A 57,671-nucleotide genomic window follows, 5' to 3' on the forward strand; every position below is an offset into this window, starting at 1 on the left:
CGCTGCAACATCGGGTAAGCCATCAGCGACCGTATAATGCCGGTGATTACCATCAGCGCTGACGCGATAAACTCCCGCTCCAGTCGCCGTCCACATTTGATTATTGCTATCAATCACGGTTTCAAAAACATACGCCGAACCAACCTTATAAGGCTTCCATGTATCGCCGTCAAATACCACCAAGCCACCACGTGGGCCCGCTACAATGATTTCGTTAGTGTTCGAATTGATGGTAATATCAAGTGCTCCGGCCTCAGGCATTTTGGTTACATCGATATCGTCAAAGACAGTGAAATCACGGCCGTTGTAACGCACCGGTCCTTCCCAGGTCGCCAGCCATAAATACCCTTCTTCAGATTGGGTAATACGATTTACCGAGTTATGTGGCAAGCCATCGCGCGTCGTCCATGAGCGCAACGCATATTCGTTCAAAGGTTTTTCTGGGATGGGTCGAGCGAGTATGTCGTTTACGTTTTGTGCAAACGACGTAGGATAAAAAAATAGGCAATAGAACGCAAAAACTGCATACGCTGAAGTAGGCCATTTAAACCAAGTTAATGTGCTAGTCACTGCCATATTGTTGTAATTATAGGTTAGTCACATTCAGCTAGAAGTTTCTCAAAGGGTACTGCAGCTAACGCCTCGAGCTCTGGCTTGGCAAAATAATAGCCTTGGAATAAGTTTAAACCAAGACCCCGTAAACACTTAAGTTCTTCTTTCGTTTCCACGCCTTCAGCGAGCACTTGAGTGCCTTGCAAATGACACTGCTGCATGACTTCGACAATAACATCTTGCTTCGCTGGATGCAGTTCAATATCACGAACCAGTTCCATGTCGAGTTTCAAGATGTCTGGCCTCAAATCCGTTAGCCAGTCAAGCCTGGCAAAACCAGAACCGTAATCATCAATAGCTGTTTTGAAGCCACGTTTGGAGTAACTGCTAAAAATGTCCTGTAAATGGTTTTTGTCCAGTATTTGTTCGCTTTCAGTGACCTCGAATATTAACTTGGTCATGTCAAAATGATACAAATCAGCCGCTTCAATAGTCGCTTTAATACAGGTTTCAGGATTATAAACAGCATTGGGTAAGAAGTTGATGTTTAAATACGTATCACAGCCTAAGCGGGCCGCCGTTTCAATGGCCTTAACCCGACACGCTTGGTCAAAGTAATAACGATTATCCTCGTTGATACGCTCAAACACCCAACCCGCGCCCTCTCCTTCCGGTCCGCGAACTAAAGCTTCATATGAGATGACCCGCTTTTTGTCCCAATCAACAATGGGTTGGAACGCCATACGAATTTCAAAACCAAGTGACTGGCCACTGAGGCAGTCCATACAAGTTTGCTGTTTGATTGAATCCGGAAAATCCATGTGTTACCTGTCTTAATATTTTAACCAGTATTCAATTATCGACAATAAGACGCAAGTCTTAAGTAAATATATTCAATAAAAACATAAAAAAAGGTCAGCAATGCTGACCTTTTTCTACGATTAACGAGCTACCTAAAATTAACTCATATGCACTAACATGCTGGTTGGATCTTCCAAAAACTCTTGCCACAGTTTATTAAAGCGAGCAATGGTTCCACCATCAATGATGCGATGATCGCCCGACCAACTTGCCGTCATGATTTTCCGCGCTACCACATTACCCTGCGCATCAAAGCGCGGTAATTCCTGCACTTTGCCCAGTGCAACTATCGCCGCTTCCGGTTTGTTGATAATCGGCGTAGCAACCGTTCCACCAATAACACCGATATTTGAGATGGAAATTGTTCCACCCTTCATATCTTCCTGGGCAACACGACCTTCACGAGCTGCTTGTGTTAAACGCGTCACTTCCTGCGCAACCTCAATGATACTCTTGTTTTGTACCTGTTTTATATTGGGCACCAACAATCCAATCTTGGTATCAACGGCCATACCAATATTGTGGTCATCAAAGTAAGTGATTTCGGTGCAATCATCATTAACCTGCGCGTTCATAACAGGGAATTCTTTTAGTGCTAACGATAACGCCTTAATAAAGAACGGCATCATGGTTATACGAACGCCCTTATCGGCGTAGCGCTCTTTCAATTGCTTCTGCAGCGCAATCACGTTGGTTAAGTCAAATTCGTCAGCATAAGTAAAGTGCGGAATAGTGCTTACCGACTTCATCATTTGCTTCGCCATGGCTGCTTTCACGCCACGAATCGGTTCGACACGGGTATTGCCCGTTGCACGCGTGGTGCTTGACGCAGCCGATGACTCGGCGGCACGTGTTGCGGTTTCACTTGATTGGTCGCCACTGGCAAAAGCTTCAACGTCTTCTTTCATGACGCGACCTTTGGCTCCAGATCCGGCTACCTTGCTCAAATCAACGTCCAATTCACGCGCACGGCGACGCACTGCAGGGCTCGCAATGGCCTTACCCTGGCGCGCAGGTTCAGGTGCTTCTGTCGAGCCTGCTGCCGGTTTTTGTGTTGACGCTTCGGTTGAGTCCGATTTCGCCGCTGATGGTGAAGAAGATGCTGCTGCATCAGAGCCACCTGCTACTCGAACCGCAAACAAAGGCTCATGTACTTTGGCGATGTCGCCTTGCTTGTAATAAAGCTTTTCAACCACACCGGTTTCTTTGGCGGGAATTTGAACCAACGCTTTGTCGGTCATCACATCAACAACCGCCTGATCTTCCTCAATGGTGTCGCCTTCTTTAACCTGCCATTCAACAATTTCACATTCAACAATACCCTCGCCAATATCTGGCAGAATAAAGTCAGTAACAGTTGAACCAGAGGTTTCGGCGTTAGCTTCTGGTTGCTCTTTTTTCGCAGTTTCTTTCGCAACTTCAGATGCCGCTGTACCAGCGTCTTCACTGCCAGAATCAATCGCAAATAGTGGCTCATGAACTTTGGCAATGTCGCCTTTTGCATAGTACAACTTGGCAACAACACCATCTTCTTTGGCTGGAATCTGCACCAACGCTTTGTCGGTCATGACATCAACTACGGCCTGATCTTCCTTAATGGTGTCGCCTTCTTTGACCAACCACTCGACGATTTCGCATTCGACAATACCTTCGCCGATGTCTGGTAAGATAAAATCTTTACTCATGTCATGGGCCTCTTAATAGGTCATCGAAGCTTTAATCGCTTCGTAAACTTTCAGGTGATCAACAAAGTATTCTTTTTCGTGACTTAGTGGATACGGCGTATCTAAGCCGCACACCCGAGCTATCGGAGACTCAAGGTACAAGAAGCACTCTTCTTGAATTGTTGAGGCCACTTCGCTGGCAAAACCGGCAGTAATTGGCGCTTCTTGCGTGACAACTAAACGCCCTGTTTTACGAACAGATGCAGCAACGGTTTCAACGTCCCACGGTAAAATACTGACTAAGTCGATAATTTCGCAATCAATGCCATCTTTGGCGGCAAGTTCTGCTGCCTTCTCGGCCATTTCCACCTGTGCACCCCATGCCAGTAAGGTAATATCTTTACCTTCTTTAACGATGTCGGCTTTACCAAGTTCTAGCGTGTATTCTTCTTCAGGAACTTCGCCAACCGACGCACGGTAAAGGCGTTTAGGTTCCATAAATAGCACTGGGTTTTTATCAAAAATTGCGCTGAGCAATAAACCTTTCGCCATGTATGGGTTACGCGGCATGACAATTTTTAAGCCTGGCGTATGCGCAAAATAAGCTTCTGGCGACTGCGAATGGTAGTGACCACCGGCTATGCCGCCGCCGTATGGCGTACGAATCGTCAATCCACCCACGTTAAACTCGTTACCTGAGCGATAACGGAATTTTGCTGACTCATTTACGATTTGATCAAACGCCGGGAAGATATAATCACCGAATTGAATTTCAGCAATTGCGTAGCTACCTTGCGAAGCCAAACCATTGGCAAAGCCGATAATACCTTGCTCAACCAACGGGGTATTGAAGTTACGATGGCGGCCATACTTTTCGGTCAACCCTGACGTAGCGCGAAACACACCACCAAAGGAACCGGTATCTTCACCAAAGCTGTAAACTTTTTCACTCTTCGCCATCGCAATATCAAGTGCATTGTTGATGGCTTGTAACAGGTTCATCTTGGCCATTACTTCTCACCTCCGTCAATACGCGACGCTGTTTTCGGATAAGCATCCGGATATTTGCGAATATGCGCTTTAAGCGCCTCAAGTTGTTGCTTGAGGTGTTTCGGAGGCGTGTCGTACACGTCATTGATAATTTCATCAATATGCGGCACCGGAACCGTTTCAGCTGACTTCAAAGCTGCCAATACGGCTGCTTTTTTACTGTCGTAATTTTCTTGGGCTTGCTCTTCCGTGATCCACTCTTGCTTTTGCAACCACTTTTGGAAGCGAACAACAGGATCTTTTGCACGCCACGCATCTTCTTCTTCGCGGGTACGGTACCCGGTTGGATCGTCTGACGTAGAATGCCCTGCCATACGGTAGCTCATGCCTTCAATAAGCACTGGTTCATTCTCTTCAACAGCCAGTTTACGCGCCAACAATGTCGCTTGATAAACCGCAAATAAGTCGTTGCCATCAACACGAATCGTTTTCATGCCATAGGCAACACCGCGCGGAGCAATGCCGTCACCAGCATATTGCTCGCCTTGCGAAGGCGTAGAGATTGCATAGCCGTTATTACGGCAGAAGAATATTGCTGGAACCTTATAAACAGCGGCCATGTTTAAGGCCGCGTGGAAGTCGCCCTCTGAGGCGGCGCCTTCACCGAAATAACAAATGGTGCACTTACCTGACTTTTCCATTTTCTGGCCATATGCGTAGCCAGTTGCTTGTGGAATTTGCGTTGCCAATGGTGACGCAATGGTCATGAAGTTTAAGTCTGCACAACCGTAGTGCACAGGCATCTGACGGCCTTTACCCAGGTCGCGCTCATTCGAGAACAACTGGTTCATGAACTGCTCAACCGTAAAACCACGGAATGCCAACGCACCCTGTTCACGATATTGGCCCATGATCATGTCGCCATCATCAAGTGCCGCTGCAGAGCCAATGCTCGCAGCTTCTTCACCGAGTGAAGACAAATAGAAGCTAATACGCCCTTGGCGTTGCGCTGCAATCATGCGCTCGTCAAGAATGCGGATAAATTGCATCGTGTCGAAAATTTTTAACGCTAACTCTTTGTCCATTGCTGGAGCTTCAGCGCCTTTACGAATCGTGCCATCCTCTGCGAGGATTTGGAACATTGGAATTTTCAACGCCGAACCGTCTAAAAACTCCGGTTTGGTCACGATGTCCAACTGATGTTGTTTATCTTTCGCCATAACTTTCTCGTTCTAAGAAAAATTGCGCACACTTTACCTTCACGTCAACTGACATGCAAACAGCGTGCATCATAAAAACACAAAATCAGACCAGTTCTAATTTATCGATAGGCACCGGAACAACAGTTAACAAAGCACGTTGCCCAATTGCCACATCTGCGTTTGGAAATATAATTCGCTCGCCCGCCTGTTCAACCCTGTATTCGGTGTCACCATCGGTTGCTAGCAGGTAACCTTGCTCAAACTCCGTAAAGTTCGCAACATCGTCCGGGAAGTTTAAACGAAAGTTTTGCTGAGTCCGATCAATGGTGCGACATACATCGTACACGTGATGGCGCGCCCCGTTAAATGCTGGCAGTTCAAGTTCATTTGTACTGATAAGTTTACGGAACATAGCATCAGCAGCTGCAAATCGTGTCATATCATTTTCGCCAAACGGGTGAACCTTTCCTAACTCAACGGTAAACGCATCGGCATTGTGCTCACGAGCACTGTAATAACTAAATGTTGTCGTCGGAGCTTGATTCAACAAAATAGTGTCGATACCACTTTGTGCCAAAAAGGTGAGTTGCTCTTTTTTATATGGCGCACCATGGGTAAATGGGTAAACCGCAAACTTTTCATGGACAGAATCACGAATCGCCGTATGAAGGTCATAATGGAATCGTTGCTTTTGCTTATAAAACTGAGTTATGTACTGCTCGAGTTTTTCAGCGCGTTGATGCTCTGGCGTAGCGCCTTCGCGGTGCGCTCCGCTAAACAACCGATTCATATTTATATCGACAAAACGGGTGCCATTTACAATGGCTGCGGGGTTTGCAATAAGAAATAACGTGCGCTGTTTAACCTGCAATTCGCCCGAAAAAATATCATGCAACATGTCGCGGACCATCTCAATCGGCGCGGTCTCATCACCATGCACAGCACAGGAAATAATCACGTCCTTGCCCTGTGGTTCGTCCGGCTCAATCACCACAACACCGGCATCCCAAAACTCCGCATGCCCCCCAACAACTGCTTGCTGAGTGCCTATGAGTGACTCTCCTTGATAAGGGCCTAAGGGGTGTGGCAGATCGTTAAGTTGCTGACCTAACTTGTTAAAATATGTGGCGATTGTCCACTTCAATACATCAAGTGTCACTGCGAATCTCCGTTTTCTTTAATTGGACCTGGCTCCCACCCTTTTGTGGCAAGCAATGCACGTAAAACCTTTGAGCGGTATTCACGGCGATACAGCACAAGAACCACAATTGCGGTGGAGCAAATGAATAGATACGGATGAATGAACCAACAGAAAAAGGCCAAGGCAAAATAGTAAGCGCGCAAACCGTTATTGTACTCATGCCCTGCTTGATCGATTACTTTGGCCGTTTGCCGCGCGAACACTTCGCGTTGCTCATCATCAAAGTCAGTTGACCGGTATTGCGGTGCAGCACCCATAAGCACTGAAACAAAGCCAAACTGACGAATAGACCAAGTGAACTTAAAAAAAGCAAAAACAAACATTAAGGCCAACACTGCCAGCTTAAACTGCACTTTGTCAGGCGATGTATCGGCTGTATAAGGAATAGAGCGCAGTACTTCCACAACTTTATCGGCTGACGCCAACAGCGTTAGTACACCGGCTAATACCAGTACGGTTGACGATGCGAAGAAGGTTACCGTTCGCTCCACATTGCCTAATAGAGCAGCATCAGCAATTTGGTGTTCTTTGCGCGTTAACGTACGCATCCAGTCGATACGAAGTTGGCGCAAAATATGGGATAAACTATAGGTAGAACGGGCTCGGATTCGAGCAAACTGTGTGTAGGTGACCCACACAGTAACGAAAAACACTAATGCGACAATGTCGATGAGCGCCAAATTCATGCATGACCTTCCTATGCATACAAGGCTAGCAGCACAATTGCTGCTAGCTCATATTAGTTTAAGGTCAATAGTTTAACATTATGTGACGGAATTGTGTTGTTCTGATTTCGGTTCAGGCGGCTTGGCGAGACCATACCAACTCAACATAGTTTTCATACCACGACGGGTATCGTTAAGTATCAGGTACAAGCACGGCACCAGCAATAATGTGATAACTGTTGCGAACAAAATACCGAATGCCAAAGAAATCGCCATTGGAATAACGATTTTGGCTTGTAGGCTCTTTTCTAACACTATCGGCAACAAGCCAAAGAACGTGGTTAATGACGTAAGTATAATCGCCCTAAAACGTGCGACCCCAGCCTCGGCAACCGCTTTACGTAAGCTTTCGCCTTCAGAACGGGCTCGGTTGACGTAGTCCACCATAACCAGTGAGTCGTTAACCACAACCCCCGCCAAGGCAATAATACCGAATAAACTTAAAATCGATATCGGCATGCCTAAAACCCAGTGGCCAACTACAGCCCCAATCATACCGAATGGAATAACCGACATGATGATGAGTGGCTGACTGTATGATTTCAATGGAATTGCCATCAATGCGTAAATCGCAAACAGCGCTAATAAGAACCCTATTGCGAGTGAGTTTGTTGCTTCAGCTTCATCTTGTGATGCACCTTCAAGCTGGAAGCCAACTGAAGGATAGCGATCTAAAATAGGCTGAATTTTGTCCTCGCGAACCTGGCGTACAATATCAAATGGTTGCACTTTGTCCTTATCGACGCGCGCCCGAACGTTAACCGAACGTTCGCGATTGATACGGGTAATGGTGTTATAGCCTTTCGCAAAACGTATATCGGCTAGCTCGGTAAATGGAATCAATGAACCATCAGCCGTGCGTAATTTCATGTCTTCGAGGTTACCAACAGACTGACGCTCCGGTAACGGATAACGAACCATGACCTTCACTTCTTCATCATCACGCTGAAGACGCTGTGCCTCGGCACCATAAAACGCATAGCGGACTTGATTCGCTAGCTCTTGTAAGGTGATACCCATTGCGGTTGCTAGCGGTTTTAGCTCAAGAATAATTTCATCATTCCCTTCGCCAAAGGTGTCTTCAATGTCAAACACACCATCGAATTGCCCTAAGTCTTGCTTCAGTATGGTTGCTGCAGCAGCAAGTTCTTCGAGGTTATCACCGGTGAGTTGAAATTCGACGTCAAAACCGCCACCACCGCCGATGCTACCTTGGAAGTTCAGCGCCTTAACACCAGCCATATCCGGCGTTGTTTCACGCCAATTATTAATTATGGCGAAACCATCCAAGTTTCTGTTTTCACCTTTTTCTAATTCAGCAAAAACTGTTCCGCTGGTGGTACCGTTCATCCAAATATTGGTGTGTTTAACAATATTATCGCCATTGTCAGTTTCCGCTTCAGCATCAACGTTCATCAACGACTCTTCAATACGCTGTAACGTGCGAATGGTTGATTCTTCTGAAGCACCCGGCTGCATCTCAACGCGCGCCTGAATAAAGTCACTTGGAATATTGGGGAAGAAAACCCAACGCACGGTACCGCCCGCGATCAAGCCGATAGCAAGAATGAACAAGCCAACAAAAGCGGCAAGCGTTGTATACCGGTAATGCAAACACTTCTTTAAAAACGGCTGATAGTAGGTTTTTGCAAAGTACAGCAAGCCACCAGATATCTTATTTCGAACACGCTGAAATCCGTTTTGCTTCTGCAACCCGTCTTTTGAAAACTTCATCTTGGCGATGTGCGCCGGCAAAATAAATTTGGATTCAATCAACGAAAAGGCCAAGCACAGAATGACAACCCAAGCGATCGATTCCCAAATTGCCCCCATACCACCTTCAACCATCAGCATTGGAATAAAGGCGACCATGGTCGTCAACACCCCGAACGTGGCTGGCATAGCAACTTTCTTGGCGCCAATAACAACGTTATCAACTGTTTTTCCGTTCTTTTCAATTTCTGAATACGCGCTCTCGCCAATGACGATGGCGTCATCGACCACTATCCCCAGTACCAATATGAAGCCGAACAAAGAAATCATATTAATCGAGATATCGAACATTGGTAATGGCATCAGCGCAATGGTTCCTAAGAAACAAAGCGGAATACCAATCATGACCCAAAATGCTAAGCGTAACTGCAGGAACAAGGCCAGCATAATGAATACCAACGCACCACCGAACAGCATGTTGTCAATCATCAAGTCGAGGCGGTCATTCAAGTAGTAGGATGAATCCCCCCAGTGCGCTATCTCAACCTGCGGTGGCAGCTCTTTTTGTTTACGTTCAACGTAGCTGCGAACCACTTCGGCTATTTTTAAATCATTCTGATCGCCAACCGAATCAACCCGAACAAAGGTTGCTGATGCGCCATCAAAGCGCGTAAAGCGGCGACGCTCAATAAATGCATCTTGCACTTTAGCAATATCACCAAGCGTTAAACGCGTTCCATCAGGCCGGTTAATCAGAACTATTTTTTCAAACTCGTCACCCACATAAGCCTGGTTATTTGCGCGCAGCAAAATATCACCATTCGGTGTGCGGATTGAGCCACCCGCAACATCAAGCGAGGTGCCTCGAACTGCTGCGACAATATCTTGGAAGGTTAAATTGTAACGTTGTAAATCCGCTTCTGAAATTTCGACTGAAATTTCGTAATCGCGCGCTCCAACCACTTCAACTTTGGTAATACCACCAATGCTTTTAAGGTCATCTCGAATCGTTTTAGCGAGCTCTTTTTGCGGCCCTTCTTCGAGTTCACCAAAAATACTAATCCAGATAACTTGTCGTTGCGGGCGTATACGGTAAATATTCGGCTTTTCAATCTGCTGCGGAAAGCTAGGGATAGCATCGATGAGCATTTTCACTTCATCCATGACTACTTGCACGTCGTAACCACTTTCTACTTCAATGGAAACGGAACCATTCCCTTCTCGCGCCGTTGAGGTAACGCGCTCGATACCATTTACATCTTCAATGGCATCTTCTATGCGAACTAAGACGCCTTGCTCAACTTCTTGTGGCGCAGCGCCTGGGAAAGGAACTTGCACACTAATAATATTCAATTCAATCTCTGGGAACATTTGCTTGCGCACCTGCCCCGTCATGAAAATACCGGTAATAATAATCAACGCCATCAGCAGGTTGGCAGCAACAGTATTATTTGCCCACCACGCAATGATGCCCTTTTTGGGATCGATATCGTATTGGCTCATTAGTTGCTTCCTGTTACTTCAGCGGTTTCCGAATCTGAGGTTTCTTGCTGCTCGATAATCGGGTCACCAGGAATACGAACCTTCATACTTGGCAGCGCATTCGATAGCTGAGTTAACACCACGATATCGCCAGCATTTAGGCCTTCGTTGATGATCACGTAGTTGGCTTCAGCGCGCATAACATCAACGTCACGCTTCTGAATTCGACGCTCTTCGTCCACAACCCATAATTTGTCGTCAATCGATAATGCATAGCGTGGTACGCGATAAACTTGTTCTGCTTCGATACCATCAATAACCAACTGAACAAAACGACCAAAGCGCAATGGTACTTGGTGAAGCTCCGACTCTTGGTTGTAAGGGTCTTCCACTTCCACAACGCCATAAATAACGCGGCTATTACTATCTAGGATACCTTCACTGCGCACGAGACTTCCGCGCCAGGTATATGCAGTTCCAGCAACATCACTGGTCAACATAACCTGTGGATAGGCGCCTTCATGGCCTGATTCAGGTAAATCAATATAGGCAAGATCGCGATCGCTCAGTGGCACACGAACCTCAGCCACTTCAGAACCGTACAGCAAACCAACTTGAGTATTCATTGAAACAAATTGGCCAATATCGACATTTTTGTTCTGCAAAATACCATCATAAGGTGCACGAATGGTGGTTCGTTCAAGATCCCGCTCGGCTTTTGAAACGGCAGCTTCCGCTGACTGTACTGCGGCTACCGCACTTGCTACTTGAGGTTCACGAATACCCAACGCAGGAATCTCGCCCATTTGCAGCGATTCCCATTCTTCTTTAGCTACTTGAGCGCGTGCACTCTCTTCTGCGAGCGCAGCTTTCGCTTGTGCTAAAGAAGCTTTGGCGGTTTGCAGTGCAACACGATAGTCAGCGGTATCAATTTGTAATAAAACATCACCTTTTTTGAAAAAGCCCCCGTTCACAAAATTGTCGGCAACCTCGGTGATTTGACCACTTACCTGCGTCACTAGATTGGTCATATGTTTGGGTTTCACGTTACCCTGACCTGATACCTTAAAACGCACTGTTTCAGGTTGCACTTCTAACACGTCAACAAGAACTGGCGGTCGTTCATTGGAGCGCTCAGGAGGCTGTGGGCGCAAGGTAATCATCGCCACCAATAACAAGATAGCGACAAGAAGAATAAGAGGTGGTAATAAAGCGCGTTTTTTAAATGCCATGACGTCTCGGTTCCATGAATGAGTCTTTCGCAAAAATTAATTTTCAGCCTATAGTATGACGAAATCTATAGTAATCCGTTAGTAACAATGTGTTAGCAGTTGTAAACAAACACCTCAACCGTTTAACAAATAACTCTCACCAGCTTCAATCGCTCTTGGCCCACCGGCAAGCAACACCACATCATCGTGTTGCAACGCAAAGTCACCATGTACTTCGGTAAACTCTTGGTCGCCACGGCGTACCGATTTGATCTGTAAGTTCAGATCGTCCAGAGCGAGGTCAATTAACTTTTTACCACATGCAAACGCATTTTGAGGCAGTGCGACTGCATGCAAAAATTGTAAACGATCAAGTTTTTCCGGATTCATGTCCGTTGTTTCACCTGGGTAAAATCCATGCATTTCACCGTAATGTGATCGGCGGGCTTGATCGAGGCGCGAAAGGATTTTTCGTATTGGAATGCCAGAACGACTTAAAATTTGGGACACCAACATCAGACTTGCTTCTAATGTGTCTGGCACAACCTGCGTTGCTCCCGCTTCCATCATAGCTTTTAGCCGCATATCATCGCGACTACGTACGATAATCTCGGCATGCTCATTGATATGGCGAATTGCTTTTAGCACTTCGAGTGCTCGCTCATCGTCGGCGAAACTAATAATGATTAATTCAGCTTCATCGGCATGCACGGCCCGCAGAATATCGCGCCGTACGGCATTACCAAAAAACACCTTTGAGCCGCCCGCAACAGCCTCTTGCACACGTTTCGCGTCATGATCGATAGCGAGATAATCAATTCCTTCGTTGGTTAGAAAGCGCGCAACGGTCTGTCCAACACGACCAAAACCCAAAATGAGTACGCGTGAGCGCTCATCGTTAGGCTGCGGCAACCCCACGCCGTCGTCGTCTTCCTGTTTGCGTAAGATGAAGTCGACGACATTGCGGCATCGCTGGATAACCAGCGGCGTAAGCGCCATACCAAACACACCTACCCCGACAAGCATCGATGCGACGTTTGCGTCTAACAACTGGAAACTTAACGCCAACGATGCAAGAACAAAGCCAAATTCCCCCATCTGGAACAGCATTAAACCGGCGCCCCATGCATCTTCTTTGCGCTCATTCATAAATCCAGCTAATGCGCGCACCACCAGCAGCTTGATAAGGCCCACGGCAATTACAATAGCGATAATCCAATGCAAGTTCGCGACAAACACATTAAAATCTAGCTGCATGCCTACGGTAATAAAAAATAGCCCCATCAGAATATCGCGAAATGGCCGAATATCCGCTTCCAACTGGTGCTTATACTTGCTCTCGCCCAACATCATTCCAGCCAAAAACGCGCCGAGCGCCATCGATAAACCAAATAAATGAGTCATTCCCCCTGCAACGAGAGCTACCAATAACGTTGCCAAAACAAACAACTCGTCAGTTCGTAACTTCGCTATTTCTCGAAAAACATGCGGTAACACCCATTTGCCAATGGCCATCAACACAATAACAACGCCGGTGCCTTTTAGTAGCGCATAGCCAAGACTTTCCCACATGGATATATCGCTATTTGAGGCGAGCAGCGGAATAATAATTAACATGGGCACTACGGCAATATCTTGAAACAACAACACTGCAACCGTCAGTTGTCCCTTCTTTGAAGTTAATTGCGACGACTCGCCAAGTTGTTTGATGACGACTGCCGTTGAGGAAAGTGCCAAAGTACAGCCAACAATGAACGCGGTGGTCCAGTCGTTAACAAATAAAATAGCTAAAACGGCGAATAGTGCAGTACACAGCACAACCTGTCCTGCCCCAAGGCCAAATACCTGGCCTCGCATGGCAATCATTTTAGGTAGCGAGAATTCAAGGCCCAATGAAAATAGCAACAACACCACACCGAGCTCGGCAACAAAATGGTACTCGTCAGGATCAGATATCCAAGCCAATACATCCGGCCCGGCAACAATGCCTGCAACAAGGTACGCCAAGATAGCTGGCAGTTTGATTTTTCGAAATGCCCAAACCAGCACTACGGCTATCGCAAGCAGTAAGAGTATGTCCGTAAATCCACTATTCACTTTTATTCCCTTAGCCGATAAAGCCCAACACAAATCAATGATAAGCCTATCAGTGTGGTTACTTGAATGGTTTCACCAAGTATAAAATAGATTAATATCAATGATATGAACGGGCTCAAAAATATTAGGGTAGAAATTTGAGCCGTCTTTGTGGCTAATCGCATGGCTGTGAGCCACAAAAAGAAGGTGAGCCCCATTTCAAACAGCCCCACATAGACACCCGCCCAAACCCCAGCCCAAGGTATAGACCAATTGGCTGGTGTGTCAAAAACCAAGGCGTTAACACCATTAAATAGAACTAACCAAATGCTGCCCCAGAAAAAGCACCAAAACAACGCCGGTATGGGCTTATCTGTATTTTTGGTATTCATTAACCAGTAGCTTGCCCACAGCAGGGTACTGAATAGAGCAAGGCCAATACCGGTCCAGTTGGTTTGGCTAAAGTCCCAAGCACCGCCGGTGGCAATTAAAAACACCCCAATATACGCCAGTAACATGGCCAGCAATTCTTTTTTTGTTAGCGTTTGCTTCAAAAACGGCACCGCTAACAGCGACATGGTAATCGCCCAAGTATAGTTGATAGCCTGGGCTTGCTGTGCTGGCAACTGATTGTAAGCCGCAAAAAGAACCCAATAGTACGCGGCAGGATTTATAAACCCTTGGCCAATATAGAACCAAGCACGTGCGCGCCCTAAGCGGATGGCTTCGGGCCAGCGCTGCTGTATAGTCAGAATTACTGCAAAGGTTAATAGGCTGGTAAGGGCTGCAATGCTGAGTAATTGCAACGGGCTGAGGTAACGCAGCGCCAACTTAAATGCTGTCGCCACTGTTGACCACAGCAACACTGCAGCCAATGCGTAGAGAATCGCTTTGCGCTGATCCATCGTCTTCCTTGCAAGCGTTAAACCGAGCTAGCTAGATTGCTCAGTTAAAGTTAATAAACGATCTTTATTATCGGCGGTGTGCCGAGTCACCTTGCAATGCCCCCAACGTACTTCTGGGCGCGCGTTGTTTGTAGTAAGTAGCATTTGCGTGCGTAATTGCTCAAGCTGCGCATAAGAAGGAATTGGTGCACCACAAACCTGTAACCAATACCGCAAGGCGCCGCGTTGAAGGTCGGCCGAGGCGTCTTGCAGCCAATGCGTAGCTAAGCGTTTTTCAGAATCAATATGCGGTGTAACCCGATCATGCAGCAGTTGTTCAAGCAAATGCTGTGTTTCGGCACATAACTGTGCGCTTCGCAAAACTGAATGACCAAATTGAGGCCAACGTTGTTCTAATTTGGGAATAACCTCATGGCGCAAATAATTTCGCTCAATACTGATATCGTAATTGGTATCGTCTTCAATCCAGTGCAACTGCTGTGCACGGGCGTAAGCATAAATTTCTTGTTTACTGATATCCAACAACGGACGAAACCAAGTCTGTTGATTTTTTCGACTAACTGCTGCCATCGCCGCGAGCCCTTTCGGCCCAGCACCGCGCTTAAGTTGCAACAGAAAGGTTTCTATTTGGTCATTACGGTGCTGACCCAGCAGAAATATAGCGTTGGCATCGCCAAGTGCTTCTAGCCGTTGATAGCGCGCCTCGCGACCTGCCGCTTCTTTACTTACCCGAGCCCCGGTTGCTACCGGTAGCACTTCGCAAATCATCGGGAATTTCCGGCGTTCACAGTCCGCTTGAAGCCCCTTCGCCCATGTTGCCGAGCTGGGATGAAATGAATGATCAAGATGAATTGCTAAGTAGCGGTAATTTGGAAATTCTTGTCGAAATCGATCCAGTAAGTCCAATACTGTCTGTGAATCGGCACCGCCGCCTAAGCAGACAATAATCTGTTGGTTAGCTGCTGGATTTAAAGCTAATAATCGTTCTTTAAATAACGAATAAAGGGGAGCAGTGTGAGCACTGTCCCCTTTATTTATTTGGCGAGTTGTCGCATTGTTCAACGCGAATCACTCCACTTAGCAGTAACCAAATGACATCAACTTTTGATAACGTTGTTCAAGGCGAGCGGCACTGTCTAAGTTAACCAGAGCCTCCAAATCGGCAATTAATTGCTTCTTCAAACGTCGCGCCATTTCTTCCTGATCACGGTGCGCGCCGCCAATTGGCTCAGCAATAATCGAATCAATTAGCCCCAACTCTTTCGAACGCTGCGCGGTAACGCCCATGGCTGCCGCTGCCAGAGGTGCTTTTTCAGCACTCTTCCAGAGAATTGATGCACAGCCCTCTGGCGAAATCACTGAGTAGGTTGAATACTGCAACATGTTAACGCGGTCACCAACGCCAATCGCCAATGCGCCACCGGAACCGCCTTCGCCAATTACAGTACAGATAATGGGCGTATTCAAGCGCGCCATAACCTTTAAGTTACGGGCAATCGCTTCAGACTGGCCACGCTCTTCAGCACCGATACCCGGGTATGCTCCTGGCGTATCAATAAAGGTAATAATTGGCATTTTAAAACGCTCTGCCATTTCCATCAGACGCATCGCTTTGCGATAGCCTTCAGGTTTCGGCATGCCAAAATTACGGCGAATTTTTTCTTTCGTTTCACGACCTTTTTGATGTCCGATAACCATCACTGGGGTACCGTCAAGGCGTGCTGTACCCGCTACGATAGCTTCGTCGTTAGCAAAGGTTCTGTCCCCCGCCAGCTCATCAAAATCATCAAAAATGTGCTTAATGTAGTCAAGCGTGTACGGACGTAGCGGATGACGTGCTAATTGCGCGACTTGCCACGCACCCAAGTCACCGAAGATTTTTTCGACGAGTTGTTCACGTTTCTCTTGCAGCTTCGTAATTTCCTCTTCGAGTGAAATATCAAAGTTGCCTTTAGCGCCAACTGCTTTTAATTCTTCGATTTGCGCCTGCAGTTCTGCGATAGGCTGCTCAAAATCTAAAAATTTAAGACTCATTATGGCTCCCATTTGCCACTAAAATTCGAGTTCAACCGCTTGGTTTCCAAAGCGCTGTTGCAACTCATACAACAATTCATCGGTTGGGGTCACATACCATTCTGTGGCCGCCACATATTCTGCCGTTAAATCAGGGCGCACATAACGGATGTGAAGCGGGCATGAGCCCTGCTTAAATGGTTCTAACAACTGCGTAAGTTGCGTTAAACCATGCCCTTCTAATTGCTCTTGTCGAAGTGTAAGGCGAAGCGTTTTTGCGTATTGCTCTCGCATTCCGACAATAGTCATCACCTCACGTGCCGTCATTGTATTGGCAGAGGAGTAATCATCAAAGCTGACCTCTCCTTTTACCACTAAAATCTGGTCTTTTTCGAGCATGTGCTGAAAATTTTCATAATCTTTAGCAAAAAATCGCACGTCAAACCGCGCTGTTTTATCATGCAGGGTCACAATGGCCCAGCGTTGATTCTGTCGGTTCAGCATGGTGCGAACGTCAACGACCAGACCTGCTACTGTTGTTGTCTGATCACGTCCCGTTGGCCGTACATTCGCTAACACCGCTGGCACATAATTTTTTAATTCAGCACGATACCGATTTACCGGATGCCCCGTTAAGTATAGCCCAAGCGTTTCGCGTTCGCCTTCTAACCACATTCCTTCTTGCCAAGGTGCAACCTGAACAAACTCATGTTCAATTTCAACATCGTCGGAAGCCGTGGTCAGTACGCCGAACAAGTCACTCTGTCCGATAGCTTCAGCGCGTGCATGTTGCTCGGCCTGACGCATGGCTTTTTCTAGCGTAGCCATAATAGTAGCCCGATGCGGGCCCAGCGAGTCCATAGCGCCAGCTTTTATTAGCTTTTCCAAGACACGTCGGTTGAGCTTTTTCAGATCAACACGGCAACAGAAATCAAATAAATCGGTAAACGGCCCTTCTTCACGTGCGGCCAGTATTGCCTCAATGGGGCCTTCACCAACACCTTTTATCGCACCAATTCCATACACAATGGACTGTTCTGCATCAACGGTAAACTTATACTGGCCCCTATTCACGTCAGGTGGAAGTAATTTAATACCCATATTTTCGCATTCATCAACTAACGTGACGATTTTATCCGTGTTATCCATATCTGCGGACATAACCGCCGCCATAAACTCAGCTGGATAATGGGTTTTCATCCACAAAGTTTGATACGAAACTAACGCATAAGCCGCGGAATGTGATTTGTTAAAACCGTAACCGGCAAACTTTTCGACCAAGTCGAATATTTTAATTGCCAGCTCACCGTCAATGCCATTTTTACGCGCACCTTCTTCAAAGACCGCACGCTGTTTAGCCATTTCTTCGGGTTTCTTTTTACCCATTGCTCGGCGCAACAAGTCAGCACCGCCCAACGAATACCCTGCCAGTACCTGTGCAATCTGCATCACCTGTTCTTGGTATAAAATGACGCCGTAGGTTGGCTCCAGGATAGGCTTCAGTAATTCGTGCTGATAGTCTTTATCCGGATACGAAATCGCTTCACGGCCGTGCTTACGGTCAATGAAGTTATCAACCATGCCCGATTGCAATGGCCCCGGACGAAACAATGCTACCAAAGCGATAATATCTTCAAAGCTATCCGGCAACAGCTTTTTGATCAGTTGCTTCATACCGGCGGATTCAAGCTGGAATACCGCAGTGGTTGCACCCTTTTTCAGTAAGGAGAAACAACGTGGGTCATCCAAAGGAATGTGATTAATGTCGATAGGCTCTTGGCCGTCACGCTGACGATTAGCATTAACCATGTCCAGAGCCCACTGAATAATCGTCAGTGTGCGCAGCCCCAAAAAGTCAAACTTTACTAAGCCTGCGGCTTCAACATCGTTTTTGTCGAATTGAGTAACCGGTTGTTTGCCTTCGTCATCACAATACAGTGGCGAAAAATCTGTGATGCGTTCCGGTGCGATAACAACACCGCCCGCATGTTTACCGGCATTACGCGTAACCCCTTCGAGTATCCGCGCCATGTCGATGATTTCGCGCACGTCGTCATCTTGTTCGTACATTTCGACAATGCGAGGCTCTATCTCAAAGGCTTTTTCAAGTGTCATACCCGGATCTCCGGGAACTAACTTGGTGATTTTATCAACAAACCCGTAGGGGTGGCCCAGTACGCGACCAACATCACGAATTGAGGCTTTTGCCGCCATCGTACCGAACGTGATGATCTGGGACACTGCTTCACGGCCATAGAGGTCGGCAACATGGTCAATAACTTCATCACGGCGATCCATACAGAAATCGATATCGAAATCGGGCATCGATACCCGCTCAGGGTTCAAAAACCGTTCGAAAAGCAAATCAAGTTCTAATGGGTCAAGATCGGTAATTTTGAGCGCATAGGCAACCAATGAACCTGCACCAGAACCACGCCCCGGGCCTACTGGAATATTGTTATCTTTTGACCATTGAATAAATTCCATGACGATCAAGAAATAACCCGGAAAACCCATTTGGTTAATAACATCGAGTTCAATCTTGAGGCGTTCATCGTAGGGAGCACGATTCTGCTGGCGTTGTTCAGGGTCGGGAAACAAAACCTGTAAACGTTGTTCCAAACCTTCAATAGATTTTTTAACCAGGAAGTCTTCCGTGGTCATGCCACCCGTTGGAAATTCAGGCAGTACGTGTTTATCGAGTGTTACTGTTACATTGCAACGCTTCGCAATTTCAACTGTATTGGCTAAAGCTTCAGGAATATCGCTAAACAGCTCGAGCATTTCGTCGGCACTTTTTAAATATTGCTCGGCGCTGTATTTCTTCGGGCGACGCTTATCGTCCAGTGTATAACCGTCAGATACCGCGACACGCACTTCATGCGCGTTGAAGTCTTCCGCGCGCAAGAACATTACTTCATTGGTCGCAACAACAGGCACGTCATTTTCAGCTGCTAACGCAACCGCTGCATGCAAGTATTCGTCTTCACCGGGGCGACCCGTTCGCAGTAATTCAAGGTAGAAACGATCGGCAAAGTGTTGTTGATAAAAAGCTAACAGTTCGCGCGCTTCGTCCGCACGATTTTGCAGCAACTTACGGCCAATGTCGCCTTCGCGGCCACCTGACAGAAGCAACAAACCTCGCTGATGATCAATCAGCCATTCTTTATTTACACAAGGTTTGCCACTACGATGCCCAGCTAAATAACCACGGCTAATTAATTGCGTCAGTTGCTGATAGCCTGCATTGTTCATAGCTAAAGCAGTTAACCGAAAAGGCTCATCTTGTGAGTCCGCTGTCCAGCCTTCTGGCAGCACCCAGAGATCGCAGCCGACAATTGGCTTTAACCCCTGGTCATGGGCTGTGCGATAAAAACGAACTAAGCCACACATATTCATTTGATCAGTTAACGCTAACGCAGGCATCCCCTTCGCTGCGGTGGCTTCGCAAATAGGCTTAACCTTTGCGAGACCATCCATCATCGAAAAGTCGCTGTGGACACGTAGGTGAATAAATTGGGGCTGTTTGCTCACTTCGCTCATGCGTTATTTCATACACTCATTAATAATTATCTGGTTATTGTGCCGCATGCATCACGCTATGTCATGTAGTGATTGTGACCTTTTGAATTGGCTGTAAAATTTGCGTGAAAACTGACTAAATGTTCATTAGTTGTTATAGTATTTTTTCTAAGCTAACCACTTTGTTGGGGTTTTATGTCACGCGGCGGGTTTATTCACTACAACAATACCGAAAAGCTACTGCAAGTCGGTGGTGAGTGGACACTCGAGCACTACATTACCCTGAACCAAGCAATCCAAAAATTACCACAAAGGCCTGACGCTACAACATTAGATTGTTCCAATTTAGGCAAAGTTGACTTCAACACAGCCAGTTTATTAGCGGATTACCTTGGCAGTCCACAACTCGATAAACTACTGCAGCAAGCGCAAGGACTCACAAGTGACCAACGGGATATTTTTGCCAGCGTGGTGCAAGCAACCCAAGCAACTGAGCTTTATACCGAAAAACCCTCGTTCTCTGCGGTCGGTTTGATAGCCCAGCTTGGCCAAAACGTTAGTAACCAGGTGCATCAGCTGGTGCTACTACTCAATTTTATTGGCGATCTGGTACTCACCTGTTTAGCGGTTCTACTTCGTCCCTCCCGGTGGCGCATTACAGCATGGTTTTATCACATGCAACAGGCTGGCTTAGCAGCCATTCCTATTGTGAGTTTGATGGCCTTTTTGGTGGGTGCCGTCGTTGCGTTTTTAGGGGCAACTGTACTGACGGAATTCGGCGCCACTATTTATATCGTCGATCTGGTTGCATTCGGTTTTATGCGTGAACTTGGTGTATTACTTGCTGCGATTTTGCTGGCAGGCCGAACGGCGAGCTCTTTTACTGCTCAGATTGGCGCTATGAAAGTTAATGAAGAGCTTGACGCCATGCGCGTGGAGCAATTGGACCCTATTGAGCTGCTTGTTATACCGCGTCTATTGGCCCTACTGGTTATGTTGCCGCTGTTAGGTTTTATTTCTATTTTGGCTGGCTTAGCCGGTGGCGCGGCTGTTGCTGTCGGGAGTCTCGATATTTCGTGGAATCAATACCTGTCCATTCTTAATGAAGTTCCGATACGCCACTTTTGGGTCGGTATGAGCAAAGCCCCCTTTTTCGCTGTTGTAATTGCAACTATTGGCTGCTTAGAAGGGTTTAAAGTTACCAATAGTGCGCGCTCTATTGGTCAGCACACGACCTCCAGCGTGGTACAGGCGCTGTTTGCTGTTATTCTGCTCGATGCCATTGCCGCATTATTTTTCATGGAGATGAATTGGTGATTAAGTCAGCCGAAACAATTTTATCCATGCGACAAATCAGCAACCGATTTGGCAATCAGATGGTGCATCAAAACCTTGACCTCGACGTTTACCGCGGTGAAATCATCGGTCTCGTGGGTGGTTCGGGAGCCGGCAAGTCAGTATTGCTGCGAACCGCTATTGGCCTGCATAAACCAGATGCCGGTGAAGTTATACTTAACGCATCACCAATTGGAGTATTGTTTCAGCATGGTGCCTTATTTTCTTCAATGACCGTTGCGGAGAATGTCGCCCTCCCCTTGATAGAACACTCACGACTGAGCCGATCACAAGCATTGCATCTGGCACAGATTAAATTGGCCTTAGTTGGGCTCAGTCAGCAAGCTGGCGAACACTACCCAGCGGAGCTATCGGGCGGCATGGTAAAACGCGCAGCACTGGCACGTGCTTTGATTCGCGAACCTGATATCGTGTTTTTAGATGAGCCAACCGCCGGGCTTGATCCGCTCAATGCCGCTGCATTTGATCGTCTGATTAAAACGCTATCGAACGCGCTTGGCTTAACAGTTGTTCTGGTTACGCATGATCTCGACACACTCTATGCAATTTGCGACCGCATTGCGGTGCTTGCCGAGAAACGTATTATCGCTATAGATACCGTTGCAAAGGTGGCAGCGAACCCTAATACATGGATTCAGTCCTATTTCCATGGCCCACGTGGACGCGCTGCGGCGCACGCCGCTCGCAAGGAGGATTAACCGATGGAAACTAAAGCACACCATATTATTGTTGGGGTGTTAACACTCACACTGCTGTTGGGGGCACTCGCATTTGTGCTCTGGCTAACGAATGCTGACTCAAAGCGCGCGTACAAGCAATATGACGTGCTTTTCAAAGAGCCCGTTTCCGGGTTAACAATTGCCAGCCCAGTGCAATTCAACGGGATTAATGTTGGTGAAGTTACTCGTCTGAGTTTAGATAAAGATGATGCTCGGGTGGTTCGTGCTCGCATTCAAATTAATGCCGAAACGCCAGTAACTCAGGCAACTGTAGCGAGTTTGTCACTGCTAAATATTACCGGTGCCAGTGGCATTGCTTTAGAACAAAGCGTCGCACAAAGTCCCCCCATTAATAGTGGTGAAGGTATACCAGAAATCATTGCCGAGCCTTCACAATTGACCCAACTGCGGCTTAGCACCGAGGAGCTCTTTGTCAATGTAAGCCAAATGATTAGCAACGCGAATAGACTGTTTTCAGACACCAATATGCAATCTATCGAGTCTATCCTTACTAATGTCGATACCTTTAGTACTGAAATGGCACAGCAGTCCAGCAGTATCGCCAGCGTTCTCGATAACCTGCAGGCCAGTACCAAACAGCTGAACGACTCATTGGTTTCACTTGAAGAAGAAGTTTCAAAGCGCAGCGAACCCCTATTTGATAAGGCCGATCAGACGTTAAACAATCTGGCCAGCGCAAGTGCCGACCTCAATCAGTTAATTAGCCAAAATCGAGGCAATATTGATGCCGGAATGGCGGGCATTGCCGAATTGGGTCCAACTCTAATAGAGCTGCAACGCACCTTGCAGCGTTTAAATACCATCGCCGCCAAGTTTGAGGGCGAACAAGTGCGGGAGTATCAACCATGAGTAAGAAATTTGGTTTCGCCAGTATCGCAGTGGTGCTACTCACATCGGGTTGCAGTATCTTACCCGAGCCTAAGCCGATTGACTTTTATACGTTAGAACCCGCACAAGTGATTAATTCTGCTGCGGTTTCGAAGCAACAAATAAGCGTAGCCGAGCCTGAACTGGCTGACATGTTGCAACTTGAGCGTATCTTACGAGTGACTCATAACGGTAGCATTGTGGCTTACTCAGAAGCTCGGTGGAGCGCGCCTATCGCATCCGTGTGGCAAAACTGGCTACTCGACGCCTTATGGCGTGACACGCGTTTTGACGACATCAGCTCACGGCAACAGGGTTTGGACGCGCAATGGCAGGTGGCTGGTCGCCTGCAGGCGTTCCACATCATCGAGTCAACGGCAGGCGCGCTCGCTACGGTGCGATTCGATGCACAACTTATCGATATAAAAAACCGCCGTTTAACCGCGAGCAAAACGTTTCAAGCTGAGGTGGTGTTAAATGATTCTTCTGCAGCCAGTGCTGTTCAAGCTTTAGGACAAGCCAGCCAACAGGTTGGGCTGGAACTTTTGAGTTGGCTTGCTGAGCCTCATTAAATTGGGCTCAGCAAGTTATCTGATTTATTCGAAACTACCGACAAAGGCTTGTATACCCTCTTGCTTTAGTGCATCGAGTGCTTCGTCTAAAGCTTCTTGATCGGTTTCAAATTTATCTTCCCACACTGTCGAGTTATTACCTTCGTCAACAATTTCAAGAACCCAACCACTGTCCTCAGTACGGTAGATATCAATTTCAACTTTATGTCCTTCATCCGTGTATTCGCGGCACAAAGGGCTTTGAATATATTCTACTTGGTCAGTCATGTTTATTCCTCAAAAGAGTAAGTGTCGCAGTACGTGCGGCAGTTTCGTTTATTAGTCTATCACCTGACGATTCCGCTTACCCAGCGTTTAGTTATAAAAAAACCGAGGCAAATAGCCTCGGCTTTTCACATTCCGGTTAAACTCACTTATAAGCTAGCCAAGGTGCTATTCAAAGTCGCTGACGGACGCATGGCCTTATCAACTAACTCTGGATTTGGCTGGTAGTAACCACCAATTTCAACAGAGTGACCATGCACACTGTTCAGCTCTTCAACAATTTTAGCTTCGTTTTCATTAAGCAGTTTGGCCAACTTACCAAAACGCTCAGCCAACGCCTTATCTTTACTCTGCGCCGCCAATGCTTCTGCCCAATACATGCCTAGATAGAAGTGGCTGCCTCGGTTGTCGATTTGACCCAGTTTACGTGCAGGCGACTTGTTGTTTTCAAGGAATTTTGACGTTGCAGCGTCCAGAGCATCCGCCAAAATCTGCGCGCGGTCATTGTTATTACGCTGAGCAAGGTGCTCCAATGACGCTGCCAATGCTAAGAATTCGCCCAGTGAATCCCAACGTAAATAATTTTCTTCAACAAATTGCTGTACGTGCTTCGGTGCAGAACCACCCGCACCGGTCTCGAACAAGCCACCACCGTTCATCAGTGGCACAATTGACAGCATCTTCGCTGACGTGCCCAGTTCCAGAATTGGGAACAAATCAGTTAAGTAGTCGCGCAATACGTTACCGGTAACTGAAATGGTGTCTTTGCCTTCTTTGACACGTGCTAGCGTGTGCGTCGTGGCTTCCGTTGGCGCCATAATACGAAGATCGAGCCCGTCAGTATCGTGCTCTTTCAGATACGCATTAACTTTCTTGATCAGTTCAGCGTCGTGTGCACGGTTCTCATCTAACCAAAACACAGCAGGCATACCACTTAAGCGCGAACGATTAACCGCCAGCTTCACCCAGTCGCGAATTGGCGCATCTTTAACCTGACACATGCGCCAGATATCACCTTTTTCGACATCGTGTGAAAATACAGTTTCGCCAGCTTTGTTTAATACAACAACTGTACCATCAGCTGGAATTTCAAACGTTTTATCATGCGAGCCGTATTCTTCAGCTTTTTGCGCCATCAAACCGACGTTTGGCACTGTGCCCATGGTTGCCGGATCAAACGCGCCGTTGTCTTTACAAAAGTCGATAGTCGCTTGATAAACACCGGCATAGCAACGATCTGGAATCATGGCTTTGGTGTCTTGGGTTTTACCTTGACGATCCCACATGGTGCCGCCATCGCGAATCATTGCAGGCATTGATGCATCGATAATCACATCGCTTGGCACGTGCAAGTTGGTAATACCTTTGTCTGAATTAACCATCGCTAATTCAGGTTGTTTGTCATAAACAGCTTGAATATCTGCTTCAATTTCAGCGCGCTGTTCTGCTGGAAGATCGGCAATTTTCGCCAACACGTCGCCGAAACCATTGGTTGCATCAACGCCAAGTTTGTTAAATACATCGGCGTGTTTTGCGAAAACGTCAGCGAAGTAAACTTTTACGGCATGACCGAACATGATTGGGTCAGAAACCTTCATCATGGTTGCTTTTAAGTGCAGTGATAGCAGAATACCCTGCTCTTTAGCGGCTGCAGTTTCTTTGGCGAAGAAAGCTTGTAGCTGAGATGCACTCATGCGCGCAGCATCAACAACTTCGCCGGCTAATACTTTGACGGAGTCTTTAAGCACGGTTTGGCCTGCTGGCGTGTTCAGCACAACTTTTAAGTCATCGGCTTGTGCAAACGTTGTCGATTGTTCGCTGCTGTAGAAATCGCCATCGCTCATGTGTGCAACGTGCGTTCGCGAGTCTTTACTCCAAGCACCCATGCGGTGTGGGTGTTTCTTTGCGAAGTTTTTAACCGAAGTTGGCGCGCGACGATCAGAGTTACCTTCGCGCAACACAGGGTTTACTGCAGAACCTTTAATTTTGTCATAGCGAGATTTAACATCACGCTCTTCATCGGTTTTTGCTTCCATAGGATAGTTTGGAAGTTTATAACCTTGTTCCTGTAACTCTTTGATGGCGGCCATCAGCTGTGGAATAGACGCACTGATATTTGGCAATTTAATGATGTTTGCTTCAGGCGTTTTCGCCAATTCGCCCAGTTCAGCAAGGGCATCACTGATGCGCTGCTCTTCCGTTAAATACTCTGGGAAACTCGCAATAATACGACCCGCTAAACTGATGTCACGGGTTTCCACTGACACGCCTGCTGCATCGGTAAAAGCACGAATAATTGGCAGCAACGAATACGTCGCCAAACGTGGAGCTTCATCAGTTTCAGTGTAAATAATCTTTGAACTATCAGTCGACATAGTGATTCCTATTCATTAGTTCAGGACAGAAAAAAGTGGCCCGAATTATAGCAGGATATGGCCTGAATCACTAGCGCTTGGTGGTTATTCGATCACGATGTTGTTAAGCAATTCATCAACTAAGAAGTGACACTGCTGATAAATATCAAACAAATCGCCATGCGATTCTAACGGTTTCTTCATCGCTAAATCATATTCAAATTGTTGCACTGCTTGCAGGTATTTCCCCAGTTCGCCTTCGTCATTTAATACTGCAGAGCGAACCGACTCGGAGACATTTAAGTCAGCAATAAATGTTTGTTTTTCAATACCTAGAAGAACTTCCGAACCTGACAGCAGACCAACTAAGAACGCTGGCCCTGGTAAGCGATTAAATGGGTCTTTTTTGCGTGCTAATTCGCTACACATGTAAGCGCGGGTCAGTATTAACTTCGTTTTTTCCGGTGCCTGCCCTTTTACCGCGACAATTAACAACACCCATTTACGCAGTGGTTCAAGGCCTAATAACATAACCACTTCTTTTAAGGACTCGATTTTACGAGTCAGTCCGTAATACGGGCTGTTAGCAATTCGCAATAGATTGACCACCAACACGGGGTCGGTTTGCAGCGCTGCAACTATTTCATACAGCTCAGGGTCTTCCGCAAATAGCTGGTTGATAACAAGCGTTAGTTGCGTTGCAGCCGCAGATGGTACGCGCCGACCTTCAACAGCAGTTGGTCGGGCAAGAAAGTAGCCTTGAAACAGGTCAAAGCCTAATTCCTGATATTGTTGCAGTGTTGTTTCATCTTCAATGCGTTCGGCAAGCCAGAGTACATCAAGATGTTGCAACTCTTGGTAGCGCTGCTTGGCCAGATCAAATGGCGTTTTTTCAATATCAACTTTGATGATAGTCGCGAGATCGAGTAGAGGTTTCCAATCTTCTTGAAATTCAAAATCATCCAGTGCGAACCGAAATCCTTTAGCTACCCAGCGCTCAATTGCTGCAATAATTTCATCGTTTGGCTCAATTCGCTCAACTAATTCGACAATCACGTGTTCAGGCGCTAAAGGGAGAAATAGCCCAGACAGCAAAAATTCAGTTGAGACATTCACACACACCGGTAGTTTGATGTGCTCAACGTACTCTAACAGGCCTGTGCAAAGGTTATAAAGCACTTCACTGGTTGCAACACTGTCACCGACTTCAAACGCGGTAATCCCCGTTTCATGACGATAAAGAAGCTCATGCGCATAAATATGGCCGTCGCAATCGTAAATAGGCTGTGAAGCAAACAAAATCTCTGGCATCCCTGTACTCTCTTTCGCACAAATTTTAGCAACCTGTATATCAAAAAAAGGGGGCCAGAGCCAGCTCTGTCCCCCTTTAACACTGTAATCACGTATTAATCGATTTTAGGTGTCGTTAAACCGCGACGCTCCAGTAAGGCCTCACCGGTTGGCTCTTGGCCACGGAAGTCAATGTACTGTTGCATTGGGTCTTTGCTGTTCCCTTTAGACAAAATAGTGTCACGGAATTTCTGACCATTTTCTAAAGTTAAACCGCCCTGCTCTTGCATGTATTTAAACGCGTCTGCAGCAAGAATTTCTGACCACATGTACGCGTAATAACCGGCTGAATAACCGCCAGCAAATACGTGCGCAAAGAAGGTTGATTTATAACGTGGTGGCACCGCGTCAACAGCCACACCGTTACGCTCCAGCGCAGCAGTTTCAAATGCCGCAACATCTTCAATGCTGGCCGCAGCTTCTGGCGATAAGGTGTGATATTCGAAATCGAGTAACGCAGACGCAATGTACTCTAACGTGTCATAACCCATGTTAAAGTTTTTCGCTGCTAACACTTTGTCGAGTAATTCTTTTGGCATTTGTTCGCCAGTTTCGTAATGCTTCGCAAAGTTATTCAAAACCTTTTCATTCAGCATCCAGTCTTCCTGGAAGGTTGACGGAAACTCAACGTAGTCACGTGATACTGATGTACCAGCAAGTGACGGGTACATAACGTCTGAGAACATGCCGTGTAAGCCGTGGCCCATTTCATGGAACATGGTACTTACTTCATCAAAGCTCAGGAAGGTTGGGCCTTCAGCGGCTAATTTGATGTTTTGGTTGTTCAGAACAACTGGCTTTTTGTCTAATAAATTAGACTGACTAACAAACGAGCTCATCCAAGCACCGCCACGTTTACCGTCACGTGTGAACCAGTCGCCGTAAAACAGGCCGAGTGTTTCGCCGTCGATGTCTTTTACTTCATAAACGCGAATGTTGTCGCCATACGTTGGGATGTCGTCGCGCTGCTCAAACGTGATACCGAACAGTTCCTTCATCGCGAAGAACACGCCATCTTCAACAACGCGGTTAAATTCGAAGTATTTTTTAACTTCTTCAGAATCTAACGCATATTTCTCGGCGCGAACTTTCTCAGCGTAATACGCCCAATCCCATGGTTGTACTTCAAAGTCACCGCCTTCACGGTCAATCATGGCTTGGATTTCTGCTTTTTCAGCTTCAACGTTGCTAACCACTGCCGGAACCAATTTGCGCAACATTTCTTGTGCTGCTTCAGGGTTGCCGGCCATGCTGTTCTCAAGCACGTAGTCACCCCAGCTGTCATAGCCAAGCAACTGTGCTTTTTCGGCACGCAATTGCGCTAAACGTTTAACCAAAGGACGGTTGTCAGTTTCAGTGTTACCTGTGCCACGGTAGGCTGAAGCTTCCCAAATGCGTTGGCGAAGTTCACGATTTTCCAGTGACGAAAGAATCGGTTGACGGGTGGTGTTGGTGATGGAAATTGCGTATTTGCCATCATGACCAACTGAAGTAGCGGCGGCTGCAAGCTGCTGAATTTCAGCATCGCTCAAGCCAGCTAACTGTGCCTTGTCATCAACAACAATCATATTCTCTTTAGCCAACGCCATCAGGTTACGTTGAAACTCTGTGGTCAAAGACGAAACTTCGGAGTTAATTTCACGAATTTTGCCTTTAGCTTCTTCATTCAATTGCGCACCAGCACGAACAAAACCTTTGTACGTGTCTTCAACCAGGCGAAGCGCTTCGCCGTCAAGCTCTTCGCGGTTGTCGTATACCGCTTTCACGCGAGCAAATAGCTCAGGGTTCAAGGAAATGTTATCGCTATGCGCAGCCATTTTTGGCGCTAACTCGCTCTGTAAGGCGCGGGTATCGTCATTACCATTTGAACCAGCTACGTTATAGAAAACGGATGCTACGCGGTTTAGCAATGCACCAGCACGCTCCATCGCGACAATGGTATTTTCAAATGTTGGAGCTTCTGAGTTACTTGCGATTGCCTCGATTTCTTTCGCATGCTCGTCCATACCTGCTTCAAACGCTGGCATGTAATGCTCAAATTTAATTTGCGTGAAATCTGGCGCATTGTACGGCAGTGTGCTTTCTGCGTAGAAAGGATTGCTTTCATTAAATGCTGAGTTTTGAGCTTGCTCGGTTTGAACAGTTTCATTGACTTGCTGAGTTGCGTCTTTATCAGAACAGGCAGCGACCGTAAGTGCCGCGCCAATAGCAACAGCGATAAGGCTCTTGCGCATAGTTATTCTCCCTTGTGTGAATTTAACCTTACTAATGTACTCTTCAAGGAAGTTCGGCTCAAGAGCCGTTCATGGCACAATTGTAACAATTTGCCCCAAGTTTGCTGCAGTTCGGCTAATTCTTGCGCAAGGATATGTTTTGTCGGGTGATTCACAACAGCGTACAGATATTCGAGAATTTAATATGGGGAATTTACAACTTGAGAGATGGCGGAGCGGACGGGACTCGAACCCGCGACCCCCGGCGTGACAGGCCGGTATTCTAACCAACTGAACTACCGCTCCGCAGCGGTATAACAACTACATTTCAGGAAAGTGGCGGAGCGGACGGGACTCGAACCCGCGACCCCCGGCGTGACAGGCCGGTATTCTAACCAACTGAACTACCGCTCCGCTTTCCTGCTTCTGAGTTTCCCGGGTGGGTCCCCCTGAATGCGGAGCGAATATTACGAGCGCCTGCTACTATCGTCAACCTTTTTTTTCAACTTTTGAATCGTTTGCATGAAAAACCAGCAAAACGGCTCAAAACTCGATAGTCTACGACCAAAGCGCGTTGTCGATTATCTTTATCCTATCGCGATGTGCTTGTTCTTCTTCCTGCGTTGCGCGAACAATTTTAAGCGCAGTTTTTTGCTCAACTCGGGTCCACCCAGTGGACTGTTCGCCCTGATTTCCTTTCAAGTTTGCAGCCAACTCGAGTTTCGTTTGCCCACCGGTCATCATCAGATATACATCGGCAAGCAACTCAGCGTCTAATAATGCGCCGTGAAAGGTTCGGTTCGAGTTGTCAATTCCGTAGGCGCGGCACAGCGCATCCAGGTTATTCTTCTGACCGGGTCGCATTTCCCGCGCCAGCATTAAGGTATCGAGTACAGTGCAGTAATCTGTTGTTTTTCCAGTGCCATCACGCAACAAGGCAAACTCGTGATCCATAAAGCCAACATCAAACGCGGCGTTATGAATGACCAGTTCGGCACCGTTGATGAAATCAAGAAATTCAGCAGCTACTTGCGAAAAAACCGGCTTATCTTCCAAAAATTCATTTGTTATTCCATGTACTTCGATTGCTTCTTGCTCAACCACACGCTGTGGATTGATATAAGCATGGAAGGTACGCCCCGTTGGCTTGCGCCCAATAATCTCAAGCGCACCAATTTCGATGATTCGGTGTCCTTGGGCGGGGTCGAGGCCTGTGGTTTCGGTATCTAATATTATTTGGCGCATCTTAGTTACTCGTTGTTCGTTGTTCGTTGTTCGTTGTTCGTTGTTCGTTGTTCGTTGTTCGTTGTTCGTTTAAGGACGGCCAGTCTAGCAGAAACTTCCTTTTAAAGGCTATTCGATTGCGGAGCTTGTTGTTGTTCTGAAAAACAGACACACTAATACCAATAACGATTAACGATTAACGAACAACGAGTATCAAACATGAAGCAAGTACACATCTATACCGACGGCTCTTGCCTTGGTAATCCCGGGCCTGGCGGCTATGGTGTCGTTATTGAGTATGGAAAGCATCATAAAGAGTTGGCTCAAGGCTACCAGTTAACAACCAATAACCGTATGGAGATGCTTGCAGCTATTCGGGGTTTAGAAGCGCTTACGCGTGCCTGTGATGTGGTGGTTACGACAGATAGTCAGTACTTACGCCAAGGCATACAAAGCTGGATACATAACTGGAAAAAAAATGGCTGGCGTACCTCGAATCGAAAACCGGTGAAAAACGCCGATCTCTGGCAAGCACTCGATGCTGCCACGCAGCTGCATACGATACGTTGGGACTGGGTAAAAGGTCATGCGGGACATCCGCAAAATGAGCGTTGTGATGAATTAGCCCGTATCGCTGCAAGTGGTAAAGACTTACTTGAGGATACAGGCTTTAATCCAGATAGCTGATTATTCGCCGGCAACTTGCGGGTATTTGGCTTCTTCCCATGCCTGCATTCCGCCAACAACAGAAATAACTTTTGCCTTATCAAACCCCATGCGTGCCAATGATTCTGCGGCTAACGCTGAGCGTCCCCCAGAACGACAAATCAAATAAAGTGGTTCTGCAGCAATACGCTGCAGCGCATCATCATAGCCAGCAACAGCTGGGTGCTGATTAATCTGCATTTCTAGAACGCCGCGCGGCATGTTAACGGCTTGTCGAATGTGCCCTGCTGCAAATTCGCCTGGCTCGCGCACATCAATTACACGTGCGCCTTCGGCAATTTTTTGTTGCAATTCATGCACATCAACTTCGCTAACGTTACTCCGTGCTTGCGCGCACAATTCTTGTGAACTTAACATCAACAACTCCTATTTTTTAGTTCAATACATGAGTTACTTTACGCGATTAGCAATAGGTAGACCATTCATCTGCGGTTTCATTCGCTTCTTAACACGCATGACAGTTAGTGGAAACTCCCGTTTTCTCGCAACAATGTAATACATGCTGCTAAGTTGTGGGATAAACCGTGTTATACCCGCTAACCCAAAATCAGCGCGAGTCGTTTTGCCTATCATGAGTGTGGGTGCAACGTACCCTGCGTCCATAATCTCAAAATTAAGTAGTGACAACCAGTCGGTAATACGGGCTTTACTAAAATAGCGACCATTCCACGGCGGTTGCCTTGTGTTTCCGGGCCAGCATCCCGTTAATACCGAGGGACTAAAAGGGTTAAATCCAGCAATAAGTAAATAACCATCAGCGATAAGGCTGCGACTCATTTCCCTAAGCACTTGGTGCGGATCGCGTTCAAACTCGAGTTGCCCAATCATCATCACAGCATCAAGAGCATTCTCTGCAAATGGCCAGTACTCAAGTTCAGCAAGAATGTCACTCTCGCCATACTGGGCCGCAGAAAACTGATGGCGAACCCGCAAATCAGGTAGCTCTAATTCTTTCGCCAAGTGACCAACGCGAGCTAAGTAATAACCAAATATTTTGGCACTGTGTGGCGCTAAAACCTGACTCAATTGCTGTTGCATCCAAGTGCCGTGAGGCATTTGCTGCCAGCTTGTTGGGCCTTCATTCGCGCTTTCTCGGCGCGCAGGCGTTAACATCATTGCTTGCTCCCTTTATAATCAACACCTATAAAGGTGTTATGAACCGAACTTAAAAGCAAACTGGTGACTCCATGCATATTTCAGCAATTCCTGCATTTGATGATAACTATATTTGGGCTATTCAAATGTACAATGGTAGTGATGCCATCATTGTTGACCCCGGTGATGACCAACCCGTGCGTGAATGGCTGCGCCACCACGACGTAAAAATTTCAGCCTTTTTTATAACCCACCATCATTGGGACCATACTAACGGCTTACTTCCTTTACTGAAAGATTATCCTGTATCCGTGTATGGTCCACGCGGCAGCGACATTCAAGGCGTTACTCATCGATTAGGGCACCTTGAACGTTTTACCCCCGTTGGCGGTGAGCGCGAATTCACTGTATTTGAAACGCCGGGGCATACACTTGACCACATTTGCTTCTATACGCCTGGTCACGCATTTGTTGGCGACACATTATTTTCAGCCGGTTGTGGTCGCATGTTCGAAGGCACCCCGGAGCAATTTCACAATTCTTTACAGTGCTTAGCTGAACTACCGGACAATACCAACGTCTATTGTGCTCATGAGTACACAGCTGCAAATATCGAGTTTGCCTTAACAGCAGAACCTGATAATGCCGCTATAAGCCAATACAGTGAACAGGTTAAGCAATTACGAGCTCATGGGCTGAAAACCTTACCCAGTACGATCGGGTTAGAAAAACAAATAAATCCATTTTTACGGGCCGCCTCAACTGAGCAATTTGCAAAGTTACGGCAGTGGAAAGACCAGTTTTAATCCCGTAAACTGCAAGCACTTTCGAGTTTTGGAATGAAGTACATGAAAAAATGGTTAGCACTAGCAATCTCTACCAGCCTGATTACCGGCTGTTCTTTAACGCCTTGGAACAACGCGCCAGCGGATGACGAAGTTGCGGTTATCACCGTGCCCGAAAACCCAGTCGCAGAACCCGATGACGTTGCAAGCGAACCAACCGACGCCGATGCGCAGGTTGAAGAGGAAGTTGCTGTCGTTGAGCTTACGCCTCAGCAAGAAGCTGACTTGTGGCAGCGCATTCGCCGCCAGCTAACCTTTAACGCACCTGAGCTACCTCGTTTGGTAAGTCAACGCAATTGGTACATGAAAAACCCACGTTACATGGAACGCGTCGCCACCCGTGCCCAACCGTTCATGTACTTGATTGTTGACGAAATTGAACGGCGTGGCATGCCACTTGAGTTGGCGTTATTACCCATTGTCGAAAGTGCGTTTGACCCATTCGCATATTCGCACGGCCGTGCAGCTGGCGTATGGCAGTTTATTCCTGGAACAGCGCGCCATTATGGCTTAGAAATCAATTGGTGGTACGACGGCCGTCGTGACGTTTACGCGGCAACTCATGCTGCCCTCGATTATTTAGATGCACTGCAAAAGCGCTTTGATGGCGACTGGCTGCATGCGTTGGCCGCATACAACTCAGGTGAGGGCCGGGTTGCCAACGCGATTCGAAAGAACAAGCGAGCTGGCAAACCAACCGACTTCTGGTCACTCGACCTGCCCCGTGAAACCCGCGCTTATGTACCCAAATTACTTGCCTTAGCTGATATCTTAAAAAATCGTGAAGACTACGCAAAACATTGGCTGCCTATCGAAAACAAACCGTATTTAGCCGTTGTTAATGCGCACAGCCAGATCGATTTAGCTAAAGCTGCAGAAATGGCTGAGCTTGATCTCGATACCCTGCATCACTTTAATTCGGCATATAACCGATGGGCGACCGATCCTGTTGGTCCGCACCGTTTGTTGTTACCGATAGAACACGCCGAACGGCTACAAGCGTGGCTAGAAACCGCGGACAGCAAAGAACTGGTGCAATGGACGCGCCACAAGGTGAAGTCTGGTGAAAGTTTGCTGGTTATTGCGAAGCAATATCACACAACGGCAACAGCCATACAGCGCGCCAACAATATAAATGGGCACATTATTCGTGCTGGCGATTTCCTTTTGGTTCCGGTAGCAACCCGAGACCTGGATGATTACAACTTGTCAGCTGAGCAACGTTTGGTTTCTAAACAGTCGCAATCGCGCGGTGCATATAAAGTTGAGCACGATGTAGTTCGTGGTGATACGTTGTGGGATATCAGTCGTGAATATAACGTCAATCTGCGCAGTCTGGCGAGCTGGAATGGCATGGCACCGACTGATCCATTGCGCCCAGGCAAAACGCTTGTGGTTTGGCTACCGCAATCCGAAAAACCTTCTGGCGTAGTGCGTAGCCTAAATTACAAGGTGCGCTCTGGCGACTCCCTGGCACTTATTGCTTCACGGTTCAGTGTAACCATTACCGATATTGAGAAGTGGAACCAAATAAGCCGTCAGAACTATTTGCAACCGGGCCAACAACTCAAACTCTATGTTGATGTAACCCGGTTAAACACACAGTCTTAAGTACATCGATTAATTGAGCAGGTCGAGCAGTTCGGCCTCGCTCAATACCGGTACACCCAGCTGCTCTGCTTTCGTGAGTTTTGAGCCCGCATTGTCGCCCGCAATCACCGCCGTAGTTTTTGCCGACACACTTCCCGATACTTTTGCGCCGCGCGCCTGCAAAGCACGTTTTGCATCATCACGTGTCATTTGACTCAGTGTTCCCGTCAGTACATAAGTATTGCCAGCCAGCGTAGCTTCGCTGGCTGCCAGTTTCTCAACGGCAGGCCATGTTATTCCCAGCTCAATCAGTTGGTCGATAACTTGTTGGTTATGGGGCTCACGGAAAAATTGAAAAATATGGCTTGCAACAATCTCACCAACATCACTCACTTGCACAAGTTCGTCCATTGTCGCGCTAGCAATTGCCGATAACTCGCCAAAATGAGCCGCTAGGTTTGCCGCAGTTGCCTCACCAACTTCACGAATACCAAGGCCAAACAGGAAACGCGGTAACGTGGTCTGTTTACTTTTTGCAATCGCAGCAATAATTTTTTCAGCCGACTTCTCACCCATGCGCGGCAAGTGAGCCAGTTCGCGCGAACGTAAACGGTATAAGTCAGCAGGCGACTTAATCCACTCACGCTCAACCAATTGTTCGATAAGCTTATCGCCCAGTCCGTCTATATCCATGGCTTTACGTGACGCAAAATGTTTAAGTGCTTCGCGCCGTTGTGCAGCGCAGATGAGCCCCCCAGTGCAGCGCGCTACAGCCTCACCTTCAACCCGCTCAATGTGAGAGTCGCAAATTGGACACCTTTGCGGGAATTCAATCTTTCGGTTTTGCTCAGACCGGCGTTCATGAACAACCTGTACGACCTGCGGAATAACGTCTCCCGCCCGGCGAACAATAACTGTATCGCCAATACGAATATCTAACCGTTCAATTTCATCAGCATTATGCAGGGTCGCGTTTGAAACCACCACGCCACCAACTGCGACGGGTTCCAGCCGAGCGACCGGCGTGATTGCACCTGTTCTACCAACTTGAAAGTCAACGCCGCGAATAATTGTTAACTCTTCTTGAGCCGGAAACTTCCAGGCGATAGCCCACCTTGGTGCGCGCGACACGAAGCCAAGATCATCCTGCTGCGCAATTGAATTAACTTTCAATACAATGCCGTCAATTTCATAACGTAGGCTGTTTCTGCGGTTCAATATGTCTTCATAGTAAGTTTTACAGTCTGCGGGCTTGCTGACCACTTTTACTTCGTTACTAATTGGTAAGCCCCAAGTCGTTAGCTGCTGTAAGCGGTCAAAATGTGTTGTTGCCAAATCACAATCATCGCTCACCACACCCATACTATAAGCGTAAAAGTGCAACGGCCGTTTTGCCGTAATATGTGAATCGAGTTGCCGTAAACTACCCGCTGCAGCATTACGCGGGTTTGCAAAAACCTTCTCGCCGGCCGCTAACGCACGTTCATTATATTGCTCAAAAGCATGCGTTGGCATAAACACCTCACCACGCACTTCTAACCGGCGCGGGAAGTTGCCTGAAAGCTGCAAGGGTACATTGCGAATAGTCCGAACATTTGCCGTGATATCCTCACCGGTTTGCCCGTCGCCACGAGTGGCTGCACGCACCAACGAACCGTCTTCATATAAAATACTAACGGCGGCGCCATCAAGCTTTGGTTCACAACAAAACGCAATATCAGATGCGCTATCAAGACGCTCCATGACCCGATGCACAAATGCATCAAACTCCGTCTCGGCAAAGGCGTTATCGAGACTTAGCATGGGCGTTTCATGGGTAACTTGAGTAAACGCATCAAGTGCCTGACCGCCAACTTTCTGAGTCGGCGAGTCATCACTTTTTAGCTCAGGGTGAGCGTGTTCGAGCTCCACCAGTTCGCGAAATAATCGATCATACTCAGCATCAGGCACCGAGGGTTGGTCGAGCTCATAGTATTCGCGATTGTATCGGGTTAACAACTCCCGCAATTCCGCAACCCGCAACGCTGCTTTGGGTTGCACTGCGGGTTGATCATCAAATAAATCTTTGGTCATAGGATTAGGTATGTTTAATTAGGCGTTTACGCTCAAATTCGCGGATGCGCTGGTGGATATGCTGAACTGCCTGACGCGTCAAAGGGTTTCGGTGCTCATCGAGTACTTGCCCCCGCCCAATGGCGTTGGCTAACTTAACGGCCGCGTTGTGCATCATAGTAAATGCCTGCAACGAGTTGCTTTTAATGGGTAACGCCAAAAATAATGCAACACCATCTGTCTGGAAAGTTTCGATAGTATCGATGTTAAAGCTGCCGGGATTAAACATGTTGGCAAGACTAAACAGTACGGAGCCATTACCCGCTGTATCAACATGACGATGAAAAATATCAAAATCACCGAATTTAAACCCTAGTTCGGTCATTTGCTGCAACAGCACAGCCCCCTGTATGTCACCGGTTACATGCAATACGATAACTTCTTCGGGTTCTTCATTAAGAATAGGCTCATCGTCACTGCGTTCAAGCGGAAGATCCATACTTTGTTGCGCAGGTTGTAACGGTTCCTCTACTGATTTTGGAGCTGTTTCTGCAACCGCCTTACGAGGGGCAGGCTTACGCTCAGGAGCTTCTGCTGCCTCTACTTTCATTTCAGGTATTTCGATATCAGAATCATCTGCTGTCGCACGTATTGGTGACGCAGGTTGCTGCCTTTGCTCCGATTTGCCTAAATCGGGTGGCGTTGTTTCTGAACTAGCCTGCTGCTGCGAGGTTCGTTTCACCACGCGCACAGTGCCTACGCCATCATCATCAAAACCATTCGAATTTGCTTGCCGACGCTTTTTCTCTATGGCCTCGACGCGTTCGCGCTGTAGCTTTTCATTGCGACGGATGGTCCAAACACCGTGACCCACAATCGCGGCGATTAGCACTAACCCGATGATACTAAAAACAATCTGCATCGTACTCATAACATGCTACTCACTTGCCAATTCGTTATTATTTTTAGGACGCTTCTGTAAGCGCCACAGCTTCATCGATATCAACCGCGACTAGTCTCGACACCCCAGCCTCTTGCATGGTCACCCCTGCCAAGTGCGATGCCATTTCCATAGCCACTTTGTTATGGCTAATGTAAATAAATTGCACGGAGGTCGACATTTCTTCAACCAAGCGGCAAAAACGCCCAACGTTAGCATCATCCAATGGCGCGTCCACCTCATCAAGTAAACAAAATGGTGCCGGGTTCAAACGAAAGATTGCAAACACTAATGATAAAGCCGTTAAAGCTTTTTCACCACCCGAAAGCAGATGAATTGTGCTGTTTTTCTTACCAGGCGGGCGAGCCATAATGGTTACACCCGTTTCCAATAAATCATCATCGGTAAGATCTAAATAGGCACTGCCACCGCCAAACACTTTAGGAAACAACTCCTGTAACCCAGTATTTACCGCATCGTAGGTTGCTCTGAAACGCTGCCGGGTTTCTTTGTCAATTTTACGTATCGCACTTTCAAGCGTTTCTAATGAGGCCGCGAGGTCGTCATTTTGCTGATCTAAATACTGTTTACGCTCGGCTAACGTCTCCGCTTCATCAATTGCAGCAAGATTTATTGCGCCGAGGCGTTGTATTGCATTTTGTAAACGTTCCAGCTCTGCTTGCCAAGCTTTTTCATTCGCTTCTTCAGCGAGTTCTTCGAGCACTGGCTTCAGCGGTTGTTGCATCTCTTGTAATACCGCGAGTACGTTGCGCGTGCGTTCCTGCAGTGCTGCTAGCTCCATCTGGCTACTTTGAAGCTGGGCTCGTACTTTTTCAATTTGTCCCTGAACTCCTTGAGTTCCCGAGCTTATCTCACGAATCTTTGCTTCCTGTTCGCTTAATTTATTGGCCCACTCCCGGCGCTCCTCATCCACTTGCTCACGGCTTTGAATAAGCTCCTCCAACTGCAAAGCGAGCACCTCGAGTTCTTCCTGTGCATCGCTATCAGGCGCATCCAGCAAAGCTAACTGTTCTAGCGCTTGCTGACGTTGCTGTTGCACACGGCTTACCAGCGTTTGATGGTGCGTCAACTGCGATTCTATTTGTTGAAGCTGCATCGTAAGTTGTTGCACTTGAGTCTGCGCTGAGCTCATTAATTCGCGCGCGTGCTGCCGTGACGTTTGCAAGGCCGTGCGACGCTGTTGCCATTCATTTTCATCGTCGCCGGTTTGCTGCAACTCGACGGTTTCAGCTTCTGCTTCGAGCGTTTCATTGTCTATCTGTAACTGCTCTAACTGTGCTTGCCACTCAGCTCTCTGCAACGTAATTGCATGTTGCTTTTCTGCTAATTTTTCACGTTGCTGCTGGTGCCATGAGAGTTTATCGGTAAGGCTCGCGTGCTGCGCTTGAATATCGCTCAACTGTTCCCGCATTGTGTCGCGGTTCACTTGCTGCTCAGAAATTGTTTGCTTCAACTCGTCTTGCTCAACCGCGAAGTTGGCCAGTTGTAGCTCTAACTGTCGAAGCGCTTCCTGCGTTTGTGTTAGTTCGTTTTGCTGCGCCAATTGGCTATCGCCTGAAGCGATGCTCGCAGCTTGATACCCTTCTGCAGTCCACAATTGTCCGGCTGCAGAAATCTGCGCCATATTTGCGTCAGTTGGGTTTGCAGCATGCAGCTTGTCATCAATGCATTCCAGCTGCTGCAACACCGGCCATTGTTGCAAAGGCCCTTCTACGAAACGCGCTAAACTGCGCTCTGGTGGAACCTTATTAGCCAGAACAACCAACTGCGCACCAAGTTGTTGTGGCCAGTCATTCGGCTGACCGGCAACAACCCATGCGTCCATCCAATTACTGGCTACTTGCTCAGCTGCATATTGCCAGCTTCGCTCAACCTTCAGTAGATCACGAACCTGGCCCAAGGTCTCAATACCTTGCTGATCAAGCCAGGCTTTTACTGCCTGAGGCCAGTCTTTAGCTTGGGCTGCTTGAAGTAAGTGCTCCAACGAGCTTTGGCGACCAATTAGGCGCTGCTGTTCCATTTGCACGGTTTCGCGCTGCTGTTGCACGTGACTCAATTGCGATTGAGATTCTGCTAGCCCTTGCTCAGTTGACGTTATTTCTTGCTGCAATTGCTCACGCTGCGACTTCAATTGCTCAACTTGCTGTTGCAAAGCAGTATCGACCAGCTCGTTCTGTTGCTGTTTAATTTCTTCAATTTCAGCTGCGGTGCGCTGCAAATCATCCTGAACACGTTGCTGTTGATGCTCAATGCGCTGCTGTTTCAATTGCACCTGCTGAAACTGTTCACGCTGACGTTGCTGTGCATCTAAATGGCGCTGATAACCATCCTGCCACTGTAACCAAGCCGCTTCGTCCGCTTCAAACCGTGCAGTTGCTTCTTCTAAAGCATGTTCTGCAATTTCTTGTTCTGGCAGAAGCAGCTGACGCTGTGCTTCGAGTTCTTGTCGTTGTTCATCATCAGCTGCCAATGTTTGTTCATGTTGGGTTAGCTCTGCCTGCAGCTGACTTTGGCGTTGCTCACGTTGCTGTTGCTGCTGACGGTGCGACTGCAGCTCGTGCTCGGTACGCGTGATGTCATTACCCAATTGATAATAAAGCTGCTGCACCTCATCAAGCTTCTGCTTGGTTTCTTCCGCCAATTCACGCAACTCAATAGTACCGCGCTCGCTGCCACGCTGCTCAGCCAGCCACCGTTCAAGCTCTGTTTCATATTCGCGAATTGTGGCTCGAATACTCTCGGCCTGTTGCTCTTGTGCAAGCCAACGCAAAGCTTGAAGTTCGGCTTTGAACTTGCGTTCCTGGGCTTTAAGTTCTTTATATCGGCGGGCGGCTGAAGCCTGGCGTTGTAACTTATCGAGCTGTGTACCTAACTCGTCGCGTACATCATTTAACCGATCAAGATTGTCACGGGTATGTTGCATGCGATTTTCAGTTTCGCGGCGACGCTCTTTATATTTTGAGATGCCAGCGGCTTCTTCAAGAAAAACGCGCAGCTCTTGCGGTTTAGACTCAATAAGTCGCGAAATCATGCCTTGTTCAATAATGGCATAACTACGCGGCCCAAGCCCGGTGCCTAGGAATAAATCGGTGATATCCCGACGTCTGCATTTGCTATTATTCAGGAAGTAGTCGGAGCGGCCATCACGTGTAACGAGTCGTTTTACTGATATTTCAGCATAATTGGCGTATTCACCCTGAATACGCCCAGAAGAATTATCAAAGACCAGTTCAACGCTGGCTTGTGAAACAGGCTTGCGTGAGTTTGAACCATTAAAAATGACATCAGTCATGGCATCGCCACGAAGGTTTTTCGCCGAGCTCTCACCAAGAACCCAGCGTACCGCATCTATGACGTTCGACTTACCGCAACCGTTCGGCCCAACAACACACGTCATTTGGTGTGGGAATGGCACTTTGGTTGGGTCGACAAACGATTTGAAACCGACCAATTTAATGTGTTTTAGGCGCATTTATAATCGTTATGAGTTCGCTACCAGTTGAAGAAACATCCAGTGTTTTACTGTCCATTCGACATTAGCAGATAATTGGAAATTTTGTAATAGCTTTACACGTTCTAGAATGGTTAACTAACCCTTACATTTTCAAGCAAATTTTAACACTTTACCACGCTATACTTCAGTACCGTAAAGTGTACGTAAACATAAGAATTTAGGTGGAACGATATGCCCGTTTACAGTGAATTCGGCGGTAGTTACATCGCCCGCGGTTTCGAGCTCGCTTTTCAAAAAGGTGTTCGCCGTTATGTACTGATTCCTTTGAGTATCAATATTCTATTATTTAGCTTTGCTATCTACGCAACGTTTCACTACACCACACAGTGGGTTGGCCAGTTAATGGCATGGCTGCCTGGTTATTTAGCTTGGTTGGAACTGTTGCTATGGCCATTAATTGTTATTGGTATCGTACTTATTTTTGCGCTTACTTTTACCAGTGTAGCGAATATTATCGCGTCGCCATTTAATAGTTTACTGGCGGAAAAAGTAGAATTTAAATTAACGGGCAGCGGTCCGGCGGACGGCGGAGTCTCGGGTATGATACGCGATATCCCGCGTATCATTGGTCGTGAATTTCAAAAAATCCTCTACTTCATACCACGAATTTTAGGCTTCGGCTTATTGCTGATATTTGTACCTGTACTGGGGCAGCTTTTGTGGTTTTTATTTGGTGGTTGGATGATGACCATCCAATACGCTGATTACCCCTTTGATAACCATAAGGTACCTTTTCGCACCATGCGTGCTGAACTCTGGCAACGGTCTGGAAAGAGCTTATCCTTTGGCTGCATTGTTGCGATACTCGCAAGTATTCCACTGGTAAACTTGGTCATGATTCCCGTCGCTGTATGTGGCGCAACAGCAATGTGGGTCGATCACATAAGATTCTCGACGAATGGGGCTAGCAATCATTCGTTAACCTGATTATTATTTTAATATTATGCAACAAAACATTTACTAAACATTATGATAAAAAAAGGATTACTTAGCTTAGCTTTAGTACTTCCCCTGTTCGGAGGTGCTTCGGAGCGGACAAGTCATCATGAAATCACTTGGGCGGCTACGATTTCACCACCTTTTCACATTGTTAGCGGCCCCTTAGCGCAGCAAGGGGTTTGTGATGCTTTTGTTGATGCTTTGATTGATGCGATGCCTACCTCCAAGCACAAAGTTGAGCGCTTACCGCGATTACGTATAGGCATGCTGTGGCAGCAGGAAAAGAATCTTTGTTATCCATGCATGATTCACCGGCAAGAAGAACAGAGCCTCATTGAGTATTCTGATCCGACTTATACGTATCCATCGCATGGCATTATTACCCGCCCTGAGCTCGTTGCTGAGCTCACGTCAAAATATGGTAATCCAGTTGATTTAAAAGCAATGCTTTCCGATCAATCTTATCGGTTTGGTCAACCTGTGGGGCGTTTGTACGGTAAATTACAGCCTCTTCTCGATGAACACTTAATTGGCACATCACAACATACAGACCTAGCTGGTGAAACTGCAAACACCAGCATGATGTCGATGATTTTAGGCAATCGTCTTGATTTCACCATTGATTACCCGATGCTAAAACGCTTTTATGAAGCAACTGAAGGTCGTAACCTCGCGTTTTTACCGATAGCTCAATTGGCTGGTGAAGAGGTCATTGGTGCTGTTGCTTGTACACGCAACAGTTGGGGAGCAGACACCATTAAGCGCATTAACCAAATAATCCCCGCGGTGCAGAACAATCCTAAATTTCAGCAAGCACAAGAAACCTGGTTGCAACCCGAATAGGCAACGTTAAATCAGCCGTGGTATAATTCGCGTTTTAACGCAAACTGCGAGCGCATGAATGACTGTCGAAAATTTCCAACCCACTAAAGCACCGAATGAAGCCGCCCGTATTGGCTTTGTGAGTTTAGGCTGCCCTAAAAACCTCGTCGATTCTGAGCGAATCCTTACGCAATTGCGCACTGAGGGCTACGATATCGTCAACAGTTACGATAACGCCGACATGGTCATTGTGAACACCTGCGGATTTATCGACTCAGCGGTGCAAGAGTCTCTAGATGCAATTGGCGAAGCGTTAAATGAAAATGGCAAAGTTATTGTTACTGGCTGCCTGGGTGCAAAAGACGACGAGATTCGTGAAGTGCATCCCAATGTGTTGGCGATTACCGGCCCACATGCATACGAAGAAGTTATGGGGCACGTTCATAAATATGTGCCGCAACCACAACACATTCCTTTTGAAAACTTGGTTCCCGACACGGGTGTCAAATTGACGCCTCGTCACTTTGCGTACCTAAAAATTTCGGAAGGCTGCAACCACCGTTGTACCTTCTGTATTATTCCATCGATGCGCGGCGACCTTGTTAGCCGCCCTATTGGTGATGTGCTAAGTGAAGCACAGCGCCTTGCGAATGCGGGTGTAAAAGAACTGCTGGTCATATCGCAAGATACCAGCGCCTATGGTGTAGATGTGAAGCATAAAACCGGATTCTGGGATGGCAAGCCGGTAAAAACAAGCATGCAGGCGCTTTGTGAAGCGCTCGGCGAACTGGGTATTTGGGTTCGTCTGCACTATGTTTATCCGTACCCAAGTGTTGATGACGTGATTCCGTTGATGGCCGCTGGCAAATTGCTGCCTTATCTTGATATTCCACTGCAGCATGCCAACAAGCGTATCCTGCGAATGATGAAGCGCCCGGGCTCAGCCGAACGCACGCTTGAACGCATTCAAAAGTGGCGTGAAGTTTGTCCAGACTTAACCATTCGCAGCACCTTTATTGTAGGTTTCCCGGGTGAAACTGAAGAAGAATTTGAAGAATTGTTGCAGTTCTTACGCGAAGCACAATTGGATCGGGTTGGCTGCTTCACGTATTCCGACGTTGAAGGCGCTAAGGCCAATGAACTGCCGGATCCAGTTCCAGAGGACGTTAAACAAGCACGTTACGCGCGTTTTATGGAAGTGCAGCAAGAGATTAGTGCCGCTCGTCTGCAGGCAAAAATTGGCCGCACGCTAACTGTTCTTATCGACGAGGTTGATGAAGAAGGTGCAATTGGTCGCAGCTACGCAGATGCGCCGGAAATTGACGGTTTGGTGTACCTAAATGGCGAATTAAATGTTCAGCCTGGCGATAAAGTTGAAGTTGAAATTGAACACGCCGATGAGTACGACTTGTGGGGCTCGGTAGTACGTTCATAGATACGGTATAAAACCGGTGGCGCTATACGCAGCGCCACCTGTTGTTCTTTGTCTTATTCTTTGTCTTATTCTTCGTCGTTATCTGTTTCGTTATTATTGAGTAATTTGCTATCGATTTGCTTGGACGATTGCACACCCAGTTTTCTGAAATTCTCAACCCGCCCTACTAAATTACCTCGGCCTGTCGATAACTTATTCATCGCACCGTCATAGTGTTTTCTTACGCTGTCGATGGCATTACCAACTTTTTGCATATCTTCAATGAAACCGACAAACTTGTCATAAAGTTTGGTCGCCTCCGTTGCAATGACCTGCGCGTTTTGATTTTGGTATTCATATTGCCAAATATTATTAACGGTACGCAGCGCCACCAGCAAATTGGTTGGGCTCACCAGCATAATGTTGTTGTCTAGCGCCAAGCGAATTAATTCAGGTTCGCGATCAACTGCCAACAAAAATGCCGGTTCAATTGGAATAAACATCAAGACATAATCGAGGGTACGAACGCTTTCTAGCTGTTGATAGTTCTTCTTTCCGAGCCCTTTTATATGATTGCGCAACGAACTCACGTGTTCAGCGAGTGCAGCCTCGCGAGCAGCGTCATCGTCGCTGTTAAAGTAACGCTCATAGGCCACCAGCGATACCTTGGAGTCAATCACCACGTCTTTGTTATTGGGTAAGTGAACAACAACGTCAGGTTTAAAGCTTTTGCCGTCTTCATCACGGTGGTGCGATTGGGTTTCATATTCGTTTCCTTCACGCAAACCGGATTGACTCAATATTCTATCGAGCACCACTTCGCCCCAATTGCCTTGAGCTTTCGTATCACCTTTTAATGCCCGCGTGAGCGCTTCAGCTTCCGCGGCCATTTGCTTGTTCAAATCACGTAATGTATTCACTTGAGTCGTCAGTTCAGAGCGTTGCTTCAGCTCTTCGGTATGCTGCTGCGTTACCTGGCTTTTAAAGGCTTCAAGTTGTTGTTTGAACGGCGCTAACGTGGTTTCTAAGGTTTGCTTACTATTGGCTTGTAAACGCTCCGACTTTTGCTCAAAAATCTGCTGAGCCAAACGTTCAAACTCGTTTTTTAATCGCTCTTCGCTCGCTTCAAGAAGCTTTTGTTTCTCTTCAGCGCTTTGTATTTTCGCACTCAGTTCTGCGCGCGCCCCGGCAAGCTCGGCCTGCAAGTCACTACGCTGCTGTTGCGTATGCTGTAACTGCGCCTCAGCACGCTGTAAGCGCTGTTCGTAATCACTGCGCACCTGTTCAGCTTGCTCGCGCAATTGTTGCAGTTGGCTTTCCAAAAAGGCTTGCTGTTGCTCAGCTTCTTGGTGTTTTGCTCTCACACGTGGCGTGACGACTAGCCACGCCACGCCGAACCCAACTATAGCAGATGCTACCGCACCCGCCGCTAACTGCCACAATTCGAGATTAAGCATCTGCTGCTTCCAATTTTACCCGCCAAATAGCTGGGCCGGTTTCGTGAGCGTTTTCGCCCGTGCTATCAACTGCCACGGTGACTGGCATATCTTCAACTTCAAATTCGTAAATCGCTTCCATACCGAGATCTTCAAATGCAACAACGCGTGCCTTTTTAATGGCTTTTGCAACCAAATATGCTGCACCACCAACGGCCATCAAATAAACCGCTTTATGTTGCTTAATACTTTCAACGGTTTCAGGGCCGCGTTCAGCTTTACCGATCATGCCAAGAATACCGGTTTTATCCAGCATCAGGTCGGTGAATTTATCCATTCTTGTTGCGGTTGTCGGCCCTGCAGGCCCCACTACCTCATCACCGACAGGATCAACAGGCCCAACGTAATAGATAAATTTATTGGTGAAATCCACCGGTAATGATTCGCCATTATCAAGCATATCCTTAATGCGCTTATGCGCTGCATCGCGTCCGGTTAACATCTTACCTGACAACAACACGGTTTCACCGGTTTTCCAGGTTTCGATATCAGCTTGGGTTACGGTGTCCAAGTTTACTCGGCGTGCATCGTCACCTAACTCAAACGTGATATCTGGCCAATCGTCCAATTTAGGTGGCTGAAGATCGGCCGGCCCGGAACCATCAAGCACGAAGTGTGCATGGCGCGTTGCTGCGCAGTTTGGAATTAAGGTAACTGGCTTCGACGCCGCATGCGTTGGTGCGGTTTTTATTTTCACATCCATAACCGTGGTCACGCCGCCAAGCCCTTGTGCACCAATGCCTAGCTTATTCACGCGGTGATAAATTTCTAAACGCAATTCTTCTTCGGCATTCTGTGCACCGCGGTCCAATAGCTCTTGTATATCAACAGGGTCCATCAGGGCTTCTTTAGCAAGCACAGCTGATTTTTCGGCGGTACCACCGATGCCTAATCCAATCATGCCCGGCGGACACCAACCAGCACCCAGTTTTGGCATTGTTTCAACAACCCAGTCGGCAATATTGTCACTTGGATTGAGCATGGCCATCTTCGATTTATTCTCAGAGCCACCACCTTTTGCCGCAATCATAACTTCAATATTCGCACCCGGCACCATATCAATATGAACCACTGCAGGTGTGTTATCACCAGTATTCTTGCGCTTACCTGCTGGGTCAGCAACAATGGATGCACGCAATGGATTGTCGGCATTCATGTAGGCACGACGGGTTCCTTCGTCAACCATTTGCTGCACGGTCAGATCGGTTTTATCCCACTGCACACCCATACCTACTTTCACAAAACAGGTCACAATTCCCGTATCCTGACAGATTGGGCGGTGCCCTTGAGCGGACATGCGTGAATTCGTCAGTACTTGTGCAATCGCATTTTTTGCGGCTTCACTCTGTTCACGATGGTAAGCTTTTTCGAGCGCTTGCACGAAATCTAAGGGGTGGTAATAAGAAATATACTGCAGCGCATCTTCAATGCTCTCAATAAAATCAGCCTGACGAATAATAGCCATGAATACCTCGAGTTTTGACTGGGTTCGATTTCCAGAGGGTAACGTTAAGTTGACGCTATGATAGCGTTTTGTGGTCGCGCTGACCAGTTTCCTGCGCGCCTTAAAAAGGTACTTTATGATATGCTGACACACAGATACACAGGGGAGATTTATTGTGCCTTTAGTTGCGGTTAAATTACCTATTTCAGCACCCTTAGCTGAGCTTTTTGAGCGTTGTGCTAATGAACCATGGGCGCTGCTGCTTGATAGTTGCAATAGTGCAGCTGCCAAGTGGGATTTCATTTTCCGCCAACCGCTACTCACAGTAACTCGTGCTGAAAACTGGCCACAGCAGCTTGAACAAGCGATAGCTTCAGTGCCGGATTACAAAGGCCCGAAGCATTTACCATTTCAGGGCGGCATTGCGGGAGCATGGAGCTACGATGCAGGGCGAGCGCTGGAAAAATTGCCCAATATTGCAGCACACGATATTCAACTACCGGAAATTGCCGTAGGTGTTTACACTCAAGCATTAATGCAGAATCGGCGCACCGGTGAAACGTGGCTGCTTGCACCTGAGCAGAAGCTCTCGGCACTGCGTGATTTTTGGCAACTGCCCACAGCACAACGCCCAAAATCGCCCACCTTTAAATTATTAACCCCGTGGCAAAGTAATATGACTGCGGTTGATTACGCCGATAAGTTCAGTCGCATTCAAAGCTATTTGCTGGCGGGGGATTGCTACCAAGTAAACTTAGCGCAACGGTTTAGCGCACTGTTTGAAGGAAGTACCTGGCAAGCCTATCAGCGTTTACGCGAGCATAACAACGCGCCATTTTCAGCCTATTTCAATCTTCAACGCGGTGCTCTTCTTTCTTTATCACCGGAACGCTTTTTGGCCATTGATGCATCTGGCAAGGTAGAAACCAAGCCGATTAAAGGCACGCGCCCCCGCGCAGACGATGCGCAAGAGGACACAGCCCTAGCCGACGCATTACAAAACTCGAGCAAGGACCGTGCTGAAAATGTCATGATCGTTGACTTACTGCGCAACGACCTAAGTCGGCTCTGTCTACCGGGATCGGTTCAAGTACCCAAACTGTTTGCAATTGAATCATACCCAGCGGTGCATCACTTAGTCAGCACCGTAGTGGGTCAACTCAACTCGGCAAAGCAAGGCATAGCATTACTTGCTGAGTGCTTCCCAGGTGGATCAATTACGGGCGCCCCAAAAATTAGGGCGATGGAAATTATCGACGAGCTGGAGCCGCATCGTCGTAGCTACTATTGCGGCAGTTTTGGTTATTTTTCCAAGCATGGTAATGCCGACACTAATATTGCCATTCGCACGCTCGTAGCCAGCCAGGACGATAGCCAACATGGCACCATCCACTGTTGGGCTGGTGGCGGTTTAGTGGCTGATTCTGAATGCGCCGCAGAGCTGCAAGAAACTCGCGATAAAGTGGCTCGTATATTACCTGTTTTGGCAGACCCTGAATTCGGTGAAGCTAGCCATGACGCGTGATGAGTTTCTACACCGATTTCAGCTGCATCCAGCGCCATTGGTTAAGCGTCCACTGATGAAGCGGCTACGCCCTGCTGCGGTGCTGATTGCGCTACTAGAACGCGACAACGAGTTGCATGTGGTACTAACGCAGCGCAGCGCTCAGTTGCGACACCATGCTGGCCAAATCAGTTTCCCCGGCGGTCGGCAAGAGCCTCATGACCGTGATTTGTATGACACTGCAGTGCGCGAGGCCCATGAAGAGATTGGCTTAAATCCGAACGACATCCAATTGGTCGGACAGCTGCAAGATTATCCAGTTATCAGTAATTTTTTAATTCGCCCCTACGTTGTTCTGATTAACCCGCGCGCGCCTTTTGTGCGCGAACAGCGTGAAGTGGCTGAAATATTCACGGTACCGTTGCGCGAAGTTCTGCACCAACACAAACATTATGTTTACCGACTGCGGCGCTTTGTTTACGATCAGGTATACTTTATCCCATATCAGCAGCGAAATATTTGGGGTGCCACTGCAGGAATTTTGCGTGAACTGGCTGATCACGTGTATCCTGAAAGGCAATTACTCTATCGTCCTTTAAATGACTAATGGAAACGAAGAAATTTTATGATCAGTGTTTTTGATATCTATAAAGTTGGAATTGGTCCTTCAAGTTCACATACAGTGGGCCCGATGCGTGCCGCTTACGAGTTTCTGCAAGCGGCAGATAAAGCTGTAGGTTTAAGCAACGCAGACGGTATTGTTATTGAACTCTTTGGCTCGCTTGGTCAAACCGGTAAAGGGCATGGTACTGGCAAAGCCGTCATTTTAGGCTTGGCTGGCGAATTACCTGAAACCGTTGACACGACAACTGTCGATGACTTCTTAAAAAGCACGTATGAAAGCCAAAAGCTGAACCTGCTAGGTCAGCACGAAGTAAATTTCCCGCGCGAAGGGGCCATTGTGTTCCATCGGCGTAAAACGATGCCGCGCCATGCGAATGCCATGGAATTAAGACTCTACCAAGGCGATGAGGTTATTTACAAAGACCTCTATTATTCAATTGGTGGTGGGTTCATTGTTCGCGATGCGGACTTTGACGAAACGCTTGAAGAAGCAATTGAGCAGTCGAGCAAGCCCATCCCCTACCCGTTTGACAGTTGTGACGAGCTACTCAAACATTGCAATGAGCACGGTATGCGTGTCAGCTCGCTCATGCTGGCAAATGAGAAAGTGTTTCGCAGTGAAGCGGACATTCGCAAAGGACTCATGCATATCTGGAAAACCATGGATGACTGCATCGATTGCGGCATTCGTACCGAGGGTATTTTACCTGGCGGCCTAAAAGTTCGTCGCCGCGCACCGGGGCTCTATCAACGGCTTAAAAATGAACGAACTTCTGACCCGATGCAAGCAATGGATTGGGTTGATTTATTTGCACTCGCCGTAAACGAAGAGAATGCTGCGGGTGGCCGTGTGGTTACCGCACCAACGAACGGTGCTGCTGGTATCATTCCTGCGGTCATGAAGTATGCCGATAAGTTTATCGCGCCACTTGATGAAGAAACCATTGTTCGCTTTTTACTTACCTCTGCGGCGATTGCCATTTTGTACAAGAAAAATGCTTCTATTTCAGGCGCCGAGGTTGGTTGTCAAGGTGAAGTGGGCGTTGCCTGTTCAATGGCTGCGGGTGCTTTGGCTGAGCTAATGGGCGGTAATGTAAGCTCGGTTGAGAGCGCGGCTGAGATAGGTATGGAGCATAATTTGGGCTTAACCTGCGACCCGGTTGGCGGCCTCGTTCAAGTTCCATGTATTGAACGCAACGCAATGGGATCGATTAAAGCCATCAACGCGGCGCGTTTAGCCTTACGCGGTAGTGGTGATCATAAGGTATCGCTCGATAAAGTTATCAAAACGATGTGGGATACCGGCAACGATATGAAAACCAAGTACAAAGAAACTGCTCGTGGCGGTCTCGCGGTAAACATTATTGAATGTTAGCGGTGTTCGCACTGCCCATCTGTTATAGGGTGGGCAGTTCAATGCCCTTAAATAATCGATCTATTTCTTCTTGTGACTTCTTCGCTATCGCGTCATCAACGCGAGACCGTGTCAGGTGCGGCGCAAACCCTTCAAGAAAATCATACATATAACTTCTTAAAAACGTGCCTTTGCGAAAGCCTATTTTAGTCGTGCTTGGCGCAAACAAATGCTCGGCAGGAATGGTTTTTAGGTCGGCATCAAAACTTGAATCAATCGCCATACTCGCGACAACCCCGACGCCCAATCCCATACGCACATAGGTTTTTATCACATCAGCATCTGTTGCTGTGAATACCACATTGGGTTTAATACCTGCTTCGTTGAAAGCTCTGTCCAACTCTGAACGGCCCGTAAATCCGTGTACATAGGTAACTATCGGGTATTGCCCTAAATCAGTAATACGAACTTTATCAAGCTTCCCTAACGGATGGTCTGGTGGAGCAATAATAGAACGATTCCAGTGATAACACGGCAGCATAATCAGATCTTGATACAAGTGCAGCGCTTCGGTTGCAATTGCGAAGTCAGCTTTACCTTTTGCTGCAGCTTCACTGATTTGTTCCGGTGACCCTTGATGCATATGCAAAGTAACGCTTGGGTAGCGCTGCATAAAATCTTTGATCATGGTTGGTAATGCATAGCGCGCTTGCGTGTGTGTTGTCGCAATGTTTAATTTACCTTGGTCAGGCTGCGTATACTCGCCCGCCACCGAACGAATTGCTTCCACCTGGGAGAGAATTTGGCGCGCAATGGTAATAACTTCCTGACCAGCCAACGTGACCTTGGTAAGATGCTTGCCGCTGCGTTCGAAGATTTGCACACCCAGTTCGTCTTCCAGCATGCGCACCTGTTTACTAATCCCCGGTTGGGATGTATATAAACTATCAGCGGTCGCCGAAACATTGAGATTATGATTTAATACTTCGACAATATAACGCAGCTGTTGCAACTTCATTGAATTATCCAACATTGATTACTTATGCCAAAAATATATAACACCTACCCTATTTATTCCAAGTTGAATTTGAGGTAATTGTGAGCAGCCTACACGAACAATTGAAAAATCTGGGATTTAACGCACCCGAAAAGCATGACCAAGCAACCGTCGAACAATCAGAAACTCCACTCGACACGTCGCAGCCTGTTCGTATTCAACGGCAAACCAAAGGCCGCAAAGGAAAAGGGGTTACGGTAATTTTTGACTTGCCTGATAACCCTGATTTACTCGCTGAATATGCTTCTGCACTTAGAAAAACTTGTGGTGTCGGGGGGGCTGTAAAAGACGGAACCATTGAGTTGCAAGGTGACCAACGTAACAAAGCAAAGCAATGGCTAGAGCAACGTGGTTTCAAGGCGAAATTCGCGGGTGGTTAAAACGAGTATTTAAATGAAACCGTCCGCGTCGCTTGATCCCAGTGTAGATCGGTTGTCATTTGGCGTAATAATTCGAGTCCGCGGCCATAGCTTTGGGTTAAATCGTGATTATCGTTCCTGAGCGCGACACCGGCTCCGCTATCCGATACTTGAACTGACAACTGTTTTTTCGTGGTTTCAAAGCCGACGCGTATCCGTATTTCGCCTTCAGTGAGCTCGAGCAGACGTTCCTGGCGTAACTGATAATATTCAGCAAACCCTTCAGGATCGTGCTTTAACGCTGAGTCTAAGCCTAATAAACCGTGTTCCAAGGCGTTGTTAAATGCTTCTGCTAAAAACAAATAAATTGTAGTTCGATGACGGCGTAAGTATGGCAATTGACTTAATGCTGAAAGAATATGACCTACGGGGTCAATTGTACTCAAGTGTTCAGGCTTCAGCAGCACATCCAAACTAAACGGAAGTCCGAACTGATCCGGCTCCGGCGCAGCTTCGCCGAGCCCCGTAGGTAAACACGTTAGAATAGCCAACGAGAGATCATCATGCAGTGGCGTTTCGCCCCTAAAGTGCTCAAGCTCTTCAACCAATCTTGAAAAATCTTCAGTGCGGGGATACTTACTCAGCAGTACTTCTAATGCATCCGAACCTAAAAACTTCTGTTGATGGCCCAGTAATTCAGTAACACCGTCGGTGAATAGCGCGATTGAGCTGTTTGGTGGCGCTCGGAAGGTTCCCACACGGCTATCAAATTCATCGTCATCAATAACTCCCAGCGCCATGTGAGCGGGCGGAAGACGTTTTAAAATGATTCCCTGCTGATCAAACAACAATGCCGGTGGCATGCCGCCATTCCAATAAGTAACGCGTTCACCATTGGCTGAAAGTTCGAGCAAGAACGCCGCGCAAAACATGTCGTTTGGCAACAAACGGTTCATCCGAAAATTGAATTCGGTCACCATTTCGGCAACTGAAACACCGCGATCGGCCATCGCAAAAAATGCCTGAGAAAGCGGTAACGCTCCCGTTGCTGGCGCTAGGCCATGCCCAGTAAAATCTGCCATAAGCATATAAATATTGCCCAACGGCCCCGGCGATATGAGGCAGAGATCACCATTAAACTTTGAGACTGGGGTTAAATAGGTATGCACGTGTTTGAAGTCGAGGTAGTTACGGCTCAACGCATTCTGGAAAATATGCTCGACCAATTGATGTTCACGTTCTACCCGGGCTTTATGCCACTCGAGCGAATGTTTCATGGCATCAAGTTGCGCATGCGAGTCTTGCAGGCGCCGTAGAATATTAATACGCGTGCTTAATAGTTCCAAAGGAGCCGGCCACAACAATACATCTGTCACTTGGCCAGCATACTTAGCAAGCAAACCCGCTGTGTTGCTAACCAGCAGCGCTATAGGGTAGCTGCGGCGCAACAACGCCCCGACAGTAGCGCTACAATCAGCTTCACCATCGATAAGCAGCAACACGGGGTGCTGCGGCAACTCGGCCAATCCTAAAAAGGTTTCCGGCGCGTACCAGGACACCTCAAGCTCACTATGCTGGTCAAGTTTACTTGCTACTGCTTGTGCAAATACCGAACCGTCGCCAACAACACATAGCGATGCTATTGACGGTGACGGTTCAACGAACGTATCCATAGTATTTATTCAATCACAAATAGCTTATCGAAACGGGAAATATCTAAAATACTTCTTACTTCAGGCCGACAGTTAATAATGTGAATTCCTTTAACCGACTTACCCAATGATTTTCTCATATTCAACAACATACCGAGTGCGGAACTATCTAAGTACTCAGTTTCACGCAGGTCAATAAAAACCGTTGGTTGTTGATCGCCTACGTTACCGTATGCCTGTCGAAACTCCTGTACTAGCCCAAAATCAAATTTCCCTTTTATAGCGATAATGAGCTCTTTGCCGTCGTTGGCAAACTGGCGGTGTAGTGGCATAGCAAATTCCCTCGTTGATTCGTTACCCTCAAATACTGCCAATTGCTGAGCATTAACACAATAGTTACTTTTGTGACTTTTGCGAAAACACAAAAAAAAGCCAGACTATTTGTCTGGCTTTCAATAAAGACTGATTACATCGGTACTTTATTCAGGTTTTTGACGATACTTCTGATACAGCTGATTATGACGATTGTTAAGGTCAACTTCAGCGCCATCAATGAACATCATCTGCACGTCTTGCCCTAATTGGTCCATTACATCGCCTTGCGAAACAAATAGCGATGCGTTTTTACCAACATCAAGCGAGCCAATTTTATCAGCGACACCCATAACTTCCGCAGGCTTGATTGTAATAGCCGCCAGCGCCTGATCTTTATCAAGACCAAAAGCGACAGCGTTACCAGCTGCAAAAGCTAGGTTTCGGATATCCCACCAGCCCGTTGAGTAAGCGATTGAAAAATCGACGCCTGCAGCAGCGAGTGCAGCTGGCGTTGAATACGCTTGATCATACGCTTCATCATGGCGGGTTGGTAAACCATAGGGTTCGCCATAAACAACGGTAACGTCATTAGCAGCAAGTTTATCTGCAATACGCCACGCATCGCGTGCGCCAACAAGCACAAGATCAAAGCCCCATTCACTTGCAAACTCCATGGCAGCGTCCATTTGACGCTTGTCGTTGGCATGAACGAATAGCTTGCTTGAACCGTCAAATAAACCGGTCATGGCTTCCCAACGCACATCAGTACCGTTTAGCTTGTTCGCTTGTTTCGCATCGAAATAAGCCTTGGCATCTGTGAAAGCTGCTTTAAGTTTGCTTAGATTCTCAGCGTTTTCTTTACGTTGCTCTTCTGGTGAGCGTCGTTCCCACCATGAAGTGTTCAAACCAACGCGTGGCCAGTTGACATGCACACCAACATTAAGCGCTTCGGCAGCATCTTCGTAGGTCCAACCGTCGGTTTGCAGCAAGCTTGAACGGCCCGCAATTAAATTATTTTGCGGCACAACTTCGGCATGGGTAATCCCATTGTACCGAATGGTTGGGATAACCTCAGAGTCTGGGTTATAGGCCGTATGCCCACTCACCTCTGGCGTGATTTGTCCAACTTCGCTGGTATCGTTTGTTGCACGTACAGCACCAAGTTCAATCAAGCCAAGCGTTGTATCCAGAGCGACTAAGCCCGGATAAACTTGTTTGCCACTTACATCGATAACGCGAGCGTTTTCGGGTACCGACAAATTGGCGCCAATGGCCGTGATTTTACCGTTTTCAAATAACAAATCGGTATCTTGCATTACACCGTTCGTTACTGTGTGCAAAGTGCCGCCCTGCAGCAATATCGGCTGTTCTTGTGCCTTGCCTGGTACCATGTCGTTCGCAACGACTGCTGCACTTAGGCTGGCAGCAACAACGGCTGTTAGTAACTTTTTCATAGCTGCTCTCCTTCATGTGCGTGAGCATGAACAGTAAATTGGTCGCTCCAAACGTCATGGTTGTCTTCACAATGCCATGTTGGTTGCGGTTTCTTATAACCGTCACCGTTACCATTGCGAGCGATTTCTGGGCTGCTCAGGAGCTTCTGAATCAACTGTTGCTTCTCAGTTTGCAATTGCCCACGCAACTGCATGTCACGCTCACGATCAAAGTATTTACGCGCATTGATCCATGTTTGCTCAACCGACGAGTAAGCACTCAAAGGGTGTCCGTTCCAGATTACGAAGTCAGCATGCTTACCTTCTTTGATGCTACCAACGTACTCATCAACTTTCAGTTGCTTCGCTGGATTCAAGGTAATCATCTTCAACGCTTCGTGCTCTGACATACCACAGTAAGTGACTGACTTTGCCGCTTCAGTGTTTAAGCGACGCTGTAAATCGTTACTGTCCGAGTTAATACTGGTCAACACACCTTTTTCAGCCATTAAGCAGGCATTTTGTGGAATCGCATCGTAAACCTCGAATTTAAACGCCCACCAATCAGCAAACGTCGATGCGCCGGCACCATGTTTGGCCATTTCCGAAGCAACTTTGTAGCCTTCTAAAATGTGCGTAAACGTGGTTAGTGTGAAGTTAAACTCTTCAGCTAAACGAATTAACATGAGAATTTCAGATTGCACATACGAATGTGCATGCACAAAGCGCTGACGCTCAATAATTTCCAACAATGTGGTTAATCGATAATCACGGCGTGGCGCCGCTGTTTTAGCTTTCTCACTGCGGCTGAGCTTGTTATAAGCGTCCATCCGCTGCTTGTATTCGCGTGCTGCGGTAAAACCATCACGCATTACAGCTTCAACACCCATACGAGTTTGCGGATAGCGTACCGTAAATGTCGTGCCCCAATTGCTTTGTTTTACGTTTTCACCCAACGCAAATTTAATGCTTGGCGGTGCCGCATCAAATTTCATGGTGTTCGCATCACCACCCCAACGCAGTTTAATTACCTGAGCCTGGCCACCAACAGGGTTGGCCGAGCCATGTAACAACTGTGCCATGGTTGTGCCACCAGCAAGTGAACGGTATACATGGATATCATCTGGATTCACCACATCACCGATACGTACCTCTGAGGTAATCGCTTCTGAACCCTCATTTACACCGCCTTCGATAGCAATGTGAGAATGCTCATCAATGATTCCCGGTGTTACATGTTTACCCGTTCCATCAATCACCGTATAACCTGATGGCGTGCGCAGGTCTTGCCCCACTTTATAGAACTCACCATCGCGAATCAGCACGTCTGCGTTTTCAAGAACACCCGCGTCGTCTGCGGTCCATACTGTTGCATTTTTAATGTGCACATTTTGGCGCTCAGGCAAGCCATCCAAGCC

Annotated in this window: 45 protein-coding genes and 2 tRNA genes (2 of these 47 running past the window's edge); 14 read left to right on the plus strand and 33 right to left on the minus strand. The window is 47.3% G+C overall.

Translation table 11 applies throughout. The annotated features are described in order from the left end of the window. From ACN0UN_RS04715 to dnaE, 14 genes are all read right to left on the minus strand, one after another. A protein-coding gene (locus tag ACN0UN_RS04715; RefSeq protein ID WP_417658955.1) for a diguanylate cyclase crosses the window boundary here: on the minus strand, nucleotides 1–417 show its 5' end (the start). 2,400 nt of this gene lie to the left of the window's left edge; the window shows 417 of its 2,817 coding nt (coding positions 1–417); it begins with the start codon at nucleotides 415–417; the stop codon falls past the left edge of the window. Nucleotides 418–593: 176 nt separating this feature from the next. Beyond that, nucleotides 594–1,373, minus strand: a complete 780-nt coding sequence (locus tag ACN0UN_RS04720; RefSeq protein ID WP_417658956.1) for an EAL domain-containing protein — start codon at nucleotides 1,371–1,373, stop codon at nucleotides 594–596. Nucleotides 1,374–1,511: 138 nt separating this feature from the next. Further along, nucleotides 1,512–3,098: a dihydrolipoyllysine-residue acetyltransferase gene (locus ACN0UN_RS04725; protein ID WP_417658957.1), complete on the minus strand. Its 1,587-nt coding sequence runs from the start codon at nucleotides 3,096–3,098 to the stop codon at nucleotides 1,512–1,514. Between the two features lie 12 nt (nucleotides 3,099–3,110). After that, nucleotides 3,111–4,088 carry an alpha-ketoacid dehydrogenase subunit beta gene (locus ACN0UN_RS04730; RefSeq protein WP_417658958.1) on the minus strand — a complete coding sequence of 326 codons (978 nt, stop codon included), beginning with the start codon at nucleotides 4,086–4,088 and terminating at the stop codon, nucleotides 3,111–3,113. Continuing rightward, complete coding sequence (locus tag ACN0UN_RS04735; RefSeq protein WP_417658959.1) at nucleotides 4,088–5,287, minus strand: thiamine pyrophosphate-dependent dehydrogenase E1 component subunit alpha; 1,200 nt, start codon at nucleotides 5,285–5,287, stop codon at nucleotides 4,088–4,090. Before ACN0UN_RS04735 ends, ACN0UN_RS04730 begins: the two co-directional genes overlap by 1 nt. Nucleotides 5,288–5,372: 85 nt before the next feature. Next, nucleotides 5,373–6,428, minus strand: coding sequence for a succinylglutamate desuccinylase (gene astE / locus ACN0UN_RS04740; RefSeq protein WP_417658960.1), 1,056 nt, complete (start codon nucleotides 6,426–6,428; stop codon nucleotides 5,373–5,375). Further along, a complete protein-coding gene (locus ACN0UN_RS04745) occupies nucleotides 6,425–7,156 on the minus strand; it encodes a DUF599 domain-containing protein (RefSeq protein WP_417658961.1) in 732 nt (243 codons plus the stop codon). Before ACN0UN_RS04745 ends, astE begins: the two co-directional genes overlap by 4 nt. A gap of 78 nt (nucleotides 7,157–7,234) precedes the next feature. Next, nucleotides 7,235–10,411 (minus strand): efflux RND transporter permease subunit, encoded by a 3,177-nt coding sequence (locus ACN0UN_RS04750; protein WP_417658962.1) that lies wholly within the window; start codon nucleotides 10,409–10,411, stop codon nucleotides 7,235–7,237. Continuing rightward, nucleotides 10,411–11,622, minus strand: coding sequence for an efflux RND transporter periplasmic adaptor subunit (locus tag ACN0UN_RS04755; RefSeq protein ID WP_417658963.1), 1,212 nt, complete (start codon nucleotides 11,620–11,622; stop codon nucleotides 10,411–10,413). The genes ACN0UN_RS04750 and ACN0UN_RS04755 overlap by 1 nt, the downstream gene beginning before the upstream one ends. A 114-nt stretch (nucleotides 11,623–11,736) precedes the next feature. Beyond that, on the minus strand, nucleotides 11,737–13,698 hold the full coding sequence (locus tag ACN0UN_RS04760; RefSeq protein WP_417658964.1) for a monovalent cation:proton antiporter-2 (CPA2) family protein: 1,962 nt from the start codon (nucleotides 13,696–13,698) through the stop codon (nucleotides 11,737–11,739). Nucleotides 13,699–13,700: 2 nt separating this feature from the next. Further along, nucleotides 13,701–14,582: a DMT family transporter gene (locus tag ACN0UN_RS04765; RefSeq protein WP_417658965.1), complete on the minus strand. Its 882-nt coding sequence runs from the start codon at nucleotides 14,580–14,582 to the stop codon at nucleotides 13,701–13,703. 27 nt (nucleotides 14,583–14,609) lie between these two features. Further along, on the minus strand, nucleotides 14,610–15,644 hold the full coding sequence (gene tilS / locus ACN0UN_RS04770) for a tRNA lysidine(34) synthetase TilS (protein ID WP_417658966.1): 1,035 nt from the start codon (nucleotides 15,642–15,644) through the stop codon (nucleotides 14,610–14,612). A 15-nt stretch (nucleotides 15,645–15,659) separates the two neighbouring features. Beyond that, entirely contained in the window at nucleotides 15,660–16,616 is a 957-nt protein-coding gene (accA, locus tag ACN0UN_RS04775; RefSeq protein ID WP_417658967.1) for an acetyl-CoA carboxylase carboxyl transferase subunit alpha, read from the minus strand. Nucleotides 16,617–16,634: 18 nt separating this feature from the next. Further along, nucleotides 16,635–20,138 (minus strand): DNA polymerase III subunit alpha, encoded by a 3,504-nt coding sequence (dnaE, locus tag ACN0UN_RS04780; RefSeq protein ID WP_417658968.1) that lies wholly within the window; start codon nucleotides 20,136–20,138, stop codon nucleotides 16,635–16,637. Nucleotides 20,139–20,312: 174 nt separating this feature from the next. Between dnaE and ACN0UN_RS04785 the strand changes: the two genes are divergently transcribed. Genes ACN0UN_RS04785 through ACN0UN_RS04800 form a run of 4 tightly spaced genes read left to right on the plus strand, consistent with a single transcriptional unit; the run spans nucleotide 20,313 to nucleotide 23,652 of the window. Next, nucleotides 20,313–21,434: an MlaE family ABC transporter permease gene (locus tag ACN0UN_RS04785; RefSeq protein WP_417658969.1), complete on the plus strand. Its 1,122-nt coding sequence runs from the start codon at nucleotides 20,313–20,315 to the stop codon at nucleotides 21,432–21,434. Nucleotides 21,435–21,460: 26 nt separating this feature from the next. Further along, a complete protein-coding gene (locus ACN0UN_RS04790) occupies nucleotides 21,461–22,171 on the plus strand; it encodes an ABC transporter ATP-binding protein (protein ID WP_417658997.1) in 711 nt (236 codons plus the stop codon). A 3-nt stretch (nucleotides 22,172–22,174) separates the two neighbouring features. Continuing rightward, on the plus strand, nucleotides 22,175–23,062 hold the full coding sequence (locus ACN0UN_RS04795; RefSeq protein ID WP_417658970.1) for an MlaD family protein: 888 nt from the start codon (nucleotides 22,175–22,177) through the stop codon (nucleotides 23,060–23,062). Next, complete coding sequence (locus ACN0UN_RS04800; protein ID WP_417658971.1) at nucleotides 23,059–23,652, plus strand: ABC-type transport auxiliary lipoprotein family protein; 594 nt, start codon at nucleotides 23,059–23,061, stop codon at nucleotides 23,650–23,652. The genes ACN0UN_RS04795 and ACN0UN_RS04800 overlap by 4 nt, the downstream gene beginning before the upstream one ends. 24 nt (nucleotides 23,653–23,676) lie before the next feature. Here the strand turns inward: ACN0UN_RS04800 and ACN0UN_RS04805 are convergent, their stop codons facing one another. The 7 genes from ACN0UN_RS04805 to dnaQ all read right to left on the minus strand — a co-directional run bounded on the left by ACN0UN_RS04805 (nucleotide 23,677) and on the right by dnaQ (nucleotide 31,078). Beyond that, the gene (locus ACN0UN_RS04805) at nucleotides 23,677–23,919 is read right to left on the minus strand and encodes a hypothetical protein (protein ID WP_417658972.1); all 243 of its coding nucleotides are present in this window, start codon (nucleotides 23,917–23,919) and stop codon (nucleotides 23,677–23,679) included. A 146-nt stretch (nucleotides 23,920–24,065) separates the two neighbouring features. Further along, nucleotides 24,066–26,291: an NADP-dependent isocitrate dehydrogenase gene (locus tag ACN0UN_RS04810; RefSeq protein WP_417658973.1), complete on the minus strand. Its 2,226-nt coding sequence runs from the start codon at nucleotides 26,289–26,291 to the stop codon at nucleotides 24,066–24,068. 84 nt (nucleotides 26,292–26,375) lie between these two features. Then, nucleotides 26,376–27,581, minus strand: coding sequence for an EAL and HDOD domain-containing protein (locus ACN0UN_RS04815; RefSeq protein ID WP_417658974.1), 1,206 nt, complete (start codon nucleotides 27,579–27,581; stop codon nucleotides 26,376–26,378). A gap of 95 nt (nucleotides 27,582–27,676) precedes the next feature. Next, nucleotides 27,677–29,854, minus strand: a complete 2,178-nt coding sequence (locus ACN0UN_RS04820) for a M3 family metallopeptidase (protein ID WP_417658975.1) — start codon at nucleotides 29,852–29,854, stop codon at nucleotides 27,677–27,679. Between the two features lie 208 nt (nucleotides 29,855–30,062). Then, a tRNA-Asp gene (locus ACN0UN_RS04825) sits at nucleotides 30,063–30,139 on the minus strand. 31 nt (nucleotides 30,140–30,170) lie between these two features. Then, a tRNA-Asp gene (locus ACN0UN_RS04830) sits at nucleotides 30,171–30,247 on the minus strand. Nucleotides 30,248–30,391: 144 nt separating this feature from the next. After that, nucleotides 30,392–31,078 (minus strand): DNA polymerase III subunit epsilon, encoded by a 687-nt coding sequence (gene dnaQ, locus ACN0UN_RS04835; protein ID WP_417658976.1) that lies wholly within the window; start codon nucleotides 31,076–31,078, stop codon nucleotides 30,392–30,394. 198 nt (nucleotides 31,079–31,276) lie between these two features. Here dnaQ and rnhA point away from each other — a divergent pair, with 198 nt between their 5' ends. Further along, nucleotides 31,277–31,744 carry a ribonuclease HI gene (rnhA, locus tag ACN0UN_RS04840; RefSeq protein ID WP_417658977.1) on the plus strand — a complete coding sequence of 156 codons (468 nt, stop codon included), beginning with the start codon at nucleotides 31,277–31,279 and terminating at the stop codon, nucleotides 31,742–31,744. Here rnhA and ACN0UN_RS04845 read toward each other — a convergent pair whose 3' ends face one another. Together ACN0UN_RS04845 and ACN0UN_RS04850 are read right to left on the minus strand one after the other, a co-directional pair. Beyond that, entirely contained in the window at nucleotides 31,745–32,140 is a 396-nt protein-coding gene (locus ACN0UN_RS04845; protein WP_128351966.1) for a rhodanese-like domain-containing protein, read from the minus strand. Nucleotides 32,141–32,173: 33 nt separating this feature from the next. After that, nucleotides 32,174–32,899, minus strand: coding sequence for a methyltransferase domain-containing protein (locus ACN0UN_RS04850; protein WP_417658978.1), 726 nt, complete (start codon nucleotides 32,897–32,899; stop codon nucleotides 32,174–32,176). A gap of 71 nt (nucleotides 32,900–32,970) precedes the next feature. Between ACN0UN_RS04850 and gloB the strand changes: the two genes are divergently transcribed. Together gloB and ACN0UN_RS04860 are read left to right on the plus strand one after the other, a co-directional pair. Next, a complete protein-coding gene (gene gloB / locus ACN0UN_RS04855) occupies nucleotides 32,971–33,684 on the plus strand; it encodes a hydroxyacylglutathione hydrolase (protein WP_417658979.1) in 714 nt (237 codons plus the stop codon). Between the two features lie 42 nt (nucleotides 33,685–33,726). Continuing rightward, nucleotides 33,727–35,334 carry a LysM peptidoglycan-binding domain-containing protein gene (locus ACN0UN_RS04860; protein WP_417658980.1) on the plus strand — a complete coding sequence of 536 codons (1,608 nt, stop codon included), beginning with the start codon at nucleotides 33,727–33,729 and terminating at the stop codon, nucleotides 35,332–35,334. A gap of 9 nt (nucleotides 35,335–35,343) precedes the next feature. Here the strand turns inward: ACN0UN_RS04860 and ligA are convergent, their stop codons facing one another. The 3 genes from ligA to smc are packed head-to-tail and all read right to left on the minus strand — an operon-like array spanning nucleotide 35,344 to nucleotide 41,798. Next, nucleotides 35,344–37,386 (minus strand): NAD-dependent DNA ligase LigA, encoded by a 2,043-nt coding sequence (gene ligA / locus ACN0UN_RS04865; protein WP_417658981.1) that lies wholly within the window; start codon nucleotides 37,384–37,386, stop codon nucleotides 35,344–35,346. 4 nt (nucleotides 37,387–37,390) lie between these two features. Then, complete coding sequence (gene zipA, locus ACN0UN_RS04870) at nucleotides 37,391–38,296, minus strand: cell division protein ZipA (protein WP_417658982.1); 906 nt, start codon at nucleotides 38,294–38,296, stop codon at nucleotides 37,391–37,393. Nucleotides 38,297–38,330: 34 nt separating this feature from the next. Continuing rightward, nucleotides 38,331–41,798 carry a chromosome segregation protein SMC gene (gene smc / locus ACN0UN_RS04875; protein WP_417658983.1) on the minus strand — a complete coding sequence of 1,156 codons (3,468 nt, stop codon included), beginning with the start codon at nucleotides 41,796–41,798 and terminating at the stop codon, nucleotides 38,331–38,333. Between the two features lie 213 nt (nucleotides 41,799–42,011). Here smc and cysZ point away from each other — a divergent pair, with 213 nt between their 5' ends. Genes cysZ through rimO form a run of 3 tightly spaced genes read left to right on the plus strand, consistent with a single transcriptional unit; the run spans nucleotide 42,012 to nucleotide 45,036 of the window. Next, nucleotides 42,012–42,767: a sulfate transporter CysZ gene (gene cysZ, locus ACN0UN_RS04880; RefSeq protein WP_417658984.1), complete on the plus strand. Its 756-nt coding sequence runs from the start codon at nucleotides 42,012–42,014 to the stop codon at nucleotides 42,765–42,767. 42 nt (nucleotides 42,768–42,809) lie between these two features. Continuing rightward, nucleotides 42,810–43,622, plus strand: coding sequence for a hypothetical protein (locus ACN0UN_RS04885; RefSeq protein ID WP_417658985.1), 813 nt, complete (start codon nucleotides 42,810–42,812; stop codon nucleotides 43,620–43,622). Nucleotides 43,623–43,680: 58 nt separating this feature from the next. Further along, nucleotides 43,681–45,036, plus strand: coding sequence for a 30S ribosomal protein S12 methylthiotransferase RimO (gene rimO / locus ACN0UN_RS04890; protein WP_417658986.1), 1,356 nt, complete (start codon nucleotides 43,681–43,683; stop codon nucleotides 45,034–45,036). A 65-nt stretch (nucleotides 45,037–45,101) separates the two neighbouring features. Here rimO and rmuC read toward each other — a convergent pair whose 3' ends face one another. Together rmuC and ACN0UN_RS04900 are read right to left on the minus strand one after the other, a co-directional pair. Then, nucleotides 45,102–46,472, minus strand: a complete 1,371-nt coding sequence (gene rmuC, locus ACN0UN_RS04895) for a DNA recombination protein RmuC (RefSeq protein WP_417658987.1) — start codon at nucleotides 46,470–46,472, stop codon at nucleotides 45,102–45,104. Beyond that, the gene (locus ACN0UN_RS04900; RefSeq protein ID WP_128351977.1) at nucleotides 46,465–47,976 is read right to left on the minus strand and encodes a fumarate hydratase; all 1,512 of its coding nucleotides are present in this window, start codon (nucleotides 47,974–47,976) and stop codon (nucleotides 46,465–46,467) included. The genes rmuC and ACN0UN_RS04900 overlap by 8 nt, the downstream gene beginning before the upstream one ends. 154 nt (nucleotides 47,977–48,130) lie before the next feature. Here ACN0UN_RS04900 and pabB point away from each other — a divergent pair, with 154 nt between their 5' ends. The 3 genes from pabB to ACN0UN_RS04915 are packed head-to-tail and all read left to right on the plus strand — an operon-like array spanning nucleotide 48,131 to nucleotide 51,458. Continuing rightward, nucleotides 48,131–49,480, plus strand: a complete 1,350-nt coding sequence (pabB, locus tag ACN0UN_RS04905) for an aminodeoxychorismate synthase component I (protein WP_417658988.1) — start codon at nucleotides 48,131–48,133, stop codon at nucleotides 49,478–49,480. Next, nucleotides 49,470–50,066: a CoA pyrophosphatase gene (locus ACN0UN_RS04910; RefSeq protein ID WP_417658989.1), complete on the plus strand. Its 597-nt coding sequence runs from the start codon at nucleotides 49,470–49,472 to the stop codon at nucleotides 50,064–50,066. The genes pabB and ACN0UN_RS04910 overlap by 11 nt, the downstream gene beginning before the upstream one ends. An 18-nt stretch (nucleotides 50,067–50,084) precedes the next feature. Next, a complete protein-coding gene (locus ACN0UN_RS04915; RefSeq protein ID WP_417658990.1) occupies nucleotides 50,085–51,458 on the plus strand; it encodes an L-serine ammonia-lyase in 1,374 nt (457 codons plus the stop codon). 22 nt (nucleotides 51,459–51,480) lie between these two features. Here the strand turns inward: ACN0UN_RS04915 and cysB are convergent, their stop codons facing one another. After that, on the minus strand, nucleotides 51,481–52,455 hold the full coding sequence (gene cysB / locus ACN0UN_RS04920; protein WP_417658991.1) for an HTH-type transcriptional regulator CysB: 975 nt from the start codon (nucleotides 52,453–52,455) through the stop codon (nucleotides 51,481–51,483). Between the two features lie 80 nt (nucleotides 52,456–52,535). Here cysB and ACN0UN_RS04925 point away from each other — a divergent pair, with 80 nt between their 5' ends. Beyond that, on the plus strand, nucleotides 52,536–52,874 hold the full coding sequence (locus tag ACN0UN_RS04925; RefSeq protein WP_417658992.1) for a translation initiation factor: 339 nt from the start codon (nucleotides 52,536–52,538) through the stop codon (nucleotides 52,872–52,874). On the opposite strand, the gene ACN0UN_RS04930 is transcribed toward ACN0UN_RS04925, so the two are convergent. The 4 genes from ACN0UN_RS04930 to ACN0UN_RS04945 form a co-directional block, all read right to left on the minus strand. Then, entirely contained in the window at nucleotides 52,871–54,526 is a 1,656-nt protein-coding gene (locus ACN0UN_RS04930) for an ATP-binding SpoIIE family protein phosphatase (RefSeq protein WP_417658993.1), read from the minus strand. The two genes, ACN0UN_RS04925 and ACN0UN_RS04930, sit on opposite strands and share 4 nt — an antisense overlap. Before the next feature lie 5 nt (nucleotides 54,527–54,531). After that, on the minus strand, nucleotides 54,532–54,837 hold the full coding sequence (locus ACN0UN_RS04935) for an STAS domain-containing protein (RefSeq protein WP_128351984.1): 306 nt from the start codon (nucleotides 54,835–54,837) through the stop codon (nucleotides 54,532–54,534). Between the two features lie 147 nt (nucleotides 54,838–54,984). After that, nucleotides 54,985–56,274 (minus strand): amidohydrolase family protein, encoded by a 1,290-nt coding sequence (locus tag ACN0UN_RS04940; RefSeq protein WP_339877744.1) that lies wholly within the window; start codon nucleotides 56,272–56,274, stop codon nucleotides 54,985–54,987. Next, on the minus strand, nucleotides 56,271–57,671 hold part of the coding region annotated (locus ACN0UN_RS04945) for an amidohydrolase family protein (protein ID WP_417658994.1) (this coding region is incomplete at its 5' end). Its footprint extends 1,060 nt past the window's final position; 1,401 of 2,461 annotated nt are visible. The genes ACN0UN_RS04940 and ACN0UN_RS04945, both read right to left, overlap by 4 nt.

The sequence above is a fragment of the Pseudidiomarina sp. genome (genome assembly GCF_048267825.1).
GTDB lineage: Bacteria > Pseudomonadota > Gammaproteobacteria > Enterobacterales > Alteromonadaceae > Pseudidiomarina.

Coding starts and splice junctions, on each gene's coding strand:
- ACN0UN_RS04720 (WP_417658956.1), bottom strand. CDS start 1,373: ATGGATTTTCCGGATTCAATCAAACAGCAAACTTGTATGGACTGCCTC.
- ACN0UN_RS04725 (WP_417658957.1), bottom strand. CDS start 3,098: ATGAGTAAAGATTTTATCTTACCAGACATCGGCGAAGGTATTGTCGAA.
- ACN0UN_RS04730 (WP_417658958.1), bottom strand. CDS start 4,088: ATGGCCAAGATGAACCTGTTACAAGCCATCAACAATGCACTTGATATT.
- ACN0UN_RS04735 (WP_417658959.1), bottom strand. CDS start 5,287: ATGGCGAAAGATAAACAACATCAGTTGGACATCGTGACCAAACCGGAG.
- ACN0UN_RS04745 (WP_417658961.1), bottom strand. CDS start 7,156: ATGAATTTGGCGCTCATCGACATTGTCGCATTAGTGTTTTTCGTTACT.
- ACN0UN_RS04750 (WP_417658962.1), bottom strand. CDS start 10,411: ATGAGCCAATACGATATCGATCCCAAAAAGGGCATCATTGCGTGGTGG.
- ACN0UN_RS04755 (WP_417658963.1), bottom strand. CDS start 11,622: ATGGCATTTAAAAAACGCGCTTTATTACCACCTCTTATTCTTCTTGTC.
- ACN0UN_RS04765 (WP_417658965.1), bottom strand. CDS start 14,582: ATGGATCAGCGCAAAGCGATTCTCTACGCATTGGCTGCAGTGTTGCTG.
- accA (WP_417658967.1), bottom strand. CDS start 16,616: ATGAGTCTTAAATTTTTAGATTTTGAGCAGCCTATCGCAGAACTGCAG.
- dnaE (WP_417658968.1), bottom strand. CDS start 20,138: ATGAGCGAAGTGAGCAAACAGCCCCAATTTATTCACCTACGTGTCCAC.
- ACN0UN_RS04785 (WP_417658969.1), top strand. CDS start 20,313: ATGTCACGCGGCGGGTTTATTCACTACAACAATACCGAAAAGCTACTG.
- ACN0UN_RS04790 (WP_417658997.1), top strand. CDS start 21,461: ATGCGACAAATCAGCAACCGATTTGGCAATCAGATGGTGCATCAAAAC.
- ACN0UN_RS04795 (WP_417658970.1), top strand. CDS start 22,175: ATGGAAACTAAAGCACACCATATTATTGTTGGGGTGTTAACACTCACA.
- ACN0UN_RS04800 (WP_417658971.1), top strand. CDS start 23,059: ATGAGTAAGAAATTTGGTTTCGCCAGTATCGCAGTGGTGCTACTCACA.
- ACN0UN_RS04805 (WP_417658972.1), bottom strand. CDS start 23,919: ATGACTGACCAAGTAGAATATATTCAAAGCCCTTTGTGCCGCGAATAC.
- ACN0UN_RS04810 (WP_417658973.1), bottom strand. CDS start 26,291: ATGTCGACTGATAGTTCAAAGATTATTTACACTGAAACTGATGAAGCT.
- ACN0UN_RS04815 (WP_417658974.1), bottom strand. CDS start 27,581: ATGCCAGAGATTTTGTTTGCTTCACAGCCTATTTACGATTGCGACGGC.
- ACN0UN_RS04820 (WP_417658975.1), bottom strand. CDS start 29,854: ATGCGCAAGAGCCTTATCGCTGTTGCTATTGGCGCGGCACTTACGGTC.
- dnaQ (WP_417658976.1), bottom strand. CDS start 31,078: ATGCGCCAAATAATATTAGATACCGAAACCACAGGCCTCGACCCCGCC.
- rnhA (WP_417658977.1), top strand. CDS start 31,277: ATGAAGCAAGTACACATCTATACCGACGGCTCTTGCCTTGGTAATCCC.
- ACN0UN_RS04845 (WP_128351966.1), bottom strand. CDS start 32,140: ATGTTAAGTTCACAAGAATTGTGCGCGCAAGCACGGAGTAACGTTAGC.
- ACN0UN_RS04850 (WP_417658978.1), bottom strand. CDS start 32,899: ATGATGTTAACGCCTGCGCGCCGAGAAAGCGCGAATGAAGGCCCAACA.
- gloB (WP_417658979.1), top strand. CDS start 32,971: ATGCATATTTCAGCAATTCCTGCATTTGATGATAACTATATTTGGGCT.
- ACN0UN_RS04860 (WP_417658980.1), top strand. CDS start 33,727: ATGAAAAAATGGTTAGCACTAGCAATCTCTACCAGCCTGATTACCGGC.
- ligA (WP_417658981.1), bottom strand. CDS start 37,386: ATGACCAAAGATTTATTTGATGATCAACCCGCAGTGCAACCCAAAGCA.
- zipA (WP_417658982.1), bottom strand. CDS start 38,296: ATGAGTACGATGCAGATTGTTTTTAGTATCATCGGGTTAGTGCTAATC.
- smc (WP_417658983.1), bottom strand. CDS start 41,798: ATGCGCCTAAAACACATTAAATTGGTCGGTTTCAAATCGTTTGTCGAC.
- cysZ (WP_417658984.1), top strand. CDS start 42,012: ATGCCCGTTTACAGTGAATTCGGCGGTAGTTACATCGCCCGCGGTTTC.
- ACN0UN_RS04885 (WP_417658985.1), top strand. CDS start 42,810: ATGATAAAAAAAGGATTACTTAGCTTAGCTTTAGTACTTCCCCTGTTC.
- rimO (WP_417658986.1), top strand. CDS start 43,681: ATGACTGTCGAAAATTTCCAACCCACTAAAGCACCGAATGAAGCCGCC.
- rmuC (WP_417658987.1), bottom strand. CDS start 46,472: ATGCTTAATCTCGAATTGTGGCAGTTAGCGGCGGGTGCGGTAGCATCT.
- ACN0UN_RS04900 (WP_128351977.1), bottom strand. CDS start 47,976: ATGGCTATTATTCGTCAGGCTGATTTTATTGAGAGCATTGAAGATGCG.
- ACN0UN_RS04910 (WP_417658989.1), top strand. CDS start 49,470: ATGACGCGTGATGAGTTTCTACACCGATTTCAGCTGCATCCAGCGCCA.
- ACN0UN_RS04915 (WP_417658990.1), top strand. CDS start 50,085: ATGATCAGTGTTTTTGATATCTATAAAGTTGGAATTGGTCCTTCAAGT.
- cysB (WP_417658991.1), bottom strand. CDS start 52,455: ATGAAGTTGCAACAGCTGCGTTATATTGTCGAAGTATTAAATCATAAT.
- ACN0UN_RS04930 (WP_417658993.1), bottom strand. CDS start 54,526: ATGGATACGTTCGTTGAACCGTCACCGTCAATAGCATCGCTATGTGTT.
- ACN0UN_RS04935 (WP_128351984.1), bottom strand. CDS start 54,837: ATGCCACTACACCGCCAGTTTGCCAACGACGGCAAAGAGCTCATTATC.
- ACN0UN_RS04940 (WP_339877744.1), bottom strand. CDS start 56,274: ATGAAAAAGTTACTAACAGCCGTTGTTGCTGCCAGCCTAAGTGCAGCA.